We start from the raw sequence: 55,545 nt of genomic DNA on the forward strand, positions 1-55,545 counted from the left end.
ATACGGGGGTGACCCACTCCGGGCTGAAGGTGCCGGGCTGTCGGCGAGGCCCGGTGCAAGTTTGGGCGGGCGGGTGGGAGAGAGCCCGTCCGGCGCTTGAGGACGAGCGCGCAGCGCGACCCGACGGCGCCCCGCTCCGGGCTGAGGGCGCCGGGCTGTTGCCCGGCCAGGTGCAAGCTCGGGCGGCCCGGAATTCGCCCGCCGCACAGAGCGGCGAACGCGGCGGGACCCGGCTGGGGGAACGGGACGCCGCCGCGCTCAGCGCACGAGAGCCGCCGCATCACCTCGGATGCGGCGGCTCCCCGAACAGCTCAACGGCCCCTCTGACGCCCGCGAGCGCACCGGTCAGCGCACTGACCGAGCCGATCGAACTCGCGACAAGCAGCAGCGAACGCCGCAGCCTGCGGGCCTCGGGCGCGCCCGTCGCGGCCATGGCGGCGAGGGCCGCTAACTCGTCCTCCGCTATCGCCCGGTCCGGGAACTCGCCCGGGTACGCGGCCAGTTCGCGGCGCAGCCGGGACACGGCCGCCCGCAGTTCCGTCACCCGCGGATCCTCGAAGTTTCCCCTCACGGCTCTCTGCCCCACGCTCCGCAACACAGCTCTCCCCCTCGCACGTCGTTGTGCGCCTGTACGCGCGCGGACCCGGGCGGACCCGCCGCGGCGGCCGGACACCGAAGGGGCGCGGGCGCGGGCCGATGAGGCCACAGCGCGACGCAGGCGTCACTTTCGGCCACGCCCCCGGCCGGAACAGGGTCCCCAGAACCCATGCGGTAAGCAAGAGTCATGACCGAATCACTGTCACCTTCCGCCCCCACCGCCCCCGTCGAGGTCGTCGGCCTGCTGTTGGCCGCGGGCGGCGGCCGGCGCCTCGGCGGGTGCCCGAAGGCCCTGCTGGAGCATCGCGGCGAGCTGTTCGTGGAGCGGGCGGTGCGGGCGCTGCGGGACGGCGGCTGCACCCGCGTGCACGTGGTGCTCGGCGCCACCGCCGATGTCGTACGGGAGCGGGCGGACCTGCCCGGGTGCGTCCTGGTGGACAACCCGGACTGGCGCGAGGGCATGGGGTCCTCGCTGCGGGCGGGGCTCGCCTCGCTGCGGGAGAGCGGGGCGGGGGCGGCCCTTGTGTGCCTGGTGGACCAGCCGGGCATCGGCGCGGCGGCGGTGGCCCGGGTGCGGGCCGCGTACCGCTCGCCGGGGACGCTCGCGGCGGCGACGTACGCGGGCGAGCGCGGCCACCCCGTGCTGTTCGGCGCGGACCACTGGGACGGCATCGCGGCGAGCGCGACGGGCGACCGGGGCGCGCGGGCCTACCTGAAGGAGCACGCCGGGGCCGTCGTGGCCGTCGAGTGCGGGGACGTGGCCGAGCCGTCCGACATCGACACGTTCTCCGACTTGGAGCGGCTGGAGTGAGCTGGTCAACTTGGAGTGACGGGCATGGCACTCAGCGCCATGTTCTGTCGACGGAGAGAATCTCGACGTCAACAAACCATTGAACTTCCACTATGAGGAAACTAGTATCCACTGCTCAGAAGCGCCCGACCCGGTGGACGGCGCCCGCAGCCGTATCTCGGCCCCGCGGCACGGAGTGCCGCGACGACCGGCCCGGCGGCTGTCGGGGCAGCGCACCGCCCGTGAAGCAAGCTCGCTGAAGGAAGTGACAGCTCATGTCCGCACCAGCGCCGTCCCCGCTGGCCATCGTCGACGCCGAGCCCCTGCCCCGGCAGGAAGAGGTCCTCACCCCCGCGGCCCTCGCCTTCGTGGCCGAGCTGCACCGGAGGTTCACGCCCCGGCGTGACGAGCTCCTCGCCCGCCGCGCGGAGCGTCGCGCCGAGATCGCCCGCACCTCGACCCTGGACTTCCTCCCGGAGACCGCCGCGATCCGCGCGGACGACTCCTGGAAGGTGGCCCCCGCCCCGGCCGCCCTGAACGACCGCCGGGTGGAGATCACCGGCCCCACCGACCGCAAGATGACCATCAACGCGCTCAACTCCGGCGCGAAGGTCTGGCTCGCCGACTTCGAGGACGCCTCGGCTCCCACCTGGGAGAACGTGATCCTCGGCCAGCTGAACATGACCGACGCCTACGAGCGCCGCATCGACTTCACGGACGAGCGCACCGGCAAGTCGTACGCCCTGAAGGACGCGGGCGAACTCGCCACCGTCGTGATGCGCCCGCGCGGCTGGCACCTGAACGAGCGGCACCTCACCGACGCGGACGGCGCACCGGTCCCGGGCGCCCTCGTCGACTTCGGCCTGTACTTCTTCCACAACGCCCAGCGCCTGATCGACCTCGGCAAGGGCCCGTACTTCTACCTCCCGAAGACGGAGTCGCACCTGGAGGCCCGCCTCTGGAACGAGATCTTCGTCTTCGCGCAGGACTACGTCGGCGTCCCGCAGGGCACCGTCCGCGCCACCGTCCTCATCGAGACCATCACGGCCGCGTACGAGATGGAGGAGATCCTCTACGAACTGCGCGACCACGCCTCCGGTCTGAACGCCGGACGCTGGGACTACCTCTTCTCCATCGTCAAGAACTTCCGTGACGGCGGCCAGAAGTTCGTCCTGCCGGACCGCAACCTGGTCACGATGACGGCCCCGTTCATGCGCGCCTACACCGAACTCCTCGTCCGCACCTGCCACAAGCGCGGCGCGCACGCCATCGGCGGCATGGCGGCCTTCATCCCGTCCCGCAAGGACGCCGAGGTCAACAAGGTCGCCTTCGAGAAGGTCCGCGCCGACAAGGACCGCGAGGCGGGCGACGGCTTCGACGGCTCCTGGGTCGCCCACCCCGACCTGGTCCCGATCGCCCTGGAGTCCTTCGACAAGGTCCTCGGCGACAGGCCGAACCAGAAGGACCGGCTGCGCGAGGACGTCTCCGTGGCCGCCGGCGACCTGATCGCCATCGACTCCCTCGACGCCAAGCCCACCTACGACGGCCTGGTCAACGCCGTCCAGGTCGGCATCCGCTACATCGAGGCGTGGCTGCGCGGCCTCGGCGCCGTCGCCATCTTCAACCTCATGGAGGACGCGGCCACCGCCGAGATCTCCCGCTCCCAGATCTGGCAGTGGATCAACGCGGGCGTGGTCTTCGCGGACGGCACGCCCGCGACGGCCGAACTGGCCCGTGAGGTCGCCGCCGCCGAACTGGCCGCGATCCGCGCCGAGATCGGCGAGGAGGCCTTCGCGGCCGGAAAGTGGCAGCAGGCCCACGACCTGCTGCTCCAGGTCTCCCTGGACGCCGACTACGCGGACTTCCTCACGCTGCCCGCGTACGAGCAGCTCCGCTGACCCCACGCGCGCACCGCCGCCCCCGGCACTGAGAAGTGCCGGGGGCGGCGGGCCCTAGCGCTCCGAGTGCCCGAGGCTCCGCCCCGGCGCCACGATGTCGCGGACCAGGCGCTTCACGGCGGTCGGCTCGGGGAAGCCCTGTTCGCGGCGGTCCCAGACCACCGTGCCGTCGACGCGTACGACGAACACGCCGCCCGTTCCCGGCTTCAGGGCCAGCTCGGTCAGTTCGGCCTCGAAGGTGGTGAGGAGTTCCTGGGCGAGCCAGGACGCGCGGGGCAGCCAGCGGCACTGGGTGCAGTACTCGATCTGCACGCGGTGGGGCCCGGGCGGGGGCGTCTCGGCGGGGCGGTCGCTCATGGGTACCTCTTCGCGGGGCGCGGGTCGGGCTTGCCGTGCAGGTTCGGGACGCGCTTGAGCCAGGTCGGGCGGGACGCCTCGGTGGCCTGCGCCCGGCGGACGTCCTCGGCGGCGAGTTCGGCGCGGGAGGGGAAGTCGGTGGGGAGCCAGGTCGCGGAGGCGCGGGCGCGGGCGGCGAGGTAGGTGACGTACGCCTCCCGCAGGGCGTCGGTCGTGGCGAAGCCCGGCTCGTCGGCGAGCCAGGCGTCCGGGACCTCGGCCACGATGTCGCGGAGGAGTTCCTCGGTGACGCGTGGGGCCAGCTCCGCGTCGGCGGCCGCGGTGTCCGGGCCGTAGCGGCCGAGCGCGTGCTGGCGGAAGTCGTAGGGCTTCTCGGCGGTGGCGAGGACGGTGGCCGCGTCCCAGCGGTGGTGGAAGACGAGGGCCGCGCCGTGGTCGATGAGCCACAGGCGCGGCTCGCGGGTGCCGAAGGTCGGCCAGACCATCAGGTTCGAGCTGTGCACGGTGCGGTCGACGTTCGCGGTGAGGGCGTCGAGCCACACGACCTTGCCCGCCTCCAGTGGGTCGACGTCCAGGTCGGTGTCGGGGGTCAGGTCGCGGGCTCCCGGCAGGTAGTCCATGCCGAGGTTCAGGCCCGCGCTGGCGCGCAGCAGGTCCCGCACCTCCTGGTGCGGTTCGTGCGCGCCGACGGCCGGGTCGAAGTGGGCGAGGACAAGCTCGGGCACGCGCAGGCCGAGGCGGCGCGCCAGCTCGCCGACGACGATCTCGGCGACCAGCGCCTTGCGGCCCTGCGCGGAGCCGGTGAACTTCAGAACGTAGGTCCCGAGGTCGTCGGCCTCGACGATCCCGGGCACGGAGCCGCCGGCCCGCAGGGGTTCCAGATACCGGACAGCCGTCACTTCTCGCAGCACACCAGCCACCCTAACCGGCGCCCGCAAGCCATTTTTGGAGCGGGCGGTCCTTGATCCATAAGATCCTCCGATGATCACTGGAAAGCGGTTCGCGGCGGGCTTCTGTGCCCTGTTCGCGGCCCTGAGCATGGGGCTCTCGCCCACGTCCGCGGTCGCGGACGACGAACCGGACGACGGCGGGTCGGGGCCCGCCCCGAAGGTCGAGTTGCTGCTCGACGCGAGCGGGTCGATGCGGGCCCGCGACATCGACGGCAAGAGCCGCATGGCCGCGGCGAAGCAGGCCTTCAACGAGGTCCTCGACGCCACCCCCGAGAGCGTCGATCTCGGCATCCGCACCCTCGGCGCCAACTACCGCGGCGACGACCGCAAGACGGGCTGCAAGGACACCGAGCAGCTCTACCCGGTGGGCCCGCTGGACCGCGCGGACGCCAAGGCGGCGGTCGCCACGCTCGCGCCCACCGGCTGGACCCCGATCGGCCCGGCCCTCCTGAAGGCCGCCGACGACCTGAAGGGCGGCGAGGGCTCGCGCCGCATCGTCCTCATCAGCGACGGCGAGGACACCTGCCAGCCCCTGGACCCGTGCGAGGTGGCGCGGGAGATCTCCGCCAAGGGCATCGACCTCACGATCGACACGCTCGGCCTGGTGCCGAACACCAAGATGCGCGCGCAGCTGAGCTGCATCGCGGAGGCCACCGGCGGGACGTACACCTCCATCCGGCACACCGACGAACTCACCGACCGCGTCGGCCAGTTGGTGGATCGGGCGGCCGACCCCGTCGTCAGGCCCGTGGCGGTCGAGGGCGCCGCGAGCTGCGCCGCCGCGCCGGAGCTCAAGCCCGGCGTCTACACCGACCGCACCGGGTTCGGCGAGCACCGCTGGTACCGCGTGGACGTCGAGCCGGGGCAGGAGCTGCGCGCCTCGGTGAGCGTGGCGGCCGACCGGGCCGTGACCAACGACTACGGCGTGCTGATGCGGGCCGTCACCAAGCACGGCCGTGAGATCGTACGCGGCTCGGAGGCGGGCGACGGACGCACGGACGCGATCTCGACGGGCCTGCGCTACCCGAAGCCGGAGCAGGATGACGACGAGGCCGAGACGGAACCGGTCTGCCTCCAGGTGTCCCACTCCTACGCGCCCGCGTCCGGCGATGCGGCGGCCACGAAGGGCAAGCCGGGTCTGCCCGTCGAGTTGGCCGTGGACATCGTGGACGCCCCGGACGACGCCTCCGACGTGGCGGCGTTCGGCCTCGGCCGTGGCTGGTGGCTGCTGGGCGCGCTGGTGCTGACCGGCTTCGTCGGCGGCTTGGTGTGGGGCTGGGTGGCGCGGTGGCGCGTCGCTGTCTGGAGGACGAGCTGATGCGTACGACACGTCTGTTGGCGGCGGCGGGCCTCGCGGCCCTCACCGCACTCCTGGCGTCGGGCGCGGCACTCGCGGCCCCCACCGACAAGGACGACACGTCACGCTCCGACGCGGGCACGTCCTTCCGCACGGCCACGGAGATCGAGCAGGGCCACCGGGCCACGGCGAGCGCGTCGACCGGCGACTACCTGTACTGGTCGTTCCCCGCGGACGCCGGTCAGCGCCCCACGGTCAAGGCCACGGTCAAGCTCCCCGAGTCGGCGGCAGGCCGCCCCGACACCCGGTGGCGCGTCGACGTCTACGACGGCCTGAGGCGCCGCCAGCCCTGCATGTACGGCATGCAGTCGCGGCCCGCCGACGCGGCGAAGGTCGACCTCACCTGCGTCCTGCGCCCGGTCCGCGCCTGGTCGGACCCCTGGTCCAACGACCCGCTCCCGGGCACGTACTACATCCGCCTGACGGCGACGGGCCTGAAGACGGCCGACCTGGGCTCCCCCGTCACCGCCGAGGTCGAGGCGACGTCGAAGGACATCGGCGGCTCGGCAGCGGTCGACGGCACCCTGGCGAAGCCGCTCGTACCGGGCGCCTCGGTGGACACCGACGACACTGCCGACTCCGGCTCCCGGGCGGCCCTGTCGACAGCGGAGCCGGAGGACGGCTGGGCGTCGGGCTGGTGGACGGACCGCTGGCTCTGGACGGGAGCGGGCGGAGTACTCGCGGCGCTGGCGGGGATCGGCGGCTACGCGCTGACGCGCGGCAACGGAAGGCCCCCGTCGGGCGCCTGAAGGACGGGGGCAGATTTCAGCCCGTCCGGCGTTTGAGGACGAGGCCGAAGGCCGATCGGCGGCGGACTGTCCCACCCGAAGGGACCGTCCGCCCCGGGGTCCAGGGGCGAAGCCCATGGTTTCGGGAAGGGGTGGGACTGGGGCGCCCCCCGCGAGAGCCCCACCTCACCCCTCCCGCAACACCTTCGCCAACACCCCTTCCCCCTCCACCACCACACCCCCACTCCGCACAGCGTCCCCCCACCCCAACTCGCCCCGGGCAAGGGCAACACACACCTCCGCCGACAGCACGACCCGCGCGTCAGCGCAGACCTCGGCCTCCCCGCCCCCGTCGGCGTACACGGCCCGCCCCGCGCCCGCGTCCCCGAGCCACAGCAGGAACTCCCCCTCGTCGAGCCGGACATGCACGACCCCGTGCCCGCCGAGCGCCTCCAAGCGCCCCCGCAACGGCAGCGCGAACCAGTGCGCCCGCACGGCGTCGGTGGCGGCACGCTCACCGAGGTCGGCGGCCCCCCACTCCCCGAGCGCCTCAAGAACGGGCAGCAACGCCCGCCCGCGCGGGGTGAGTTCGTAGACGTACGCGGAAACAGGCGCGGCCATCCGACGCCGGGAGGCGATCCCGCCCTGCTCCATGTCCTTGAGCCGCGAGGCGAGCACGTCGGTGCTGACGCCGGGCAGATCGGCGTGCAGATCGGTGTACCGCCGGGGCCCGGCGAGCAGCTCGCGGACGATGAGGAGGGTCCAGCGGTCACCGACGGCGTCGAGAGCGCGGGCGGCGGCGCAGTACTGGTCGTAGCTTCGGCGCGGTCGGGTCGACGATCGAGGTGGCATGCGTCGCAGTCTAGACAAGGTGTTGGACTTTCCAAGCGGCAGCTTGGTAAAACCAAGTAACGCACGCCACGGGAGGCACAGCACATGGAGTTCCGGCAGTCGAGCAAGCTCAGCGAGGTCTGTTACGAGATCCGGGGCCCGGTCATCGAGCACGCCAACACCCTGGAGGAGGCGGGCCACAGCGTCCTGCGCCTCAACACCGGCAACCCCGCGCTCTTCGGCTTCGAGGCACCCGAGGAGATCGTCCAGGACATGATCCGGATGCTGCCGGGCGCGCACGGCTACACGGACTCGCGCGGCGTCCTGTCCGCGCGCCGCGCCGTGGTCCAGCGCTACCAGGCGCTCGGCCTGGACGACATCGACGTGGACGACGTCTTCCTCGGCAACGGCGTGTCCGAGCTGGTGACGATGGCCGTGCAGGCGCTCCTTGAGGACGGCGACGAAGTCCTCATCCCGGCCCCGGACTTCCCGCTGTGGACGGCCGTGACGACCCTGTCCGGCGGCAAGGCCGTGCACTACCTGTGCGACGAGCAGGCCGACTGGTACCCGGACCTCGACGACCTGGCGTCGAAGATCACCGACCGCACCAAGGCCCTGGTGATCATCAACCCGAACAACCCGACGGGCGCGGTCTACCCCCGCGAGGTCCTGGAGGGCATGCTCGACCTGGCCCGCCGCCACGGCCTGATGGTCTTCGCCGACGAGATCTACGACCAGATCCTGTACGACGACGCGGTGCACCACAGCGTCGCGTCCCTTGCCCCGGACCTGGTGGTCCTGACCTTCTGCGGCCTCTCCAAGACGTACCGGGTCGCGGGCTTCCGCTCCGGCTGGCTGGTGGTGACGGGCCCCAAGCAGCACGCGCGGAACTACCTGGAGGGCCTGACGATGCTGGCCTCCATGCGCCTGTGCCCCAACGCCCCCGCCCAGTACGCGATCCAGGCGGCCCTGGGCGGCCGCCAGTCCATCCACGACCTGACCGCGCCGGGCGGCAGGCTGTACGAACAGCGCGACCGGGCCTGGCAGAAGCTGAACGAGATCCCGGGCGTCTCCTGTGTGAAGCCGCGCGGCGCGCTGTACGCCTTCGCGCGCCTCGACCCGAAGGTGCACGCGATCCACGACGACGAGAAGTTCGTCCTCGACCTGCTGCTCCAGGAGAAGATCCAGGTGGTCCAGGGCACCGGCTTCAACTGGCCGCGCCCCGACCACTTCCGCATCCTCACCCTCCCGTACGCTGACGATCTGGACGCGGCGATCAGCCGCATCGGCCGCTTCCTGAGCGGCTATCGCCAGTAGCGAGCAGCCTTCGACAGGAGCGTGCGGTGGCCCTCTGCACCACTTGCCAGACGCCGTCCCTCACGCAGTTCGCCTCGCCGGACCTGGTCGCGAAGATCGTGTACGAGGGTCATGACGCCACGGACGACCCGGCCTGGCGGACGTCGGGCGCCGCCACCCTCGCGGACTACGGACGCTGGTGCAAGCACCTGTGCGGCATCACCTGCCTGCGGATGGCGCTCGGCCCGGACGCGCCGTCGCTGTTCGAGCTGCGCGACGGCGCGCTGAAGTACGGCGCGTACACGCAGGACGCCGAGGGCACGATCCGGGGCCTGGTCTACGCGCCGTTCGCCGAGTACGTACGCGAGGTGCACGGCATGGACGCGACCGTGCACCGCCACCTCGCGCTCGACGAGATCCCCGCCCTCCTGGACGCGGGGCGCACGGTGATCGTGTCCGCGCACTTCGAGATCCGGCGCCCGGAGCGGCCCGCGCCGGGCCGGGGCGGGCACCTGGTCCTCATCACGGGGCGCACGGCGGACGGCGCACTGCACTTCCACAACCCCTCGGGCATCGACGCGCGCACCCGCACGGCCGAACTGCCCCCGTCCCAATTCGAGCCCTTCTTCGCAGGCCGGGGCGTATCGCTCGGCCCGCGTGTGGACGCGTCGACCACGCGCTGACAGGCACTCATGACAGAACGTCACCTGCCCTGCCAGGATGGCGCGATGATGCATTCAGGCAGGGTCGCCGTCGTCGGCGGCAGCGTCGCGGGCTGTGCCATGGCGCTTGCGGCGCACCGTGGCGGAGCGGACGAGATCACGGTGTACGAGCGGGCGGGCGGCCGCCTCGCGGAGCGGGGCGTGGGCCTCGCCGTGCACAACTCCCGGTACGCGGAGCTGGAGTCGGCCGGGTACATGGACGCCGACATGCCGTGGGTGCAGCTGGTCAGACGCCGCTGGTACGTACGGGACGAGCGGGCGTCGGGCCCGCTCGGGCACCCGATCGGCACGATGCCCTTCCCCTTCCGCACCTACAACTGGGGCCCTCTGTGGGGCGAGTTGCGGCGCCGGGTGCCCGAGTCGGTGGAGTTCCGCACCGCCACGTCGGTGGAGGCCGTGCGCACGGGGGCGGTCGGCGCCGAGGTGGACACGGCCGAGGGCACCGAGCGGTTCGACGTCGTGGTGGGCGCGGACGGCTACCGCTCCGTGGTGCGCGCCGCCGCCCACCCGGGCCTGCGCGCCGATTACGCGGGCTATCTGGCCTGGCGCGGCGCCTATCCCGCCGGCCGTCTCGTCGACGCGCACCTGTGGGACGAGGAGGACTGCGTGTACGCGGTCTTCGACGGCGGGCACGTGATCATCTACCGGATCCCGGACGGCGTCGGCGGCCACCGCGTCAACTGGGTCCTGTACACCGCGCCGCCCCCGGACCTGGACGCCGACCTCGGCTTCACCAGCCCCACCAGCCTGCCGCCCGGCGGCCTCACCGACGCGCTCGGCGCCCACCTCGCGCACGTGGCCGACGCGCTCCTGCCGCCGTACTGGGGCGCCGTGGTCCGCGCGACCCGCCCCGAGGAGCTGTTCCTCCAGCCCATGTACGACTTCACGGCCCCCCGCTACGCCCTGGACCGGGTCCTCCTCGCGGGCGACGCGGCGACGGTCGCGCGGCCGCACACCGGCGCGGGCGCGGTGAAGGCGCTGCAGGACGCCACGGTCCTGGAGTCCGCCATCGCCACGGCGACGACCTGGCCGGAGGCCCTGGAGTCCTACGACACCGACCGCACGGTGGCGGGCCGCACAATGGTCGACCTGGGGCGGCGGCTCGGCCGGGCGCTGGTCGAGCGGACCCCGCGCTGGCGGGACCTGGACCAGGCGGGCCTGGAGTCGTGGTGGAAGCAGGCGGACGGCACGGGGGCGTTCGGGGGGCGCGAACTGCGGCCCCGGTGAGGGCGGGCGGGCCGGAGCACCGAGGCCCGTCGGCGCTGCTCCGCTGCTCCGGCCCTGCCCCGCCCCTGTCACCGGGTGCTACGGGCGCCGGGAACTAGCCGCCGTTCCGGTAGTGCAGGATGCCCCAGGTGATGTGCCCGTCGCGGCCGGCCGCGACCCAGCGGGCGAGACCGATCTTCATCTGCGTGAGGTAGTCGTGGCTGACCTGGGCGGCCAGCCCTTCCGCCTCCTGGCGCTCGGTCTCTTCGAGCACCCGCGCGTAGTGCGTGATCAGTTGCTCGCGGTGCTCCTCGAACCCGCCCGGCGAGGCGACGAACCCGAGCCGGGCGAGTTCGCGCGCGTAGAAGCCGGGTGAGCCCATGTCGTCGAGGTGGATGCGGTCGAGGATCGGCTGCAGCACACCGGGGGGACAGTCGTCGACGGCCATCGGGTCGGTGAAGATGAGCTGTCCGCCGGGTTTGAGGACCCGGGCGACCTCCTCCAGGACCCGGACGCGGTTGCCGCTGTGCAGGAAGGCGTCCTGCGACCACACCATGTCGACCTGGTCGTCCGGGTAGGGGATGTCCTCGAAGGACCCGTCGACGACCTCGATCAGGCCGGACAGCGAGCGGGCCGCGTTGAGCTCCTTGTGGCGCTGGTTCTCCACCTCGCTGAGGTTGAGGGCGAGCACGCGGCAGCCGTACGTCGACGCCAGGTACCGCGCGGAGCCGCCGTAGCCGGAGCCCAGGTCGAGGACCACGGAGTCCTCGGTGAGGCCGAGTCTGCCCGCCATCCGTTCGACGGTGCGGCGGCTGGCGTCGGCGATGGGCTCGCCGGAGTGGTCGTACAGACCGATGTGGATGTCCTCGCCGCCCCACACGCGGGCGTAGAAGTTGTCCGCGTCGGTGGAGTTGTAGTAGCTGCGGGCGACGCCGACCGCACCGGTGTACCGCTCGTCCTGCTCGTCGTCCGCGCGGTACTCCTTCTCCGCGACGTGCACGAAGAAGTCGGGCTGCTCGCCGCGGTAGGTGTGCTGGAAGTCGCCGTACGTCTCGATCTTCTGGAAGCCCACCTCCGACATCAGTCTGCGGGTGTAGTCCTTGCGCAGCGGAAACATGTTGAGGTGGTAGACGGAGTCGTCCGGGAAGCTGTACCGCATCCGCACGAGGCCCTCGTCGACGTACTCGGGCTCCACGGAGACGTCTTCGCCGCAGTAGTAGTACGTGTGCTTGCTGGTGTAGCCGTCGTCGAGGATCGCGTCGTAGTTGCGCTGGTCGAGGACGAGGATCCCGTCGTGCTTGAGCATCGCGTAGAACTCGGCGAGCGCCTTGCGGCGGTCGCGCTCCGAGAACAGGTGGGTGAAGGAGTTGCCGAGGCACACGATGGCGTCGTACGCCCCGTGCACGTCGCGGTTGAGCCAGCGCCAGTCCGCCTGGACGACCCGCATCACATGGCCGTGGTCCATGCCGTTGGCGAATGCCGCCGAGAGCATCTCCGCGCTGCCGTCCGCGCTGACCGTCTCGAACCCTGCGGCCAGCAGCCGCACGGAGTGGAAGCCGGTGCCGGTCGCGACGTCGAGGACGTCCTTCACGCCGCGTTTGCGCAGCAGGTCGATGAAGAAGTCCCCTTCGCTCTGTGCCCTCCTCTCCCAATCTATGAGCGAGTCCCATTTCTCCACGAAGCTGGGTACGTACTCCTCGGTGTAGTGGCCGGTTTCCCGTACTTCGACGGGGTTGTCGCCGAACTTCTGAGCCGGATGCACGATGAACACCCTTCGACTTCAATGGGGGATGGCCTGGGCACATCGCTATCCCAAGGCGGGTACCCCCATGCGTCCGCGCTTCGTATACATACGCTGGGCTGACGATTCGCCGACCGGAACAGGACCGCAAAAGCCATGGGTGATCTTCTCCTCGTACGTCACGGCGAGACCGATTGGTCCCTGTCGGGGCAGCACACCAGCTGGTCGGAGATCCCTCTCACGCAAAACGGACGCGCCCAGGCGCGGTCCGTCGCACCCCTCCTCGGCAAGTACCGCGTCGACGCGGCCTTCACGAGCCCGCGCGTGCGCGCGCGTGAGACCGCCGAGCTGGCGGGCTTCGGCGGTGCCCGTGTGGACCCCGACCTCGCCGAGTGGGACTACGGGGCGTACGAGGGCGTCACCACCGTCGAGATCCACCGCACCCGGCCCGACTGGTTCCTCTTCACGGACGGGGTCGCACCCGGCCCCGCCGAGCATCCCGGCGAAACCCCCGAACAGGTCGGGGAGCGCGCCGACCGCATGCTCGCGAAGGTCGACGCCGCCCTCGCCAACACCGAGGGCAGCGTCGTCCTCTTCGCCCACGGCCACTTCCTCCGCGTCCTCACCGCCCGCCGCCTCGGCTTCCCTCCGTCGGCGGGCGCCCACTTCCAGCTGGCCACCGGCACCGTGAGTCGCCTCAGCTACGAACACGGCCGCCCGGTGCTCGCCACGTGGAACGTGCGGCCGTGAGAGGGCTGGCCGGGGGCTCCCCAGTCCCGCCCCTTCCCGAAACCGGGGGCGCTGCCCCCGGGCCCCCGGGGGTGGGTGTCCCGTGCGGGTGGGACTGCCTCCGCCGAATCGCCGCTCCGCGGCTCGTCCTCAATCGCCGGACGGGCTGAGACGTTGCCGGGGCGGGCTGGGAATGTGCCGGTGAGTATCAGCCCGTCCGGCGTTTGAGGACGAGGCGCGGAGCGCCGATAGCGGGGGTCCGGGGGCGCAGCCCCCGGGTTCGGGAAGGGGCGGGGTTGGGGAAGGCCCCGCAGGGCCGATGTCAGTGCCACCGGGCACCATCGGAGGCATGGCCAAGCCCACGACACCCGCACAGCGCCGCGTCATCGCGGGGGCGGACCCGGTCACGGGCCGCCTCAGCGGCACAGAGGCCCAGCTGACCGCCCTCGTACGGCTGCGCCTCGCCTTCCGCCACCCCCGCCCCCCACACGCGTACTTCCTGACCCCGGCGGGCCACCGCGTCCGGGAGGAGCCGGAGTGGGCGGTCCCGGAGACGGCCCCGGTGGAGCCGGTCCCGGGCGTCTTCGCGGCCCGCACGGGCACGGAGGCCGGGAGCACCGCGGCGGAAGGCCCCGCGCGGCGGCGCGAGGTGCGGGACGCCTGGCTCGGCCTCGTCGAGATGCGCCGGATGACGAACGCGGACGCCGACCGGGAGAGACCGTGCGCGTGGGAGCGCGCGCACCTGGTGCAGGCGGCCGCGATAGCCCTGGAGGCGGCGGGCCGCACCCCGGCGGGACCGGGCCGCGAGGGCTATCGCGTGACGGCGACACCGCAGCCGGACGCGGTGGCGGTGCGGGAGCCGACCCCGGGGGGAGTCAGGGCCTGCGCCGAGGCCCTGGAGCGGGCGGGGTGGCAGGTGAGCGAGCACAGCGAGCGGACGGCGCCGGGCACGGCCGGGACGGCGGGAGCGGCGGGCGGGCCGGGGCGGTATGTCCTGGTGTCGCCCCGGAGGGGATGAGATTCGGCGGTGGCCGGAATGCCGCGCGTCGAAAGGCTGTTGGTGTTCAACCTGATGACATCCGTTGCAGTTGAAGGGAAAGCCGTGTCGCAGCACACTCCGCAGACTCCACACTCTCCGTCCGAGCCGTTCTCCGTAGGCATCAGCGTCCGCGGGTACGAAACCGACACGCAGGGACACCTCAACCAGTCCGTGTACTTGCAGTACGCGGAGCACGCGCGCTGGTCGGCGCTGCGGGCGGCCGGCATCGAGCAGCGGGACCTCATAGGGAAGGGCGTCGGCCCGGTCGCCCTGGAGAACACGGTGCGGTATCGGAGCGAGCTGCGGGCGGGGGACGAGGTGGAGGTGACCTGCCGGTTCGTGTGGGGTGAGCGGAAGACGTTCCGGATCGAGCAGACCGTCGTGCGGGCGGACGGCAAGGTGGCCGCGACGGTCTCCGGGCTCGGCGGCCTGCTGGACCTGAAGGAGCGGAAGATGGTGGCGGACCCGAGGGAGTACTTCAGGCTGCTGGCGTCGGACCCGCGCGTGCTCGGCCTCTGACTCAGCCGGTCGGCGGCTGGTCGGCGGTCAGCTCCGCGAGGTCGGCCGCGTCCAGGCGCAGCCCGGCCGCGGCGACGTTCTCCTCCAGGTGGGCGAGGGACGACGTCCCGGGGATGGCGAGCATCGCCGGGGAGACGGAGAGCGACCAGGCGAGGGTGACCTGCGCGGCCGTGGCGCCGTGCCGGTCGGCGACGGCCGCCAGGCCCGCGATGTGCGGGGCGCCCGCGCCGCCGAGAGGGAAGAACGGCACGTAGGCGATGCCCTGCCGGGCGCACAGGGCGATCATCGCGCGTGCGTCGGCGTCGCGGTGGCCGGGGCTGAATCTGTTCTGGACGGTGACGACCGGCGCGACGGCCTGGGCCTCCGCGAGCTGCGCGGGCGTGGCGTTGCTGACGCCGAGGTGGCGGATGAGGCCCTGTTCGCGGAGTTCGGCGAGGGCTTCGAAGCGGCCGTCGCCGGGACCGTCCGCGCCGAGGAACCGCAGGTGGACGAGGTCGAGGTGGTCGCGGCCGAGTTCGCGCAGGTTCCGGTGGACGTCAGCCTTGAGCTTCGCGGGGCCCGCGGCGCCGAGCCAGTTGTGGTCCGGGTCGCGGTCGGGGCCGACCTTGGTGGCGATGACCAGGTCGTCGGGGTAGGGGTGGAGGGCTTCGCGGATGAAGGTGTTGGCGGAGAGGTCCTTGTAGAAGTAGAAGGCGGCCGTGTCGATGTGATTGACGCCGAGTTCGACGGCGCGGCGCAGTACGGCGCGGGCGGCGCGGGGGTCGCCCGCCGGGCCTTCCCAGGTGCGGCCGGGCAGCCGCATCGCGCCGAAGCCCATGCGGTGTACGGGGAGGTCGCCGCCGAGGAGCCAGGTTCCGGCGGCGGAGGCGGGTACGGCGGCGGGCAGGTCGTTCGTGTTCGGCATGGCCACATCCTGGGGGCGCCGGGGCCGGTGAGGGCGCGAGTGGCACGTTGTTGCCAGTTCGGGGAGGCTGTCCCGGTCGGGGCACGGGGAGGGGAACGGGGACATGGGGCACGGGGAAGCGGCTGGCTTCGTCACCTTGCGGGGCGAGGAGGAACTGGTGCGGCGCGCCGGTGACCTCTTCGCTTCGGCCCGCGAGGAGTTCCTGTGCGGGGCCGCCGACCTCGTCACCTGGTCGGGCGGCGTGAACGCCGCCTTCGCCGACGGGAAGCGGCCGCCGCTGCGGCCGGAGCGCGAGGGTGGGCTCGCGATGCGCAAGGTGTACACGCGGCGGGCCCTCGGCGACCCGCACTCGGAGCGGCGGCTCGCGGCCATCGCCGCGTCCGGCGCGCAGGTGCGGATCTCGGCCGCGCCGCTCGCCCGGGAGGCGATCGTCGTCGACCGGCGGGTGGCGATCCTCGCGGGGTCCGAGGCGCGGGGTCCCCGTACGTACACGGTGGTGCGGGCGGCCGATGTCGTCGAGGGCATCCACTCGCTGCTGTACGCGACGTGGGAGGCCGCCGAGGACGTCGCCGACTGTCTGGGGGCGGCCGCGCTGCCCGAGTTGGACGAGGAGGCCCGGTCGGTGCTGGGGGCGCTGTCCGCCGGGCTCACCGACGAGGCCGCCGCTCGGCGGCTCGGGATGTCCTTGCGGACGTATCGGCGGCGGGTGGCCGGGTTGATGGCCGCCGTGGGGGCCACCTCCCGGTTTCAGGCGGGGGTGCGGGTGCGGGGGCGTTAGCCTTCGCGGGGCGCCCCAGTCCCGCCCCTTCTCCGAAACCGGGGCTCCGCCCCTGGACCCCAGGGTGGGTGTCCCCTTCGGGTGGGACGGTCCTCCCCCGAATCGGCGCTCCGCGCCTCGTCCTCAAACGCCGGACGGGCTGAGATGCCGCAGTCGCGCCCACACCGTCTTCCCCGGCGCCCGCTCCGCCACCCCCCACTCCGCCGCCAGCGCCGCCACCAGGACCAGGCCCCGCCCCGACTCGGCCTCCGCACCGGGCAGTTCCGGGTGCTCCGGCACGCGGCGCTCCGTGCACGTGTCCGTGACCTCGACGCGTACGCCGTCCGGTACGAGCAGCAGGCGCAGCTCGAAGTCCCTGCCCGCCACGCGGCCGTGCGTCGCCGCTTTCGCCGCCAGCTCCGCCGCCACCTGCGCCACCGCGTCCGACATTTCACTGTCGTACGGGATGCCCCAGCCGTCGAGGTGGTACCGGGCGAGCCTGCGGGCCAGGCGGGCCCCTCGCGGGGTGGCGCTGATGCGCTGCGTGAACGTATGTACTGGTGTGGGGGTTTGCACCTGGAGTGGCATGGCACCCACCGTGACCTGCACTGTCGTCCAACGGCAGCTCCAGAACTCGTACGCTGCGTAAGTGTACGGGTGCGAAGTGTGGACAGTACGGGTAACTGTCCGTGAGCATGGGCGCGTTGGCGGGGAACGGTACGCAAGCGTCTGGGGAGACCCGTGATGTCGTCAAGCACGCCTGGAACGAACGAGCCCGAGCCGACCGACGGGCTCAAGGCCTTCGGCGCGGCACTGAAGAGCTTTCGCAAGCGGGCCGGGTACACGCAGGAGGCTCTGGCTCCGGAGATCGGTTACTCGACGCATTTCGTGGCGTCGATCGAGCAGGGGCGGAGGTTTCCGCCGCCGCGGTTCGTCGACCAGGTGGAGGTCACGCTGGACGCCTTCGGGACGTTGCGGCTGGTGGCCAACCAGCTGTCGCGTCAGCGGGGGTTGGCGTCCTGGTTCCGCCAGTGGGCCCAGTTGGAGCAGGAGGCGATCACCCTCTACACGTACGAATGCCGGGTGATTCCTGGGCTGTTGCAGACGCCCGCGTACGCGGAGGCCGTGTTCGCCAACCGGTTGCCGTCGCTCGGCGACGAGCAGATCCAGGCCCAACTGGCGGCGCGCATCGAACGCCAGAAGCTCCTCACGGAGCGGCCGAACACGGCCTACGGCTTCATCCTGGAAGAGCATGTGTTCCTGCGGAACGTGGGCGGGCCCGAGGTCACCCGGGAACTCATCGACCACATCGTCGGCCTGGCGGCCCGGCGCAACATCGAGATCCAGATCATGCCTGTGGTCCGCGAGAGTCACGCCGGGCTGGACGGACCCGTCCAGCTTCTTGAGAGCGCGGACAATCGCTGGTTCGCATACTGCGAGGGGCAGCGCGGCGGACAGCTCATCTCCGACCCGAAAGAGATCAGCGTGCTCCAGAAGCGGTATGCCAGGATGCGTTCACAGGCCCTCTCGTTCGAGCACTCGGTGGGCCTGTTGGAGCGGATGCGAGGAGCATGATGGGCACCTCCGAACTGGCATGGTTCAAGAGCAGCTACAGCGGCGGAGACGGCGACGACTGCGTCGAAGTAGCCCTGTCCTGGTGGAAGTCCAGCTACAGCAGCGGCACCGACGGCGACTGCGTCGAAGTAGCCACCTGCCCCGCCGCCGTCCACGTACGCGACTCCAAGAACCGCCAAGGCCCCCAACTCGCCCTGGAACCGAGCGCCTGGGCCGACTTCCTCACGTACGCGCGTACCCGACCCGGAGGCCGTGTGCGTTGAGGATCGGCGGCAGCGGCTGGAAGAACGTCGTGCCGCCGGACGAGCAGTTGCCGCTGCCGCCCACGACGATGCCGAGCGCCGCGTCCCCGGCGAATCCGGGGCCACCCGCGTCGCCGGGCTCGGCGCAGACGTTCGTGCGGATCAGGCCGTACACGGTGCCCTGCGGGAAGGTCACCGTGGCGTTCAGGGACTGGATGGTCCCGCAGTGCATGCCGGTCGTCGGGCCCGTACGGCAGATCTGCTGGCCGACGACGGGCTGCGGCGCGCGGTTGATGCGGATGATCTGGCTTCCGGCCCTGATCTCGCTGGGGTAGGTCAGGTTCGTGTTCGTGTAGCGCACGAGGGCGTAGCTGCTGCGGGGGAAGACGACGGTCTCGGTCACGCCGACCGGGACGGTGAGGCGGGGGTCGGCGAACCACTGGGTGCCGACCGTGCCGCAGTGGCCTCCCATGATTCCGTAGAAGCGCGTGCCGTTGCTGACGTTGAAGGCGACCGTGCAGCGGCCGCTCGCGGAGTAGAGGACGTCGCCGCCGCGGATCGCCGTCTGGGCGGAGGCGGGGGCGGGGGCGGCGGTTGCCGTGGGGGCGGCGAGCAGGCCGAGGGCCGCCAGGGCGGCGCACAGTAACTGGGCGATGATCAGCCGGAGTCTCATGGGGCCTCCTGTGGGGGTGGGGATGCGCGCATGGGCGGGCGTGGGCATTGTTGCGAAGTCCGGCAGGCCCGTCACGGGTCTCGGCGCACCCCTTTCCGCCGGATTCCGGAGGCGGGGATCCGGAAGCGCGCACTCGGGGCCGGGCATACTGACAGCATGGGCACCGACCCGCCGGAAGAACCGTCCCGGACGAGCGACCGCGCACAACCCGAAGAGGCGCACGGGCAAGCCGCCGATGGACGACAACAGGTGCCCGACGAGCGCGAAGCCGCCGCCGACAGCCGTGAGGCCGCCGCGGACAAGCGGGAAGCCGCTGCGGACAAGCGCGAGGCCGCCGCAGACCAGCGCGAAGCCGCCGCAGACCAGCGCGAAGCCGCCGCAGACCAGCGCGAAGCCGCCGCAGACCAGCGCGAAGCCGCCGCAGACGCATGGCAGGACAGGCTCGCCGCTCAAGAGCAGCACCTGGACGCACGGCGTCGCGCGGCGGGTGAGACGACTCCCAGCATCCGGCAGCGCTCGTACGAGCACATCGGGCGCTCCCGAAAACTGCTGACGGCCAGCCAGGAACGCCTGGACCGCAGCGAGGCGGCACTGCGCCGCTCGGACGCGGCGGACCAGCGCGAACAGGACGCCGTCGACCGGGAGACGGACGCCACCACCAAGGAGATGGCGGCGCGCGGCCCGGAGCTGCTCAAGGCCTTGCAGGCCCGGGCCGGCCTGCTTCGGGAACGGGCCGTGGCGGCGACCGAGGCACTGGCCAGAGCCGAGGACGCCCTCGCCCAGAACCACGGAGAACGCCACCGGGCCCGGGAAGCGGCCGCACACCGCCACCGCGCCGCCCGGGCCCGCGCCGCGGCCAAAGCCCTGCGCGCCACCGGCGAACCGCCCAAGGACGCGCGCTAGCAGAGCAAGCACCCCTCCCCGCACGTTCTGAAGCACTCGCTTCAGAACGTGCTAAGGTCCGTCCGGGTTTTGAAGCGACTGATTCAAAACGAGTCGCGCCCCCGTCACGACCACCAGACACCACCAGGGAGGGACCTCCATGCCGCTCGCGGTCTACGTGTTGGCGCTCGGCATCTTCACCCAGGGAACATCGGAGTTCATGCTGTCGGGACTGCTCCCCGGCATGGCCGACGACCTGGGTGTCTCCATACCGGACGCCGGCCTGCTCATCTCGGCGTTCGCGATCGGCATGGTCGTCGGCGCGCCGCTGCTCGCGGTGGCGACGCTGCGCTGGCCGCGCCGCACGGCGCTCGTCCTGCTCCAGGCCGTGTTCATCGCGGGACACGTCGTGGGCGCCCTCGCGCCGGGGTACGGCGTCCTGTTCGCGACCCGGATCGTCAGCGCGCTCGCGTACGCCGGGTTCTGGGGCGTCGCCGTCGCCACCGCCGTGGCACTGGTGCCAAGTGAGGCCAAGAGCAAGGCCGTCGGGCTCGTCGCGGGCGGCCTGACGCTCGCGACCATCGTCGGCGTCCCCGCAGGTACCGTCCTCAGCCAGTCCGCGAGCTGGCGCGCCGCCTTCTGGGCCGTGGCCGCCGCGACCGCCGTCAGCCTCGCCGCGACCGTGCTCGCCGTGCCGGGCGGCCGGGGCGCGCGCGAGGCACCGTCCGTGCGGGCTGAACTGCGCGGCATGAAGCGGCCGCAGCTGTGGCTTTCGTACGCCATCACCGGCTTCGCCTTCGGCGCGGTCATCGTCACCTTCTCCTACCTCGCCTCCCTCCTCACCGACGAGAGCGGCCTCGGCGAGGGCTGGGTGCCCGCCGTGCTCGCGCTGTTCGGGGCGGGCGGCATGCTCGGCCTGCTCATCGGCAGCCGCACCGCGCAGGCGCACGCCGTCGGCACGCTCGGGTGGGGACTCGGCGGGCTCGCCGTGATCTCGGCGGCCCTCGCGCTCACGGCGGACACCGCCATCGCCGTCGTCCTCGTGCTCATCTTCCTGCTCGGCATGGCGGGGTACGTCACCAACCCGCCCCTCCAGTCACGGGTGTTCACCCTCGCCCCCGACGCGCCCACCCTCGTCGGCGCGACCAACACGGCCGCGTTCAACGTCGGCAACACCCTCGCCCCGATGCTCGGCGGGCTCACCATCGACGCCGGGTACGGGTACACGTCGGTGGCCTGGGTGGGGGCGGGGCTCGCGGTGCTCGGGTGCGCGGGGGCGCTGTGGGCGGGACGCCTCGAGCGGGCTACGGCGGCGCGGGGCGGGCAGGGCCGGACGCCTTCGGCTGCCACCACCCCCGCCGCCGACCCCGCCAGTTTTGAAAAGGTATTCCAAAACCGGTAGGCTCCGGCCCATGGCCAGGCCACGACAGTTCGACGAGGACCGCGTCATCACCGCCGCCATGGAGACCTTCTGGCGCCACGGGTACGAGGGCACGTCCACGCGCGACCTGTGCGACAGCACGGGCCTCGGCCCGTCCAGCCTCTACAACACCTTCGGCGGCAAGCGCGAGCTGTATCTGCGCGCCCTCGACCGCTACTACGAGACGGTCACCGGCGCGCAGATCGAGCGGCTCCAGGGTCCCGGCACCGCCAAGGACCGGCTGCGCGCGATGATGCTGACTTCCGTCGACAGCGACCTCGACGCCGACGACGGGCGCGGCTGCTTCGCCATCAACGCGGCCATCGAGCTTGCGGGGCTCGACGCGGACGTCAAGCGGGTCGTGCGGCGCAACTTCACCCGGGTCGAGGACGAGGTGCGCGCGGTCGTCCAGGAGGGCCAGGACGCGGGCGAGATCCCGGCGGACCGGGACGCCCGCGCCGTGGCCCGGCTCGTCCAGAGCACGTACTACGGCCTGCGTGTCCTCGGCCGCGTACAGGACGACCGCGATGTCCTCGTCGCCACCGTCGACGACACCCTGGAGCGGCTGTGACCGACCTGCTCGCCGCCATGGAGGCGAACCTCGCCGCGCACGCCGGCCATCTGCACCGGCACCTGCCCGGCGCCACCGTCACCGAGACCGACGACCTGTTCGTCGCGGACAGCGGCATCGACGACGACACCTTCAACATCGTCGCCGCCGCGCGGTTCACCCCGGAGACGGCGGACGCCCGCATCGCCGCGACGGTCGGGCGTCTCGCCGCCACCGGGCGCACCTTCTCCTGGTGGGTCGGCCCGGCGTCCACGCCCGGCGACCTCGGCGACCGGCTCGCGGCGGCCGGGCTCGACGCGGCCGGGACCGAGACCGGCATGTGGCTCGACCTCGACGCCGCCCCCGCGCCCGCGCGATCCGTCGGCCTGGAGATCCGGCCCGTGACGACGGCCGAAGAACTCGCCGCGTACGCCGCGATCCTCGCCGCGAACTGGGATCCGCCCGCCGCCACGGTCCGCGCGTTCTACGCCGCCGTCGCCGACGCCGCCCTCGCCGCCGACTGCCCGGCCTGCTACCTCGTCGGGTACGCGGACGGGCGGCCCGTGTGCACGGCCGAGGCGTTCCTGCACGCGGGCGTCGCCGGGATCTACAACATCTCGACGCTCGCCGCCGACCGCCGCCGCGGCCACGGCGGCGCGATCACGCTGGCCGCGCTGCACGCGGCCCGCGACGCCGGTGCCACCACGGCGGTCCTCCAGGCCTCGCCCGAGGGCGAGCCGGTCTACCGGAGGCTCGGCTTCGCCGCCCTCGGCAGCTTCACCGAGTACGCAGTTGCGTCGACGGCACGATCTGCTGCGGCTGGTTAGGGCTCGACCACAGCAGCTTCATGTGCGCCTCACCGGTGTTCTCCGCGTAGTCGACGCGGATGCTGTGGCGCTTGCCCGCCGTCAGCGGCACCTGCGCCTTGTCGACCTTCGGCTCGTGCGGGTTCCAGGAGTCGATGACGAGCCTGCCGTCGATCCAGACCCGCACCACGTCGTCGGAGACCGTCGTCAGCGTGTACGTCTCCGTGCGGCGCGGCTCGATCGAACCCGTCCAGCGGATGCCGAAGCGGTCCGAGGAGATCGACGCGTCCGGTGAACCCCCGAACTTCCAGGCGTGGTTGACCGTGGGGTCGGTGCGGGTCACCTTCGGGGCGCCGGAAAGATCCGCGTTGTCGAAGATCTCCTGCTTGAGGCCCGTGCCCTTGCCGGGGCGGGCCGCACGGCCGGGATCCACGGTCAGCTCGATGACGGTGGCCGTCGGGTTCGTGGCGTCGCCGGAGGGCGTCAGGTCGTAGCCGTCGCCCGCCTTGGTGACGGTGACTCGCTGCGAACTGCCTAGCACCCGGGCCGACTTGACGCGGAAGTCGGCGCGCGCGGTGAGGTGCAGGGGCTTGCCCGCCCCGGGCCAGCGCGTGACGGCCGCGTACAGCTTGTTGCCCTTGCGGCTCACCGCGCCCCACTGCGGCTCCTCGACCAGGCCGCCGTAACGCGCCCCGTAGACCGCCTCGCCCTGGCCCGCCGTGCGCAGCCAGGTGCCCATCTCCTTGAGGCGGTCGACGGAGGGCCCCGGGATGCGGCCGCGTGCGTCGGGGCCGACGTTCAGGAGGTAGTTGCCGCTGCGGGACGTGGTGGCGAGCAGGTTGTGGACGAGGGTCGTGCCCGACTTCCAGTTCTGGTCGTAGCGGGCGAAGCCCCAGTTGTCGTTGAGCGTCATGCAGGACTCCCACAGCTGGCCGTCCACCGGGGCGTCGGGGATCTCCTGCTCGGGGGTGCCGTAGTCGCCGTCCGTGACGCGGCGCTTGCCGACCCGGTTGTTGATGACGAGGTCGGGGTTCAGGCCCCGCAGGTAGGACTCCAGGCGCTCGCCGTCCCTCGCGGTCCACGGGTTGTGCGGGTCCTCGGTGTCCCACTCGCCGTCGAACCACAGCAGCGCCGGGTCATAGGTGTCGACCAGCTCCTTGAGCTGGGCGTACATGCGCTTCTCGTACTTCGGGAAGGCCGCCGGGTCGGGGAAGTCCGGGTCGTGCCAGTCCCAGATCGAGTAGTAGAAGCCGAGCTTGATGCCCGCCTCGTCGGATGCCTTCTTCAGCTCCGCGAGGATGTCGCGCCTCTTGTCGAACGACGAATGGTCGCGCAGGTTCCAGGAGTTGACCTTCGTCGGCCACATCGCGTAGCCCTCGTGGTGCTTGGACGTGATGACGATGTACTTCATCCCCGTGTCCTTGGCCGCCTTCACCACCGCCTTCGCGTCGAATTCCGCGGGGTCGAAGGCCTTGGCCTGCTTCTCGTAGGCGTCCTTGGGGATCTTGCACTGGCGCTGGATCCACTCGGCGTTGCGGCAGACCGTGCCGTCGGGTCGCTGGTACTCGCCCTCCAGGTTCGAGTACGCGCCGAAGTGGATGAACATGCCGAAGCGGTCCTGGCGGAACCAGTTGGTGCGGTCGGCGGTGAAGGGGTCGTCCGTGGCGTGGTCGGTTCCGGGGCCCTCGGCGGGACCGGCTGGACCCGGCGGGGCGGGTGCGGGGCGCGCGGGTGCGGCGGCGGCCGTCGGGAGGGCCGTGGCGGCGAGGGTCGCGGTGAGGAGCAGGGCGAGCGTGGGGACTCTTCGACGCATGTGCGGGCTCCTGTTCGTTGTCGGAACGCTGCGGAACGTAGGAGCAGATACATCCGATGTCAATGGGAGGAACGAGACCTTCCTGGGGGCCAGTTTGGGACGTACGGTGCCTGCTGATCCGATGAATCGAGGTGGTCCGGGGTGCAGCCGAACTAATCCCGGGAACATGTTTCGCGGCCCTGGATCTGGCGATCAGGCGTGTGGCAGGCTCCTCCGAGTCCCCCCACCAGAACCGGAATTCAGGACTTCTCCGTGCGCCGAATACCTGCCGTTGCCACCTGCGTCGCCGCCGCGCTCTCCCTCGCGCTGACCGGATGCGGGGGTGACGGCAAGAAGAGGGACAAGGGCTCGTCGGGTTCGACGGCGTCCGTGGAACCGGCGGAGAAGACCCCCGGCAGGGGCGGCGCGAAGGACGGCGCCGAGCAGACCGCGTCGCCCACCCCGGCCCGTACGAAGAAGGCGACCCCCACGCCGACGCGCCCCGCCACCCCCACCGCCGCGGCCACCCCCACCCGGCCCCGCGCGAGCGCCCCCGCCGTCCCCCCGAAGAAGACCGCGCGCCCCGACGCCGCCGGGCCGCAGTCCGTGCAGGGCACCTGGTACCACGTGCGGCGCGGCACCGGCGGGCGGCTGATCGTCCTCACCGTCAACGGCACCTCGATGAGCATGACGTCCGGCGGCAAGTCCTGCCCCGGCACCATCACATCGGCGATGGTGATCCGGGCGACCTGCATGGGCGAGTCGGCGGCGGGAACGGCCCGGCTCAGCGGCGGGCAGCTGACCTTCGCCTGGCCGGACGGCAGCGGCAACGACTACTTCCGGCGAACGCAGCCCGCAGCCTGAGCGAAAGCTACGGCCCGAGGGTTACGCAAGGGTGCGGGGCCGGGCAAGAGTCACCTCGGTACTCGCCGCCCGCCCCGACCCACGGAGCCCCGCATGCCGCATCCGCCCCGCCGCCGTACCGTCCTGACCGCGTTCGCCGGCACGGCCGGTGCGGCCGTGGCCTGTTCGCCCGACTCGTCCCGGGGCGGAGCGGGCGGCCCGGCGCCCGGCACGTCGGTCCGTACGCGCACCGGGACCGGACCCGCCGCGGCGGCCACCGCGGCCGCGCGGCGGCTGCTGCCCGACCACTGGGAGCAGATCGCGTTCAAGACGGTGCCGAGCGACGACGATGTCTTCCGGGTGTCCGGAAAGCGCGGTCACATCGTCGTGTCGGGACCCACTGCGGGCGTCCAACTCACCGGCCTGCGCCACTACTTGCAGCACACCGCGCACGCCTCGATCACCTGGGCGGGCGGCCAGCTCGACCTGCCCGCGACGCTCCCCGCCCCTGCCGCCCCCGTCACCCGGCGCGCCGACGTCCCGCACCGCTTCGTGCTCAACGACACCAACGACGGCTATGTGAACGCCTACGCCGACTGGACCTACTGGGAGCACGAACTCGACGTACTCGCCCTGCACGGCTACAACGAAGTCCTGGTGTACGCCGGGGCGGACGCGGTCTATCACCGGACGTTTCAGGAGTTCGGGTACGACGACGAGGAGCTGCGGGCCTGGATACCGGGCCCCGCGCACCAGCCGTGGTGGCTGCTGCAGAACATGTCGTCCTTCCCGCACCCCGTGTCCGGGCAGTTGCTCACCAAGCGCGCCCGCCTCGGCCGCCGCATCGCCGACCGGGCCCGTGAGCTTGGCATGACGCCCGTGCTCCCCGGCTACTTCGGCACCGTCCCGCCCGGGTTCGCCGACCGCAACCCGGGGGCGCGGACGGTGCCGCAGGGCGACTGGGTGGGGTTCGCGCGGCCGGACTGGCTGGACCCGCGCACCGACGCGTTCGCGCGCGTGGCCGCCGCGTTCTACCGGGTGCAGGACGATCTTTTCGGCCCGTCGACGATGTACAAGATGGATCTGCTGCACGAGGGCGGCAAGCCCGGTGACGTGCCGGTCGGCGAGGCCGCCAAGAGCGTCGAGAAGGCGCTGCGGAAAGCCCACCCGGACGCCCTCTGGGTGATCCTGGGCTGGCAGCACAACCCGTCGAAGGAGATCACGGACGCCGTCGACAAGTCCCGCATGCTCGTCGTCGACGGGCTCAGCGACCGATTCCCGACCGTCACCGACCGCGAGTCCGACTGGGGCTCCACCCCGTACACCTTCGGCTCGATCTGGAACTTCGGCGGGCACACGGTCCTCGGCGCGAACACGCCGGACTGGGCGGAGCTCTACGAGAAGTGGCGCACCAAGGACGGCAGCACCCTGCGCGGCATCGCGCTGATGCCGGAGGCGGCCGACAACAACCCGGCGGCGTTCGCCCTGTTCTCCGAACTGCCTTGGCTGGATGGCGACTTGGACCTCAAGGCGTGGTTCGACACCTGGTCGGTGGCCCGCTACGGAGCGGCCGATCCGCACGCGCGGGCCGCCTGGGACGTGCTGCGCCGCACCGCCTACGGCACCACGCGCGCCGACACGTGGGCCGAGGGCGCCGACGGCCTGTTCGGCGCGCGCCCCGGTCTCACGGTGACGTCGGCGGCCTCCTGGTCGCCCAAGGCGCTGCGGTACGAGGCGGCCGAGTTCGAGCCCGCGCTCGATGAACTGCTCGCCGTGCGACGGGAGTTGCGTGGGTCGTCCGCGTACCGCCGGGATCTGCTCGACGTGGCCCGGCAGGCCCTGTCCAACCGCAGCCGGGTGCTGCTCCCGCGCGTCAAGGACGCGTACGACCGGCGGGACACGGCCCGCTTCGAGAAGCTGACCCGCACCTGGCTCGGCCTGATCGACCTCCTCGACCGCCTGGTCGCCACCGACGCCCGGCACCTGCTCGGCCGTGCGCTCGCCGACGCCCGGGCTTGGGGCGCCGACGCCCGCGAGCGGGACCGGCTCGCCTACGACCAGCTGTCGCTGCTCACCGTGTGGGGAACCCGCGCCGGGGCCGACGCGGGCCTGAAGGACTACGCCAACCGGGAGTGGGCGGGCCTGGTCGGCGGGTTGTACCGGCTGCGCTGGAAGACGTACTTCGGCGAGCTGCGCGCCGCACTCGACGAGGGCCGCACGCCCCAGGACATCGACTGGTTCGACCTGGAGGACCGCTGGACCCGGCAGCCGGGCCGGCTCGCGGTCCGCCCCACCGGGGACACGTACGCGATCGCGAAGCAGGTGCGCGCCGCGCTCGACAGGGCCGACTGACGCGGCCCCGCGGCTCACGACGGCGGGGAGTCGCCGCGCCCACGACGGACGGAAGCAGGATTCCGCCGCGGGCGCGGCACCCTCACCAGGAACTGGTCAGTGCCTCACCCGGGCACGATCAGGGGCACTCCTTCCACTTCACGCGGTAGATGGTGCTGATGTCCCCGTCGGTGGAGTCCATCGTCATGAAGCTGGTCTTGGTGCGGTCCGAGGTGCCGAGGTCGACGCGCAGCTCGGTGTTGATGTTGAAGTTGCGCTGTTTGCCGCAGGGCGCCCAGACCAGCTGGGTGACCTCGGTCTCGTCGGTGGCCTGCCAGTTGTCGGCGACCGGGCCGTTGAAGGAGTGCGACTTGGTTCCCGTGTCCGGGGAGCCCTGGAAGTAGTACGACGCCTTCTCGGTGCCCTTGGCACCCCTCTCCAGTGACGCGAAGCCGCGGTAGTCGGCGCTCGCGATCGCGTAGGTGAAGCCGTGGGGGACGTGAACGACCAGGCTGAGCTGGCAGTTCTTGCGGAACGCCGTGGGGGCGGAGTTGCCGCCCGCTTGGGCGAGGTAGTCGCTGTAGGTGACGGTGAAGGCGGTGTTGTCCTCGGAGACGGCGACGGCGGCCGTCCCTCTCGGGCAACCCGAACCATTCACGGTCGCGACGTCGATCACGATCTTGTCCGGCGGCGGGTCGGTGATACCCGTCGGATCCTGCGCGGGCAGACCCGCGCCGATCAGGGCGGCCAAGGCGCCCCCGGCGAGCAGTGCAACGGACATGGTTCTCCCAATTCTTGCTTCGGCCCACGGCGCGACGCGCGCAGGGCGCGGTTCACCGTGAGGTGGGGGATGTAGCGGTGCTGGGAGGAACTGACTCAGCCCTCGCACGGGGGCCACGAGCGGCCCGCGGGCGATGAGCGGAGGCTGAGGGTGATGGGATAGTACGGACCAGCGTGAGCAGCGACTAGGTCGATGTCCGGCCATGTCTGGGCGATGTCGCGCGGCCCGTGAGGTAGTTGAGCGGTACACATCCGACGACTCTCGTTTGACGGGTATACGTCACCCTCAAACTCTGGTAGGAAACCTTCCTAACAGAACAGCGGAACGCTGAACTCCCCCACCTGGAGGACCCGTTGCACGCTCACCGCTCCCCCCACGGGCGCACCACGCGACGTGCCGTGATCGGCCTGGTCGGCGCCACCCTGGTCGCCGGTTCCCTGGCCCTGACACAGACCGCGGGCGCCGCGCAGGACCCGGCACCCGCGAGCGCCGCCCCCTCGGTCTCCGCCGCCGGGCTCGACGACCCGGCGAAGAAGGAGATCGCGATGAAGCTGGTCTCCAGCGCGGAGAACTCCTCGCTCGACTGGAAGGCGCAGTACGGCTACATCGAGGACATCGACGACGGCCGCGGCTACACGGCGGGCATCATCGGCTTCTGTTCCGGCACCGGCGACATGCTCGACCTCGTCGAGCTGTACACCCAGCGCAAGCCCGGCAACGTCCTGGCGAAGTACCTGCCCGCGCTGCGCGAGGTCGACGGCAGCGACTCGCACGAGGGCCTGGACCCGAACTTCACCAAGGACTGGAAGAAGGCCGCGCGGGACTCGGCGTTCCAGAAGGCCCAGAACGACGAGCGCGACCGCGTGTACTTCAACCCCGCGGTCAAGCGGGGCAAGGCCGACGGCATCGGCACGCTCGGGCAGTTCGCCTACTACGACGCGATCGTCATGCACGGCGACGGCGGCGACAACACCAGCTTCAGCAACATACGCAAGCGCGCCCTCACCAAGGCCAAGCCCCCGGCGCAGGGCGGCGACGAGGTCACGTACCTGCACGCCTTCCTCGACGCCCGCGTCTGGGCGATGAAGCAGGAGGCGGCCCACGAGGACACCAGCCGCGTGGACACCGCGCAGCGCGTGTTCCTCAACAAGAAGAACCTCAACCTGGACCCGCCGCTGGACTGGAAGGTCTACGGGGACTCCTTCCACATCGGCGGTTAGCCGGCACCCGGCGCGGGCGGGGCATCGGGGGGTGCCCCGCCCGCCCCGCCCGGCGCCGCGGCTCGCGTCAGTGCGCCCCGGCGGCGGAAGACCCCGCGGGTGCGGAAGAGGTGCGCTGTTCGGCGATCTCCCCGCCGGGCTCCATCGGCGCCGTGACCTCGTCGTCGTCGCCGCCCCTGCCGGTGTGGTTGAACAGCAGGTTCAGGACGACCGCGGCGACGCAGCCGGTGGAGATGCCGGAGTCCAGGATGATCTTCGCGGTCTCCGGGAACGCGTGGTAGAACTCCGGCGCGGAGATGGGGATCAGGCCCACCGCGAGGGAGACGGCGACGATCAGGACGTTGTTGTCCTTGTCCAGGCCCGCCTTGACGAGGGTCTGGATGCCGCTCGCGGCCACCGAGCCGAACAGGACGACGCCCGCGCCGCCGAGCACCGGGCGCGGCACGACCGCGATGAGCGAGGCGGCCATCGGGCACAGGCCCATCAGGACCAGGAAGCCGCCGCCGGTCGCGACGACGTACCGGCTGCGGATCTTCGTCATCGCGACGAGGCCGATGTTCTGCGCGAAGGCGCTGCACATGAAGCCGTTGAAGAGCGGGCTCACGGCGGAGCCGAGGGTGTCGGCGCGCAGGCCCGCGGCGATCGTCTTCTCGTCGGCGGGGCGGTCCACGATCTCACCGAGGGCGAGCATGTCGGCCGTCGACTCGGTCATGGAGACGACCATGACGACACAGAGCGAGACGATCGCGGCGGCGGCGAACTGCGGGGCGCCGAAGTGGAACGGCGTCGGGAAGCCGACCACGTCCGCGTCGGCGACGGGGCCGAAGTCCGTGACGTCGAAGGGGATCGCGACGAGCGTGCCGATCACGAGGCCGAGCAGCACCGCGATCTGCTTCACGAAGCCGCGCGTGAAGCGGCGCAGGAGCAGCACGATCACGAGCGTGATGCCCGCGAGCGAGAGGTACTTGGTCGAGCCGTAGTCGTCGGCCGCCGGGTTCGGGCCCTGCATCCAGCCGAAGGCCACCGGCATCAGCGAGATGCCGATGAGGGTGATGACCGTGCCGGTCACCACGGGCGGGAAGAAGCGGACCATCTTGGAGAAGAACGGCGCCGCGACGAAGCCCAGCAGGCCCGCCACGATCACCGCGCCGAAGATGATCGGCAGCGCGTCGTCCTTGTCCTTGGTGGAGTCGACGACGGCGAGCATGGGCGCGACACCGGCGAAGGTGACGCCGTTGACGAAGGGCAGCCGGGCGCCGATGTTCCAGATGCCGAGCGTCTGCAGGAAGGTCGCGAGACCGGCGGTGAACAGACAGGCGCCGGTGAGGAAGGTGAGTTCCTTCGCCGACAGGCCGACGGCTGCGCCCACGATGAGGGGCGGCGCGACGACGCCCGCGTACATGGCGGCGACGTGCTGGAGGCCGGTGGTGGCCATCTTCAGGGCGGGGAGCTTCTCGTCGACGGGGTGCGGTCGCCCCTCCGTCTGTGGTGTGCCCTCGGGATGTGGGGTCCCTTCGGGCTGTGGGGTGGTGCCTTGCTTGGTGAACCTGGGCTTGGACGCCACTGCGGCTCCTCCGGTTGTTTTCCTGTGCCGGCTGCGGACCGGCACGCGCTTCTGGGAGGTGGTGCGTGATGCAAGGACTTGCTCGATATGTGGTTGTTGAAGCGCCCAGGTAGTGCTGACCGCCCCGGCGACGTGAAGCTTTGGGCCACGTTCCGGGGCGGCACTCGAGCAGCCCGCTCGGCTGCTCGAGTCCGGTCGGGGGCCGTCCCCCCCGACCGGAGATCCAGGGGTCAGCTCCCCGCGGCGATGCGCGCGAGTCGCTGCGCCTCGTCCCGCGCGGTGCGGGCGATGGCGTCCTCGTCGACGTGCAGCAGGCGGCCGTCCTCGACGACCGGCTCGCCATTGACCAGGGAAAGGGTCACCGGCGCGGCCGCGCCGAAGACGATGGCGGTGACCGGGTCGGCGATCGAGGAGTGCCCGATGCCGTCGATCTTCCAGAGGACCAGGTCGGCGAGCTTGCCCGCCTCCAGGGAGCCGATCTGGCTCGCCCGGCCGAGGACCTGGGCACCGCCGTACGTCCCGAGGCGCAGGGCCTGACGGGCATTCAGGGCGGCTTCCTTGTGGGCGCCCAGGCGGTTGATGAGGAGCGCGTTGCGCAGCTCGGTGTGCAGCTCGCCGGACTCGTTGGACGCGGTGCCGTCCACGCCGAGGCCGACGGGGACGCCCGCGGCGAGCATGTCGGGGACGCGGGCGATGCCGGCAGCGAGCCGGGCGTTGGAGGACGGGCAGTGGGCGACGCCGGTGCCGGTGCGCGCGAACGCCTCGATGTCGGAGTCGTTCATGTGGACGCAGTGCGCCATCCACACGTCCTCACCGAGCCAGCCGGTGGACGCGAAGTAGTCGGTCGGGCCGAGGCCGAACAGCTCGTGGCAGAACTTCTCCTCCTCGACCGTCTCGCTGCCGTGGGTGTGCAGCCGTACGCCGAGGCGGCGCGCCAACTCGGCGCCCTGCTTCATGAGTTCGGTGGAGACGGAGAAGGGCGAGCAGGGGGCGACGGCCACCTGCGTCATGGCGCCGAAGGAGGCGTCGTGGTGCTTGTGCACGGTCTCCTCAGTGGCGGCGAGCGCGCCTTCGAGGGTCTCGACGGCGAAGTCCGGCGGCAGGCCGCCGTCCTTCTCGCTGCGGTCCATGGAGCCGCGCGCCAGGGTGAAGCGCACGCCCATCTCGCGGGCCGCCCCGATGATGGCGCCGGACAGGTCGCCGGAGCCCTTGGGGTAGACGTAGTGGTGGTCCATGGCGGTGGTGACGCCGCCGCGGGCCATCATGCCGAGGGAGCCCTGCGCGGCGGCGCGCACCATGTCCTCGTCGATGCGCGCCCACGTCGGGTACAGCGCCACCAGCCAGTTGAACAGGTTGTGGTCGGTGGCGAGGCCCCGGGTGATCCACTGGTAGAAGTGGTGGTGCGTGTTGACCAGGCCGGGCGTGGCCAGGTGGCCGGTGCCGTCGACGCGGCGTACGACGTTCTCCAGGCCCTCGGGGGCCTTCCCGGCGCCGATCGACTCGATCGTGTTGCCCGCGACGACCACGTACCCCGAGGCGTACTCGGTGTCGTCGGCGTCGACGGTGGCGATGGCGCAGTTCTCGATGACGATGCGCGCGGTGGCGCCGCCGGGGTTTGCCGATGCTGCCATGGTGCTTCCTTCAGGGGTGAGTGGCGAGATGCTGGGCACGGCATGACCCTAGGAAGATTTGAGTGCCGGGGCCGCGTTCTGCGCGCTGCCACGGGTGCCGAGGTGGTGGAAGAACAGGTTGAGCGAGACCGCGGTGAGCGCGCCCGCGCTGATGCCGGAGCCGAGCACGGTCTGGGCCCACGCGGGGAAGTCCGCGTAGAAGGCGGGCGCGGCGAGCGGGATGATGCCCGCCCCGAGCGACACGGCCACCAGGATGATGTTGGAGCTGTCGTCGAGGCCCGCCTCGGAGAGCGTACGGATGCCGCTGACCGCGATGGAGCCGAAGAGGACGATGCCCGCGCCGCCGAGCACCGGCATCGGTACGAGGCTGACGACCGCGCCGAGCGCGGGGAAGGCGCCGAGCACGATGAGCGCCCCGCCCGCGACGGCGACGACGTAGCGGCTGCGGACCCGGGTCAGGGAGACGACGCCGACGTTCTGCGCGAAGGCGGAGGTCGGGAAGCCGCCGAAGACCGGTCCCATGAGGGTGGCGATGCCGTCGGTGCGCAGGCCGCGCGTGATGGTCCTGCCGTCCGTCCTGCGCTCGCAGATCTCGCCGAGGGCGAGCATGCCCGCGCTGGACTCGGTCATCAGGACGAGCATCACGATGCACAGGGACAGGATCGCGGCGGGCTGGAACTCGGGGGCGCCGAACGCGAACGGCTCGGGCACGGCGGCGACGGGCGCGGACCTCAGGGCGGCGAAGTCGGCCATCCCGAACGGGATCGCGGCGAGCGTGCCGATGAACAGGCCCATGAGCAGGGCGACTTGCTTGAGGAAGCCGCGGGCGAAGCGCTGGAAGAGCAGGATCACCACGAGCGTGAAGGCGGCGAGCGCGAGGAAGCGCATGTCGCCGAAGTCGGCGGCTTCCTTGTCGCCACCCTGCGCCCAGGTGACGGGCACGGGCATCAGCGTCACGCCGATGAGCGTGATGACGACACCGGTGACGAGTGGCGGGAAGAAGCGCAGGAGCCGGCCGAAGAAGGGTCCGACGGCCAGGCAGAAGACGCCCGCGACCATCACCGCGCCGTAGATCGCGGGGAGTTGGTGTCCCGTCGCGCTGTTCTCGGCGATGGCGAGGATCGGTGCGATGCCCGCCGATGACGCGGCGTTCACGAACGGCAGGCGGTTGCCCACGACCCCTTTGACGCCGAGGGTCTGGAGCAGGGTGGCGAGCCCGGCGATGAGCAGGCTCGCCGCGATGAGCCGGGTCTGGGCCGCGGTGTCGAGGCCCACGGCCTGGCCGATGATGAGCGGAGGGGTGACGACGCCCGCGTACATGGCGGCGATGTGCTGGAGCGCGGCGGGGACGAGCCGCGAGGGCGTGAGCTTCTCGTCCACGGGGTGACACGCGTCCCCCTGGGGGCTCTCGTCCCCCGGACGACAGACGGGAGTTGACTCACCGTCCGGTATTGCGGGCTGTGCCATGCCTTTCGTTCCCTCCGGTGTGGCGCGCCCCGGCGTCAGGTGCCGGGGCGCGCGTCCCGCGTCAGAGGTTGGTCATGTCGACCGGGATCCTCGCCTCGGTGCCTTCGCGCAGGATGGTGGCCTCGATGAGGCCGTAGGGGCGGTCGGCGGCGTAGTAGACCGCGCCGTCCTTGGCCTCGTTCTCCAGGCCGCAGAAGGACAGGTCCTGGCGGAAGTGGTGCTTGTTGGGCGCGGAGAAGCGGATCTCGTCGATCTCGCCGCGGTTGTTCAGGACCCGCGTGCCCATTTGGTACAGCGTCTGCTGGAGCGAGAGGGAGTAGGTCTCCACGAAGGCCTGCAGGATGTGCTTCTTGGCCTGCTCGTAGGACTTCTCCCAGTTCGGCATGCGCTGCTCGTCACTGGTCCAGTTGTGCCGCCACCACGTCGAGAGGGACGTCGCCAGGATGCGGTCGTAGTCCTCCTTGAGCGTCGTGTACTTGTCCTTGATGTAGCCCCAGAACTCGGAGTTCGTGGAGTTCATCACGGTCAGGTCCTTCAGACCGCTCAGGACCTCGAAGTTCTGGCCGTCGTAGGTGATCTGGGCGACCCGCGTCTCCTGGCCCTTGCGCACGAAGGAGTGCTTGACCTCGTCGGCGCCGATGAACTGCGAGTTGCCGTCGGAGGCGGTGATGCGCTCCCAGGCGTACTCCTCGATGCGGATGCGCGCTCGGTGGATGGAGGGCTGGCTGTCCACGAAGTGCCGTGCGAGGTGGATGCCGTACTGCTCGGCGGACTCGATGCCGTGTTCCTTGGCGAACGCGAAGCAGGTGTTCTTCGTGGTGTCCGTCGGCAGGCAGTTGGCGTTCGAGCCGCTGTAGTGCACGTCGTCCAGGTCGCCGGAGAGGGCGACGGAGACGTTGAGGTCCTTGATGTGGTGCGTGTCGCCGTCGCGCGTGATCTTGACGACGCGGTTCTCGGCCTTGCCGTACTGGTTCTGCCCCAGGACCACCGGACGTGCCCGGCGGGAATCGTTGTTCATGTCTGCTAGCTCCCTCGGTAAACGGAGTAGCCGAACGGGTTGAGCAGCAGCGGTACGTGGTAGTGCTCGCCCGGCACGACGGCGAACGTGATCGCCACCTCGGGGAAGAACACACCGCTCGCACCGCTGTCCCGATTCGCGGGGGCGTCCTGCTGCGCCTCGGCCTTCTTGTCCTGCAGCTTCAGGAAGTACGCCTCGACCGCGAAGTCGAGACGTACATGGGTGGTGCCCTCCGGCAGCGCCGGAAGGTCCTTGCAGCGCCCGTCCGCGTCGGTGGCCGAGCCGCCGAGCGGGGTGAAGTCCGCGCCGTCGCCGCTGCGGGCGGCGAGCGTGACGGCGACGCCCTCGGCGGGGCGGCCGACGCTGGTGTCCAGGATGTGCGTGGACACGGATGCGGTGGTGTCGGTGCTCATGCGCTCTCTTCTTCCAGGATGCGGGCCAGGCGGATGCGGTTGATCTTGCCGAGTTCGGTGCGGACGATCTCCCGCTCCTGCTCGGGCGAGTTGCCGATCCGGTCCCTGACCGCGTCCCGCATCTGCTCGCCGGTCCTGCCGGTGGCGCAGATGAGGAAGACGTGGCCGAACTTGTCCTGGTAGGCCAGGTTGAGTTCGAGCATCTCGGCCTTGAGCTCCGCGGACGCCCCGGCCATGCCCGCCTGCTCGCGGGACGAGGTCGGGTCTCCCGGCTTGGGGCGCCCGATGGGCGGGTGCCCCGCCATCGCCTCGGCCAGGTCGTCGGCGGTCAGCTCGGCCATGACGGCGTCGCTGGCCGCGTAGAGGGCGTCGGCGGTGGTGAAGGGGCGCTGGGCGAGCAACTCGCTCCCCCAGGCCGAGGAGGCGCAGGCCTCGTGGAGCTCGGCGGTGGCCGCCGGCTCCGGCAGGGCGTTGAACCGGGCCAGGCCCGGTGTCGTACGGGAAGTCACGGGGTGCCTCCGTGGCCATGTGCTGGACGGGCTGCGGAACAGCTAAGACCTTCAACAACATCCCGTCAACAGTTTGTTGAAATCATTTGAACAAAGAAGCCGTCACCCCGCGATCCGGGTGACGGCTTGGCCGCGCAGCGTGACGACTGGGTCGCCCCGCGACGGGTGACTACTTGTCCTTCGCGGCGTTTTCCCTGTTCAGGTAGTTGTAGACGGTGAAGCGGCTGACCCCGAGGGCGCCCGCCACGGTCTCCACGCCATGGCGCACGGAGAACGCGCCACGGGCCTCGAGTATCCGTACGACCTCCTGCTTGGCCTTGCGGTCGAGCTCCGCGAGGGGCTTGCCGCGCTTGCGCTCCAGGGCGAGCAGGATGTGGTCGAGGGAGTCGGCGAGCTGCGGCAGACGCACCGCGACCACGTCCTCTCCCTCCCAGGCGAGCACCACGTCGTCGGGGCCCGCCTCACCGGGCGGCAGCATCTCCCCGCCCATGGCGTCCACCAGCGGCTTGACGGCGGTCGCGAAGGGGTCGTCCCCGAAGGCGGTCACCGCGCGACCTCCCCGGGCGCGGTCCGCTCGCCCGGCTCCGCGATCACATTGACCTGGAGCGAGACGCGGGTGGCGCCGGCGCCAAGGGACCGGCGCAGCATCGCGTCGACGGCCGTCAGGACCGCGTCGACGTCGCCCTCGGCGGTGTTGCCGAAGGGGCCGACGTCCACGGCGTCGAGGTCGGCGCCCTGGATGACGTCGCGGGCGGCCAGGGCGTGGGGCGGCGCCTCGTCGAGGTCGAAGGGCTCGGTCGTGAACTCCACTCTCAATCGCACGGCGCCAACCTAACGCGGCCTCTCGTTTTTCCGGCAGCCCCTCTTGACAGCTTCCGCGGATCGGATGCAGTCTTCCATCAAGCAGAAATGAACTTCCGCAATACGGAAGGAGCGCGGAAGCCCCATGGGATACTCCGACCAGCGCTTCAATGTGAACCTGTCGATCCTCTTCACCGAGCTCCCGCTCCTGGAGCGGCCCGCGGCGGCCGCGAAGGCCGGTTTCGGCGCGGTCGAGCTGTGGTGGCCCTGGGTCGACGCCCCCACCCCCGAGCAGTCCGAGCTCGACGCCCTGAAGAAGGCGATCGAGGACGCGGGCGTGCAGCTGGTGGGCCTGAACTTCTACGCCGGACAGCTGCCGGGCCCCGACCGCGGCGCCCTGTCGATCCCGGGCGAGGAGAGCGAGAAGTTCCGCGCGAACCTCGCGGTGGCGGCCGACTTCGCCAAGGCGCTCGGCTGCACGGCGCTGAACGCCCTGTACGGCAACCGCGTCGACGGGGTAGACCCGGCCGTCCAGGACGAACTCGCCCTGGAGAACCTGGTGTTGGCGGCCCGTGAGGCCGACCGCGTGGGCGCGATCCTGCTGATCGAGGCGCTCAACGCCCCCGAGTCGCCCAAGTGCCCCATCGTGAGCGCGCCCAAGGCGATCGAGATCGTCGACAAGGTGAACGCCGCGACGGGACTCGGCAACGCCAAGTTCCTCATGGACCTGTACCACCTCTCCATGAATGGCGAGGACCTGCCGTCGGTGATCGAGCAGTACGCGGCCAAGACCGGCCACGTGCAGATCGCCGACAACCCCGGCCGGGGTGCGCCCGGCACCGGCTCGCTCCCCCTCGAAGGCCTCCTCGACCAGCTCAGGAAGGCCGGTTACGAGGGGTGGGTCGGCCTGGAGTACAAGGCGGGCGACCGCCCCAGCGCCGAGTCGTTCGGCTGGCTGTCCTGACCGCTGACACAGAAACACCGAGCAAGAGAGGTTCCCTCATGAGCACGCTTCCCAAGGTCGCCTGGATCGGACTCGGCATCATGGGATCGCCCATGTCCGAGAACCTGATCAAGGCGGGTTACTCCGTCACCGGCTTCACCCTGGAGCAGGACAAGCTGGACCGCCTCACCGCCGCGGGCGGCACCGCCGCCAAGTCGATCGCCGAGGCCGTCAGGGACGCCGACGTCATCGTGACGATGGTGCCCGCGTCGCCGCAGGTCGAGGCCATCGCGTACGGCCCGGACGGCATCCTGGAGAACGCGCGGTCCGGCGCGCTGCTCGTCGACATGTCGTCGATCACGCCGCAGACCTCCGTCGACCTGGCCAAGGCCGCCAAGGACAAGGGGATCCGCGTCCTGGACGCCCCGGTGTCCGGTGGCGAGGCCGGTGCCATCGAGGCCGTGCTCTCCATCATGGTCGGCGGCGAGCAGGACGACTTCGACGCGGCCAAGCCGCTGCTCGAAGCGCTCGGCAAGACCATCGTGCTGTGCGGCCCGCACGGCTCGGGCCAGACGGTGAAGGCCGCGAACCAGCTGATCGTCGCCGTCAACATCCAGGCGTGCGCCGAGGCCGTGGTCTTCCTGGAGAAGTCGGGCGTGGACCTGACGGCGGCCCTGGACGTCCTGAACGGCGGCCTCGCCGGTTCGACCGTCCTGACCCGCAAGAAGGACAACTTCCTGAACCGCGACTTCAAGCCGGGCTTCCGCATCGACCTGCACCACAAGGACATGGGCATCGTCACGGACGCCGCCCGCAACGTCGGCGCAGCCCTGCCCGTCGGCGCCGTGGTCGCCCAGCTCGTCGCCTCCCTGCGCGCGCAGGGCGACGGCGGCCTCGACCACTCCGCGCTGCTCCGCTCCGTCGAGCGCCTCTCCGGCGCCCAGCTCTGAGCACGGCCCCAGTGCCTCTCCGGCGCCCAGCTCTGAGCACCGGCACAAGGCCGTAGAGCACCCCAGACTTCCGGGCCGCGGTGGCGTTGACACCTGTCCTGTCGCGCCCAGACGCCGCCGCGGCCCGGAACCCTCCCCCTTCTCATCAACTTCAACAAACTGTTGACGTAGCAGCTCAGGGGTCCTTACGCTCCCCATCACGTCAGCAGCCACAGCACGGAAGGCCGACCCACCACCATGTCGCAGCGTGTGCTCACGACCGAGTCCGGCGCTCCTGTCGCCGACAACCAGAACTCCGCCTCCGCCGGTGTCGGCGGCCCGCTGCTCCTCCAGGACCAGCACCTGTTGGAGAAGCTCGCCCGCTTCAACCGCGAGCGGATCCCGGAGCGCGTCGTGCACGCCCGCGGCTCGGGCGCCTACGGCTACTTCGAGGTGACCGACGACGTCACCGCGTACACCTGCGCCGACTTCCTCGGCGCGGTGGGCAAGCGCACGGAGACCTTCCTGCGGTTCTCCACCGTGGCCGACAGCCTCGGCGGCGCGGACGCGGTCCGCGACCCGCGCGGCTTCGCGGTGAAGTTCTACACCGAGGAGGGCAACTACGACCTCGTCGGCAACAACACCCCGGTGTTCTTCATCAAGGACCCGCTGAAGTTCCCCGACTTCATCCACTCGCAGAAGCGCGACCCGTTCACGGGCAAGCAGGAGCCGGACAACGTCTGGGACTTCTGGGCGCACGCCCCCGAGGCCACGCACCAGGTCACCTGGCTGATGGGCGACCGCGGCATCCCGGCGTCGTACCGCCACATGAACGGCTACGGCTCGCACACCTACCAGTGGACGAACGCCCAGGGCGAGGCCTTCTTCGTCAAGTACCACTTCAAGACGAACCAGGGCATCCGCTGCCTCTCCGCCGAGCAGGGCGCCGAGCTCGCGGGCAAGGACGCCAACTCCCACCAGACGGACCTGCTCCAGGCCATCGAGCGGGGCGTGAACCCGTCCTGGACCCTGCACGTGCAGATCATGCCGGCGGCGGACGCGGCGAACTACCGCTTCAACCCCTTCGACCTCACCAAGGTGTGGCCGCACAGCGACTACCCGCTGCAGCGCGTGGGCCGCCTGGTCCTCGACCGCAACCCCGACAACGTCTTCGCCGAGGTCGAGCAGTCCGCGTTCTCGCCGAACAACTTCGTGCCCGGCATCGGCCCTTCGCCCGACAAGATGCTCCAGGGCCGCCTGTTCGCCTACGCCGACGCGCACCGCTACCGCCTGGGCGTCAACCACACGCAGCTCGCGGTGAACGCCCCCAAGGCCGTACCCGGTGGCACCGCGGACAACTACGGCCGCGACGGCCTGATGGCCACCAACGCCTACGGCCGCGACCGCAGGAACTACGAGCCGAACTCCTACGACGGCCCCACCGAGACCGGCAAGCCCCTGTCGGCCCCGCTGGCGATCAACGGCCACACCGGCACGCACGAGGCCCCGGCCCACACCAAGGACGACGACTTCTTCCAGGCGGGCGAGCTGTACCGGCTGATGTCGGCCGACGAGAAGTCCCGGCTCGTGGCGAACATCGCGGGCGGACTCTCGCAGGTCTCCCGCGACGACGTCGTCGAGAAGAACCTCGCCCACTTCCACGCCGCCGACGCCGACTACGGCAAGCGCGTCGAGGAGGCGGTCCGCGCCCTGCGCGACAGCTGAGGTTCGCGAACCCCAAGGCTGCGCAGGGGACTTGACGGGAGGTCGGTCCCCTCGCGCGCAGGCCCGCACCGCCGTGGACCCGGATGAGGGGTGGTCCCACGGCGGGCGGGACGACGAGGACCGTGGCGGCTCGGTGCGAGCCAGTGCGGTGGTGAAGGTCTTCCGGCACGTCTTCGACCTGAGAAGGCGCCGCCCGGAGGCTGTCGCCCGCGCCGCCGCGGTCCCGGCACCTCGCCTGCTGCCTTGGCTTCCCCCTGATTCCGCCCGGCGGCGCGTATGCATGTTCCGCCAGTCGCACGCCGTCGGGCGGCAGCAACTCCCGGTCCCCGGAGCGCACACGTGCTCCGGGGACCTCGGCGTTCCCGGGGGGAGCGGTCAGAGGGGGGCGCTCAGCGCACCTTCTCCCCCGCCGCCAGCTTCGCGACCATCCGTTCCAGGCGCGCGGCCCGGGTGCGCTCCGTCCGCGCTGTCTGCAGCCGCAGGATCACCAGGAACCGGTCCGTCTTGCCGAGCCCTTCGTACGTCCGGGCGGCCCGGGGCTCAGCGGCCAGCGCGGCCGCGAGGTCGTCGGGCACGCTCGCCTCCGCCTGCGGGTCGTACGCGGCGTCCCAGCGGCCGTCCGCCTTCGCCGCCGCGATCTCGGCGAGGCCGCGCTCGCGCACCCGGCCCGCGGCGAGCAGCGCCTCCACGCGGTCGATGTTCCGCTTCGACCAGGTGCCGCGCGGGCGGCGCGGGGTGATCTTCTGCAGGAAGTACGTGTCGTCGTGGCGGCGCCGCTGGCCGTCGATCCACCCGAAGCACAGCTCCAGGTCGATCACCTCGTCGGTCGTCACGGAGGGCACGCCCGACGCCTTCTTGGCCAGCTTCAGCCAGATGCCGGGGCTGTCCTCGTGATGCGCGTCCAGCCACTCCTCCAGCGCGCCCCGGTCGGCGAACGTGCGCACCGGGAGCCCGTCGAGCGTCTCCAACGTCTCCATGCCAGGACTCCTTCGATCCGTACGTACGTGCCTCCCGCCACGGTATACGGCCCCCTCCCCCGCACGGCGGAGACGGTCCGGCGTCCGGGCTGACGAACTCCGCCGACGCGGGCGGAAGAGTAACTGTCATGACGACGACAGCAGTTCACGAGGCCGACATCCGCACTGGTGCGGGCAGCGACACGGGATGGGGCCTCGCCTCGGACACGGGTACGGACACGGGGACTGGGACACGCGCGGCTACGCCTACCGGCACCGAGCGTCCCGTCCCCCGCTGGGCCGAGCGCGTCGCCCACGCCATCCCGCTCGTGCTGCTCGCCCAGTGCGTGTGGCGGCTCCCCTTCGCCTTCGGGTTCGACATGGGCACCGGCACGGGGTCCATCGGCAGCCTGTGGATCTCGGTGCCGTACATCTTCACCCTGAGTCTGCTCACGGAGGCCCTCGCGCTGCTGAGCTTCGGGCTCGTGCGGGGCTGGGGCGAGGTCGTGCCCGCCTGGGTCCCGCGGCTCGGCGGGCGGCGGCTCAACCGCTGGGCCGCGGTGGTGCCCGCGACGCTCGGCGGCCTCGGCGCGACGGCCCTGTTCGGGCCCTTCACGCTGGGCGCCCTCGGCCTCGGTGTCTCCTTCGAGGAGTTCGACAGCGGCTTCTGGGAGTTCCTGTTCCGGGCCTGCGTCCTGCCGGTCGGCCTGTGGGGCCCGCTGGTCCTCGCCCTGACCGTCCACTACTTCGTACGACGCGGCCCGTCCGCCGCGCGGGCCGCGATCCCCGCCGTGAACACGTCCACGGAGAACCCGAACCGCGTGTCGGCGTCGTCCTGAGCCAGCTCCGCGAGCCGCGCGAGGTGCGGCAGCCCGTCGGCGTCGGCCGTACGCAGCCACGGCGGCGGGTGGGCCTGGAGGTCGGCCGGGTCGAGAGCGGCGGGCGGGCGGTCCCGGGGCCCGTCGTCGAACTCCACGAAGCCCACGACCAGGCGGATCGTCTCCATGCAGGCGCGGTAGGCGTCCGCCAGGGTGAGGCCGACCGCCTCGAAGAAGCCGATCAGGGCATCCACGTTGCGGAGCATCACCGGGTGGGTCGCCAGGGTGATGTTCTCGCTCAGGGCCAGGGTGGCCATGCCGGGGTGGCGGCGGTAGTGGGCGCGCAGGTCGGCGCAGAAGGCCCGCAGGTCGGCCCGCCAGGCCTCCGGGGCCGGGTCCAGGGCCGGTGGCCGCCAGGCCGCCTGGAACACCTCGGCGGCGACCGTGATCAGGTCGCGGCGGTCGTCGACGTAGTTGTACAAGGCGCGCGGGGAGACGCCCAGTTCGGCGGCGAGCGACCGCATCGTGAGGGCGGCGGAGCCGTGCCGCCCCAGGAACGCGAGAGCCGCCTCGCCGACGCCCTGCCGGGTCAGGGTCGCCCGGCCCTTGCGATGGGTGGGCCGCTGCCGTGTGGTGCCGCTCATGCCCCGAGGCTAACCGCCCGCCCCCTCCCCCCTTGAACTTCACACACGTTGACTTTAAGGATCGGGCAGGCCAAGGTGGCCCGGGTAAGGCTTGCCTCACTCGACTTGGAGCCGTCGATGCCCCGTCTCTCCGGGCTCGCCATGGACCTCGGCCCGCTGCGCGAAAGCCGCGACTTCCGGCTGCTGTACGCGGGCTTCCTCGGCGCCCTGATCGGCACCCTGATGACCGGGGTCGCGGTGGCGGTGCAGGTGTACGACCTCACCGGCTCGTCCCTGCACATCGGGCTCGTCAGCCTCGCCCGCGCGCTGTCCATGGTCGTGGGCGTCCTCGTCGGCGGCGTCCTCGCCGACCGGATGGACCGCCGCGCCCTGATGATCGTCACACGCCTTCCGCTGACCCTCGTCGCGGGCGCGCTCGCCGCCAACGCCCTCGCCCCGGAGCCCCAGTTGTGGCTGATCTACACGGCCACCGCCACGACGGGCCTGCTGGCGGGCCTCGGTGGGCCCGCCATGCTGGCCGCGATCCCGGCCCTCGCGGGCACAGGACGCCTCGCCGCCGCGGGCGCGCTGCTCTCCGGCTCCACCCAACTCGCCGCCCTCATCGGCCCCGCGGTGGGCGGCGCCCTGATCGCGGGCCCCGGACTCGCCGCGTGCTACGCCGTCGACGCGGCGGGCTTCCTGGTGTTCACGGCGGCGCTGTTCTTCGTCCGGCCGCTGCCGGTGCCCGCGGGCGGCGGCGCGTCCGGCAAGGGGGTGCGGCAGGCGTTCGGCTCGCTCGCGGACGGGTTCCGCTTCGTCCGGCGGCACCGGCTCGTCCTCGGGCTGCTCCTGATCGACGCGGCGGCGATGGTCTTCACGATGCCGCAGGCGCTCTACCCGGCCCTGGCCGACGAGCGGTTCGGGGGCGGCGCGGCCGTCGTCGGCCTGCTCTACGCGGCGCCCGCGTGCGGGGCCCTGGTGGGCGCGGCGACCAGCGGCTGGACGGCCCGCGCGGGCGGGCACGCGCTGATCGGCGCGGTCCTGCTGTGGGGCGCCGCCCTCACCGGCTTCGGCGCCAGTTCCTGGCTGCCGCTGGCCCTGGTGCTCCTCGCCCTCGCGGGCTTCGGCGACCTGATCTCCGAGACGCTGCGCTCGGCGCTGCTCCAGCACGGCACGCCGGACGAACTGCGGGGCCGTGTCAGCGGGTTGTGGATGGCCCAGGCGACGGTGTCGCCCGCGCTCGGCAACGCGGCGGTCGGCTTCCTGGCCGAACTGACCAGCGCGGGCACGGCGGTGACGATCGGCGGCCTCGTCTGTGTCGGGGCCACGGTGACGGTGGCGGTGGCGTTCCCGTCGCTGCGGCGGGCGCGGCTCGGCTCCGACCCGGCCCTGACAGACGGCGGCGTAAGCGAGAAGGCCCCCGCCCCAGAGCCGAACTCCGGTGCAGGGACCTCCTCTTGAGCCGTCCGAAAGTTACGCCTTGAGCGTCTTGATCGAGCTCGGCGCGTGCCACGGCTCCGTGGCGATCTCCTCGAACTCGGTGACATCGCTGATGTCCGCCGTGCGGCTCATGGAGATGTTGGTGATCCGCTCCAGGATCGCCTCGACGACGACCGGCACCCGGTACTCCTGCGCCAGCTTCTTGGCCTCCTCGAAGGCGGCGCCGAGGTCGGCCGGGTCGGTGACGCGGATGGCCTTGCAGCCAAGCCCCTCGGCGACCTTGACGTGGTCGACGCCGTAGACGCCGAGCTCCGGGGCGTTGATGTTCTCGAACTCCAGGTTGACCTGGAAGTTGATGTCCAGACCGAGCTGGGCCTGGCGGATCAGGCCGAGGTAGGAGTTGTTCACCAGGACGTGGACGTAGGGGATGCGGTGCTGGGCGCCCACGGCCAGTTCCTCGATCATGAACTGGAAGTCGTAGTCGCCGGAGAGGGCGACGACCTGGGCGTCCGGGTCGGCCGTGGCGACACCGAGCGCGGCCGGGATGGTCCACCCGAGCGGCCCCGCCTGCCCGCAGTTGATCCAGTGCCGCGGCTTGTAGACGTGCAGCATCTGGGCGCCGGCGATCTGGGAGAGCCCGATCGTGGAGACGTACCGCGTCTCGGGGCCGAAGGCCTTGTTCATCTCCTCGTACACGCGCTGCGGCTTGATCGGGATGTCGTCGAAGTGCGTGCGGCGCAGGAGCGTGGACTTGTGCTCCTGGCCCCGGGCGATCCAGGCGCCCCGGTCGGGCAGCTCACCCGCGGCCTTCAGCTCCTTGGCGACCTCGACGAAGAGTTCGAGGGCGGCCTTGGCGTCGGACGCGATGCCGTAGTCGGGCGCGAAGATCTTGCCGATCTGGGTCGGCTCGACGTCGACGTGCACGAACTTCCGGCCCTCGCGGTACACGTCCAGCTTGTAGCCGGTGTGGCGGTTGGCCCAGCGGTTGCCGATGCCGAGGACGAAGTCGGACTCCAGGAAGGTCGCGTTGCCGTAGCGGTGCGAGGTCTGCAGGCCGACCATGCCGGCGTTCAGCTCGTGGTCGTCGGGGATGATGCCCCAGCCCATCAGGGTGGGGATGACCGGAGTGCCCGTCAGTTCGGCGAACTCCACGAGGAGTTCGCTGGCGTCGGCGTTGATGATGCCGCCGCCAGCGACGATCAGCGGCCGCTCGGAGTTCACGAGCATGCCGATGGCCTTCTCGATCTGGGCGCGGCTCGCGGCGGGCTTGTAGACCGGCAGCGGCTGGTACGTCTCCGGGTCGAACTCGATCTCGGTGAGCTGGACGTCGATGGGCAGGTCGATGAGGACCGGGCCCGGACGGCCGGAGCGCATCAGGTGGAAGGCCTGCTGGAAGACGCCGGGGACCTGCGCGGCCTCCAGGACCGTGACGGCCATCTTGGTGACCGGCTTGGCGATGGAGGCGATGTCGACGGCCTGGAAGTCCTCTTTGTGGATCACGCTCGTGGGCGCCTGGCCCGTGATGCACAGGATCGGGATCGAGTCACCGATCGCGGAGTAGAGGCCGGTGATCATGTCGGTGCCCGCGGGACCCGACGTACCGATGCAGACACCGATGTTGCCCGGGTGGGTGCGGGTGTACCCCTCGGCCATGTGCGAGGCGCCCTCGACGTGGCGGGCGAGCGTGTGATCGACGCCGCCGCCTTCCTTGAGCGCCTTGTAGAAGGGGTTGATCGCGGCCCCCGGCACACCGAACGCGTGGGTGACGCCCTCGCGCTTGAGGATCTCGACTGCCGCGCGGGCAGCGGTCATACGAGCCATTGAGTTCTCCTGCTTCGGCTGACGAAGCCACGGTCACCGTCGCGCCCCGCGATGAGCCGTGCCTTCCGGTGCTGCTTCCGCGCCGTGGCCCGCCTCGCGACGTTTTCCACATTGCGGAAATTATGTTCTGCTATATGGAAGCAATGTAAGGGGGTGCGCCAGGGCCGTCAAGGGATTCCGGGACAAGCGGGGCCCGCGAGGGCGCGCCTGGAGCTCAAAATGGCGTATCGGCGCGGTCACCTTCCGTACGACGATGAGCTCCGTACCATGGGGAGCTTCGTACGGTGGGCGGCTCCGGCGATGGGCAGCTTCGGCGGCCGACGGGCGGCGGAGCGGACGGGCAGCGGTGAGGGTCATGGCGAAGGACGGCGTTCTGGTGCGGTGCCCGGTGTGCCGCCACGAACAGGCCTACGCTCCTCCGGCGTTCCCCTGCGTCTGCGGCAAACCCGTCGTACCCCCCGTCCGGCACGGCGCCGCCGTCCCGCTCACGCACCGGACCGGCGCGGACGCCTGGGTGACGGTGCGGTGTACGGCCTGCGGGCGCTCGGCGGACTGGCCGCGGCCGGAGCTGGGGTGCGCGTGCGGGACGGTGCTGCGGATAGTGGTGGCGTCGGACGAGGCGGGCGAACCTCCGGCGCGCGGCGACAGCGGACCTGCCGGGACCGACACCGAAGCCCCGGCGCACGACGACAGCGACCCCGCCGGGACCGGGGCGGACGGCCACCCCTCCCTCACCCCGTCCCACATCCCGCTGCCACGGACCGCGCCCACGCCCCGGCCCGCCTTCCGCCCCCTGCCCGTCCGCAGCGCCGGGGACGCGGTGGCCACGGCGGCCCTCTATCTGCGCTGGCTCGGCTACGAGGACGTGCGCGAGGCGGGCCCCGACGAGGAGCGCCCGCCGTCCGGCACGCGGCTCGCGGCGCTCGGTGTGCTCGCCCAGGTCGAGCCCGCCGTGCGGGAGACGTCGCTGCGGGACGTCGAGTGCGCGTGGCTGACCGCCATGGCGCTCTCGGTGACCTGCGTGTGCTTCGCGCTGTGCGACTTCACGCCCGCGGCCCGCGACCGCGCGGACGAGCTGGACGTGGCCCTGTTCCGCATCGACCTGTCGGGCACCCCGGAGCCCCTGAACGGCGCGGCGGACGAACTGGCGGCGACGGGCGCCTGACCCGGTGTGCCGGACTCAGCCGAACCGCTCCCGCAGCTCCACCTTCCGCACCTTCCCCGACACCGTCATCGGGAAGCTGTCCAGGAGCCGCAGCCCCGCCGGGACCTTGTAGTGGGCGAGCCTGCCCGCGCAGAAGCCCTGCAGCTCCTCCAGCGTCAGCGTCTCCTCGGGGTCGCGCAGGATGACGCAGGCCAGCGGCACCTCTCCGTACCGCTCGTCCGGCACCCCGACCACCTGTACGTCGGCGATCTTCGGGTGGGCGTACAGGAACTCCTCGATCTCGCGCGGGTAGATGTTCTCGCCGCCACGGATGATCATGTCCTTGATGCGGCCGACGATCTGGACGTACCCGTCCTCGCGCATCACCGCGAGGTCGCCCGTGTGCATCCAGCGCCCGGAGTCGATGACCTCGGCGGTGCGCTCCGGCTCCTGCCAGTAGCCGAGCATGACGCTGTACCCGCGCGTGCACAGCTCGCCGGACTGCCCGCGCGGCAGCGTCACCCCGCTCACCGGGTCGACGACCTTCACCTCGATGTGCGGCAGGACGCGGCCCACCGTGCCGGTGCGGCGCTCCAGGTCGTCGTCCATGCGGGTCTGGAGGGAGACGGGCGAGGTCTCGGTCATGCCGTAACAAATGGACACCTCCGCCATGTGCATCTCGGCGACGACCCGCTTCATGACCTCGACGGGGCACGGCGACCCGGCCATGATGCCGGTGCGCAGCGACGACAGGTCGTACGTGGCGAAGTCGGCGAGGTTCAGCTCGGCGATGAACATCGTCGGCACGCCGTACAGGGAGGTGCAGCGCTCGCGCTCGACGGCGTGCAGGGTCGCCACGGGGTCGAACGACGGCGCCGGGATCACGACGCAGGCGCCATGCGAGGTGGCGCCGAGGTTGCCCATGACCATGCCGAAGCAGTGGTAGAAGGGCACGGGCAGGCACACCCGGTCCTGCTCGCCGTAGCCGATGGTGCGCCCCACCCAGTATCCGTTGTTGAGGATGTTGTGGTGGGAGAGCGTGGCCCCCTTCGGGAAGCCCGTGGTGCCCGAGGTGTACTGGATGTTGACCGGGTCGTCGCAGCTCAACTCCGCCTCGCGGGCGGTGAGTTCGGCCACATCGACAGACCGGCCCGCGGCCAGGAGCGCGTCCCACGACGGGTCGGCGATGTAGTGCGCGGCCCGCAGGTCCGGACACTCGCCCCGGACCTCCTCGACCATCGCCCGGTAGTCGCTGGCCTTGTGCTCCTTGCTGGCGACGAGCAGCGAGACGCCCGACTGCTTGAGCACGTAGGCGAGTTCGTGCGCGCGGTACGCCGGGTTGATGGTCACCATGATGGCGCCGACGCGCGCGGTGGCGTACTGCACGAGCACCCACTCGGCGCAGCTGACCGCCCAGATGCCGACCCGGTCGCCCTTGCCGACCCCGGAGCCGATCAGGCCGAGCGCCAACTCCTCGACAGCAGCGCTGAATTCGGCGTACGTCCAGCGGGCACCTGCCGCGACGTCGACGAGCGCGTCCCGGTCCGGCCAGGCGGCGACGGCGCGGGCGAGGTTCTGCCCGATGGTGTCGCCGAGGAGGGGGGTCTTGCTGGTGCCGTGCGCGTACGAAAGCGGCGTGCCCGAAAGCGGCGTGCTCACCGGAAGTCCTCCTCGCGGTACTCGGCGCCGGACCCCTTGGCCGTCGCCTCGCGCAGCTCGATGCGGCGGATCTTGCCCGACACGGTCTTGGGCAGCGCGCCGAACTCCAGGCGGCGCACCCGCTTGTACGGGGCGAGCACCGACCGGGAGTGCTCGAACAGCAACTTCGCCGTGTCCGGCCCCGGTTGATAGCCCTCGGCGAGCACCACGTACGCCTTCGGCACGGCCAGGCGCACCGGGTCCGGTGCGGGCACGACCGCCGCCTCGGCCACCGCTTCGTGCTCCAGGAGCGCGCTCTCCAGCTCGAACGGCGAGATCTTGTAGTCGGACGCCTTGAAGACGTCGTCGGACCTGCCGACGTAGGTCAGATAGCCGTCGGCGCCGCGCGCGCCGATGTCGCCGGTGCGGTAGTAGCCGTCCGCCATGGCCTCCGCGGTGCGCTCCGGGTCGCCGTGGTAGCCCGTCATCAGGCCGACCGGGCGCGCCGACAGGTCGAGCGCGATCTCGCCCTCGTCGGCGCCCGGCGCCCCGGTGACCGGGTCGAGCAGTTCGACGGCGAAGCCGGGCGTGGGGCGCCCCATGGAGCCGGGGCGCAGTTCCTGGCCGGGGGTGTTGGCGACCTGCACGGCGGTCTCGGTCTGCCCGAAGCCGTCCCGGATGGTCACCCCCCAGTCGCGCCGCACCTGCTCGATGACCTCGGGGTTCAGCGGCTCCCCCGCCGCGACGACCTCACGCGGCGGCGTCCGCAGCTGGGTGAGGTCGGCCTGGATGAGCATCCGCCACACGGTGGGCGGCGCGCAGAAGCTGGTGACGCCCGCCCGGTCCATCTCCCGCATGAGGCGGCCCGCGTCGAAGCGCGTGTAGTTGTGGATGAAGACGGTCGCCTCCGCGTTCCACGGCGCGAACAGGTTCGACCAGGCGTGCTTGGCCCAGCCGGGCGAGGAGATGTTCAGATGCACGTCGCCCGGCTTGAGGCCGATCCAGTACATCGTCGCCAAGTGGCCCACGGGGTACGACACATGGGTGTGCTCGACGAGCTTGGGCCGGGCGGTGGTGCCGGAGGTGAAGTACAGCATCAGGGGGTCGTCGGCGCGGGTGACGCCGTCGGGGGTGAAGTCGGCGGGGGCGGTGTCGACGCCGTCGTAAGGGATCCAGCCCTCGGCGGCCTTGGCTCCCTCCCCTTCCCGGTCCCCGACCACGATCCGGGTGTACTCCCCCGGCACGTCCGTGAACTTCGCGACGTCCTCGGCCCGCACCACCACGTGCCGGGCCCGGCCGCGCTCGATGCGGTCGCTGAGGTCGGCGGCGCCGAGCAGCGGCGTCGCCGGGATCACCACGGCCCGCAGCTTCATCGCGGCGAGCGCGACCTCCCACAGCTCGGCCTGGTTGCCCAGCATCACGACGATGCGGTCCCCGGCGCGGACGCCGAGCCCGCGCAGCCAGTTGGCGGCCCGCGCGGAGCGCCGCGCGAGCTCCGCGAACGAAAGGCGCGTCTCGTCGCCGTCCTCCTCGACGATGTGCAGCGCCGTGCGGTCGTTGCCGTCCGCGATGACGTCGAACCAGTCGATCGCCCAGTTGAAGTGCGCGGGCCGGGGCCAGGCGAAGCCCTCGTACGCGGCCCGGTAGTCCTCCCGGTGACGCAGCAGGAAGTCCCGCGCCGCACGGAACTCCTCCGTGCCGCCACCCGCTCCGGTCGCCGTCATCCGCACCCCTCGCATTCCGCTCGCATTCCGCTGACCGCCGCTCGTCCGTACCATCGTGTAATTCGTGATGCAGGTCTCACTACCCCCGAACGGGGGTGGTGTCCCGCGAGGGCGGCGGACATCACGGCGGACATCAGGTGCACGGGGCCGGAAGCTGAGGGAGCGGGCGCGTGGGTGCTGCGGACGGCGGCGAGGCGGCGGACGTACGGGCCGCGCTCCTTCGGCTGCGTCGCGGGACGGGCCTTCCTGTGGCCTTCGGCGGCCTCGTGACCGGCGCGGACGGCACCGCGCGGGTACGGATCGCCGAACTCAGCGGCACCGCCACGCACTCCCTGAACGGCCTCGCGATCCATGTGGGCACCGGCCTCGGCGGCAAGGCGGTCGCCCTGGCCCGCCCCTGCGCCGTCGCGGACTACGGCGCGTCCCGGCAGATCAGCCACGAGTACGACACCGCCGTCGCCCTGGAGGGCCTGCGGGCGGTGCTCGCCGTGCCGCTGGTGGTACGCCGCCGGGTCCGCGGCCTGCTGTACGGCGCCCTGCGCACCGCGCAGCCCCTCGGCGACCGGGCGCTCGCGGCAGCCGTGGCGGCGGCCCGGGACCTCGAACAGGCCCTCGTCGTACGGGACGAGGCGGCCGCGATGCTGGCGGCGGCCCGGGAGGCGGCCGCCGAGATGCCCGCGCGGGGGTACGGCGCCGGGGACGCGGCGTGGGAGCGGGTGCGGGAGGCGCACGGGGCGCTGCGCGCGCTGGCCGCGCGCATCGGCGATCCCGCGCTGCGGGCGGAACTGCTCGCGGTGTGCGGGACGCTGACGGACGCGGCCGCCGACTCCCCCGGCCCTGACCCCGGCCCCGGCGTGCGGCTCGCCCCGCGCGAGGTGGACGTGCTTGCCTGCGTGGCCGGAGGCGTCACCAACGCGGCGGCCGCCGAACGCCTGGGCCTGCGCCCGGAGACGGTGAAGGGCTATCTGCGGTCGGCGATGCGGAAACTCGGCGCGCACACGCGGTGGGAGGCGGTGGTGGCGGCGCGGCGGGCGGGGGTGCTGCCGTAGCCCCGGGGCGGGGCGGCCGAGGGGGACCGAGTGGGCCGGGGCCGGTCGGTGCACCGTGGCCGGTCGGTGCACCGTGGCCGGTCGGCGCACCGTGGCCGGTCGGCGCCTTCTGTGCTGATTCCGCTGCCGGATCCCGGCACAGCGGGGTTCAATGACGCGTACACGACCCTGTGGGGTCTGACGGCGTCGGCGGCGCGCACCTGGTTCGCCCGGTCGGACCGCAGGCTGGCGATGATCGGCGGGGCGGGCGGCTGCACGATGATCGGCCTCGGGGTGACGGCGGCGCTGACGGGCCGCGCGGACTGAGGCGGCCCCCAGCGGGACCACGGGCTTACTTCGGGGCGACGATCCCGAACCCGATGTCGTACGAAGGCGCCTCTGCCGCGAGGATCCGCGCCGTCGACTCCGCCTCGGCGGCGACCTCCCCGCGCTGCGCCTCGGTGAGCTTCCCGAACGGCTCGACGGTGACCGTCACGGCACCGTCCTTGGCCTCCTCCAGACGCCACAGCCCGGCGAGGTATCCGTCCACCAGGAAGGTGCAGTGGGCCTGGTTGCCCGTCCAGGTGCGGTCCTTGTGCGCGAGCGCCACGACGCGGGTGCGGTCGGCGTGGGACAGCAGGAGGTTGTCGAACTCGGGCAGGAAACGGGGCGGGGCCGGGGTCTCGGGGTCGGGCCGTGGCGCGTCGGGCAGGTCGAACAGCTCGACTCCGTGCTCGTCGCGGAACGTGCGCAGCCCGGGGCGCAGCCGCTCGAAGGCGGCGCGGAGCCGGGTCAGACCGGCCCAGGTCTGCATGTCCTTGACGGAGGCGGGCCCGAAGGCGGCGAGGTAGCGCAGGACGGTGTCGTCGGGCGCGGGCGCTTCGGCGAGGGGGCGGCCGAGCCAGTGCTCGGCGGTGGTGAGGGCGACCTGCCCGCTGCGGCGCCACAGGCCGCGCGGGGTGACCTGGACGAGGGGAAGCCGGGCGCGGGCGGCGATGCCGAGGGACTGCGGGTCGGCGTCCGGCCAGTGGCGCAGCAGTTCGGCGCGGATCTGGGCGAGGGTGCGGGGCTCCTCCTCGACGTACGCGCGGGCGAGCGCGGCGAGCCGGTCCAGGTCCACGCCGGTCAGACCGCCCCGGAACATCCGCAGCTCGCGGTCGATGGCGGCCTGGGTGAGGGGCCGCAGGGTGAGGAGGTCGGCGGCGGTGAGGGTGTGCACGGTGGACCGCATGGTGACGGCGCGGACCGCGGCGCGCTCCGCCATCAGCCCGGAGAGCTCCATCGGGTCGAACTCCGCGAGGCGCGCGGCGAGCGCGAAGTACGGCGGCTTCACGTTCTGCGCCTGCAGCCCGACGAGATGGGCCACGGCCGCGCCGGCGCCCATCGGGGCCCGCTCCAGGAGGAGCTGCCGGGCGAGGGTGGCGCGGTTGAGGGCCTGGCGGGTGAGGACGGGGGCGGCGGCCGGGGTCTTCGTCATGGTCCGCACGCTAGCGGGGGTTGCGGACAGATACGGCCCGCAAGGGGTGGCCCGCCGTTCCCGCCGACATCCGTCGCACCGGCGCCATCTGCCGCATATATCCTGCTCCGGGCATGTCCGGAGCAGATTCCACGCGTGCCGGGCCGACGTCGGACGACCATGGGAAAGGCTGCCGGTGACTCCGGAGCGACGACCACACCGCCCGCAGCAGCCGCGCAAGCACGCGTGGCGGCGGGCGTCCTCCCAGTCCGCGCAGGGCACGCCGCCGCCCGCCGACACCCCGAACCACCACCCGGAACGGGACCCCGCGCCGACGGCACCGGCCGACCCGAGCGTGGTGGAAGCGGCGCTGTACCGCGACGGCGTCCGCGTCTCCTCCCCCGGCTCCCTGGCCGACACCTTCCGCGAGCTGCGCGCGCAGCCCGACGGCATGGCGTGGATCGGCCTGGCCCGCCCGACCGAGCAGGAACTCCTCTCCCTTGCGGCCGAGTTCGACCTGCACGAGCTGGCCGTCGAGGACGCGATGGAGGCCCACCAGCGCCCCAAGCTGGAGCGGTACGGCGAGACGCTGTTCGTGGTCCTGCGGGCGGCCCGCTACCTGGACGCCCCCGAGGAGGTCGACTTCGGCGAGCTGCACGTGTTCGTCGGCGCGGACTTCGTCATCACGGTCCGGCACGGCGCGGCCCCCGACCTGTCGGCCGTACGCCGCCGCATGGAGAAGACCCCGGAGCTGCTGCGCCTCGGCCCGGAGGCGGTCCTCTACGCCATCCTGGACGCGGTCGTCGACGGCTACGCCCCCGTCGTGTCCGGCGTCCAGAACGACATCGACGAGATCGAGACGGAGGTCTTCGGCGGCGACCCGACGGTCTCCCGCCGCATCTACGAACTCTCCCGCGAGGTCGTCGAGTTCCAGCGCGCGACCCGCCCCCTGGTGAGCATGCTGCACGCCCTCATGGCGGGATTCGCGAAGTACGGCACGGACGAGGAACTCCAGCGCTACCTCCGCGACGTAGCCGACCACGTCACCCACACCAGCGAACGCGTCGACGGCTTCCGCCAGGCCCTCACCGACATCCTCACCGTCAACGCCACGCTGGTCACACAGCAACAGAACGCGGAGATGCGGGCGCTGGCGGAGGCGGGCTTCGAGCAGAACGAGGAGATCAAGAAGATCTCCGCCTGGGCCGCCATCCTCTTTGCACCCACACTCGTTGGAACTGTCTACGGCATGAACTTCGAGGCCATGCCTGAGCTGGCTTGGAGCCTCGGATACCCGTTCGCAGTCGGCTTGATGGCGGTGGTTTGCGTAAGTTTGTACGCCGCCTTCAAGCGCCGGGACTGGCTATAGGAGGCGGCTGGCCCCTCATGCGCAGCACACTCGGTTTGCTCCTGCACCTCCCGCGTGAAACGGCCATATGGGGCACTGGGGGGTCCCTGGGGAGAAGTGATGCGAGTGATCTCGTCTACTTACCTCCAGCAAGCCTCTGAGCAGGACTTTTACCCTCCTGCAGCCGCTGGGGAGAATCCGGGGAGAATGGGCTGACGATCAAGGTCCTGCGTCTGCGGCTTCGGGTCTGTCGCGCTTCCCGCTCAGCATCTCGCCGGTCGCCCGAGTCAGACGGACTCGCGTCGCCGGGCCGCTCGCCACGCCGAGGGGCTGGTGCCGAACTCCTCGCGGAACCATCGGGAGAAGACGCTCGGAGCGGTGAAGCCGAGCAGTTCCGCGACCTGGGTGAGCGGGCGGCTCTGGTTGCCGACGTACTGCTGGGCGAGCTGGACGCGCACGGCATTGAGCACGGACGAGAACGTCGCCCCCGACCGGGCCAGTTGCCGGTGCACGGTCTTGCGATCGACTCCGAGGCTGCGAGCGACTCGGTGAAGTGAGCAGCGTCCGGTGGGAAGGAGCGCCTCGATGAGTTCCCGGATGCGGTCGACGTCTGCTTCGGGGCGAGGGGCGGCGATCGCTTCGAGGTACTGCCGCGCGTACGGCCTCAACAGGGGGTCGGACAGTTTGTTGGGGGCATCGAGGTCGGCGGCGTAGAAGACGATTCCGTTGAACTCCTGCCCGAAGCGGATCGCGGGCCCAAGGATGCGGTGGTGGGTGGTCGTGTCGGCGGGTGCGTCGCGGGAGAGCAGGGCCGTGACCGGTTTCCAACCGCTGCCGACGAGGCTCTGGAGGTAGCGGTGGACGGCGCCGACGAGCAGCTCGGTGGTCTGGCGGCCGTGGCCCGCATCGAGGGCGAGGTGGATGGTGGCGAGACCGTTGGCTTCGGTGAGCCTGCTACGGAGCGCCTCGTTGTGCAGGTGCTGGTAGCGCATGATCACTTCCAGCGCGCTGCG

General features: G+C 71.7%; 53 protein-coding genes and 1 pseudogene (1 of these 54 only partly in view). 29 read left to right on the forward strand and 25 right to left on the reverse strand.

What is annotated here, in order from left to right:
* Window positions 1–280: 280 nt before the first annotated feature.
* Entirely contained in the window at window positions 281–598 is a 318-nt protein-coding gene (locus OO63_RS15460; RefSeq protein WP_030360172.1) for a DUF5955 family protein, read from the reverse strand.
* A 186-nt stretch (window positions 599–784) separates the two neighbouring features.
* Between OO63_RS15460 and OO63_RS15465 the strand changes: the two genes are divergently transcribed.
* The gene (locus OO63_RS15465; RefSeq protein WP_030360171.1) at window positions 785–1,408 is read left to right on the forward strand and encodes a nucleotidyltransferase family protein; all 624 of its coding nucleotides are present in this window, start codon (window positions 785–787) and stop codon (window positions 1,406–1,408) included.
* Between the two features lie 254 nt (window positions 1,409–1,662).
* Window positions 1,663–3,285: a malate synthase A gene (gene aceB, locus OO63_RS15470; protein ID WP_030360170.1), complete on the forward strand. Its 1,623-nt coding sequence runs from the start codon at window positions 1,663–1,665 to the stop codon at window positions 3,283–3,285.
* Between the two features lie 54 nt (window positions 3,286–3,339).
* Here aceB and OO63_RS15475 read toward each other — a convergent pair whose 3' ends face one another.
* Window positions 3,340–3,642 carry an Rdx family protein gene (locus OO63_RS15475; RefSeq protein ID WP_051810910.1) on the reverse strand — a complete coding sequence of 101 codons (303 nt, stop codon included), beginning with the start codon at window positions 3,640–3,642 and terminating at the stop codon, window positions 3,340–3,342.
* Complete coding sequence (locus OO63_RS15480) at window positions 3,639–4,553, reverse strand: HipA family kinase (protein WP_030360168.1); 915 nt, start codon at window positions 4,551–4,553, stop codon at window positions 3,639–3,641. The genes OO63_RS15475 and OO63_RS15480 overlap by 4 nt, the downstream gene beginning before the upstream one ends.
* Before the next feature lie 70 nt (window positions 4,554–4,623).
* On the opposite strand from OO63_RS15480, the gene OO63_RS15485 reads away from it, so the two are divergent.
* Window positions 4,624–5,910 (forward strand): VWA domain-containing protein, encoded by a 1,287-nt coding sequence (locus OO63_RS15485; RefSeq protein ID WP_030360167.1) that lies wholly within the window; start codon window positions 4,624–4,626, stop codon window positions 5,908–5,910.
* A complete protein-coding gene (locus tag OO63_RS15490) occupies window positions 5,910–6,698 on the forward strand; it encodes a hypothetical protein (RefSeq protein WP_030360166.1) in 789 nt (262 codons plus the stop codon). The genes OO63_RS15485 and OO63_RS15490 overlap by 1 nt, the downstream gene beginning before the upstream one ends.
* Before the next feature lie 165 nt (window positions 6,699–6,863).
* Here the strand turns inward: OO63_RS15490 and OO63_RS15495 are convergent, their stop codons facing one another.
* On the reverse strand, window positions 6,864–7,529 hold the full coding sequence (locus tag OO63_RS15495) for a winged helix-turn-helix transcriptional regulator (protein WP_030360165.1): 666 nt from the start codon (window positions 7,527–7,529) through the stop codon (window positions 6,864–6,866).
* An 84-nt stretch (window positions 7,530–7,613) separates the two neighbouring features.
* Here OO63_RS15495 and OO63_RS15500 point away from each other — a divergent pair, with 84 nt between their 5' ends.
* The 3 genes from OO63_RS15500 to OO63_RS15510 are packed head-to-tail and all read left to right on the forward strand — an operon-like array spanning window position 7,614 to window position 10,753.
* Complete coding sequence (locus OO63_RS15500; protein ID WP_030360164.1) at window positions 7,614–8,825, forward strand: pyridoxal phosphate-dependent aminotransferase; 1,212 nt, start codon at window positions 7,614–7,616, stop codon at window positions 8,823–8,825.
* A 26-nt stretch (window positions 8,826–8,851) separates the two neighbouring features.
* The gene (locus OO63_RS15505; protein WP_030360163.1) at window positions 8,852–9,487 is read left to right on the forward strand and encodes a cysteine peptidase family C39 domain-containing protein; all 636 of its coding nucleotides are present in this window, start codon (window positions 8,852–8,854) and stop codon (window positions 9,485–9,487) included.
* A gap of 48 nt (window positions 9,488–9,535) precedes the next feature.
* Window positions 9,536–10,753, forward strand: a complete 1,218-nt coding sequence (locus OO63_RS15510; RefSeq protein WP_030360162.1) for an FAD-dependent monooxygenase — start codon at window positions 9,536–9,538, stop codon at window positions 10,751–10,753.
* A 94-nt stretch (window positions 10,754–10,847) separates the two neighbouring features.
* Here the strand turns inward: OO63_RS15510 and OO63_RS15515 are convergent, their stop codons facing one another.
* Window positions 10,848–12,494 carry a glycine/sarcosine N-methyltransferase gene (locus OO63_RS15515; protein WP_031192603.1) on the reverse strand — a complete coding sequence of 549 codons (1,647 nt, stop codon included), beginning with the start codon at window positions 12,492–12,494 and terminating at the stop codon, window positions 10,848–10,850.
* 135 nt (window positions 12,495–12,629) lie between these two features.
* On the opposite strand from OO63_RS15515, the gene OO63_RS15520 reads away from it, so the two are divergent.
* From OO63_RS15520 to OO63_RS15530, 3 genes are all read left to right on the forward strand, one after another.
* Complete coding sequence (locus OO63_RS15520; protein ID WP_030360160.1) at window positions 12,630–13,223, forward strand: histidine phosphatase family protein; 594 nt, start codon at window positions 12,630–12,632, stop codon at window positions 13,221–13,223.
* Between the two features lie 328 nt (window positions 13,224–13,551).
* A complete protein-coding gene (locus OO63_RS15525) occupies window positions 13,552–14,220 on the forward strand; it encodes a hypothetical protein (RefSeq protein WP_030360159.1) in 669 nt (222 codons plus the stop codon).
* Window positions 14,221–14,304: 84 nt separating this feature from the next.
* Window positions 14,305–14,760 carry an acyl-CoA thioesterase gene (locus OO63_RS15530; RefSeq protein ID WP_051810911.1) on the forward strand — a complete coding sequence of 152 codons (456 nt, stop codon included), beginning with the start codon at window positions 14,305–14,307 and terminating at the stop codon, window positions 14,758–14,760.
* Between the two features lies 1 nt (window position 14,761).
* On the opposite strand, the gene OO63_RS15535 is transcribed toward OO63_RS15530, so the two are convergent.
* Complete coding sequence (locus OO63_RS15535; protein WP_030360157.1) at window positions 14,762–15,664, reverse strand: oxidoreductase; 903 nt, start codon at window positions 15,662–15,664, stop codon at window positions 14,762–14,764.
* 103 nt (window positions 15,665–15,767) lie between these two features.
* Here OO63_RS15535 and OO63_RS15540 point away from each other — a divergent pair, with 103 nt between their 5' ends.
* Window positions 15,768–16,442 carry a helix-turn-helix domain-containing protein gene (locus OO63_RS15540; protein ID WP_030360156.1) on the forward strand — a complete coding sequence of 225 codons (675 nt, stop codon included), beginning with the start codon at window positions 15,768–15,770 and terminating at the stop codon, window positions 16,440–16,442.
* Between the two features lie 123 nt (window positions 16,443–16,565).
* On the opposite strand, the gene OO63_RS15545 is transcribed toward OO63_RS15540, so the two are convergent.
* Window positions 16,566–17,009 (reverse strand): ATP-binding protein, encoded by a 444-nt coding sequence (locus OO63_RS15545; protein ID WP_030360155.1) that lies wholly within the window; start codon window positions 17,007–17,009, stop codon window positions 16,566–16,568.
* 156 nt (window positions 17,010–17,165) lie between these two features.
* On the opposite strand from OO63_RS15545, the gene OO63_RS15550 reads away from it, so the two are divergent.
* A complete protein-coding gene (locus tag OO63_RS15550) occupies window positions 17,166–17,996 on the forward strand; it encodes a helix-turn-helix domain-containing protein (protein WP_030360154.1) in 831 nt (276 codons plus the stop codon).
* On the forward strand, window positions 17,996–18,259 hold the full coding sequence (locus OO63_RS15555; RefSeq protein WP_030360153.1) for a DUF397 domain-containing protein: 264 nt from the start codon (window positions 17,996–17,998) through the stop codon (window positions 18,257–18,259). The genes OO63_RS15550 and OO63_RS15555 overlap by 1 nt, the downstream gene beginning before the upstream one ends.
* Here OO63_RS15555 and OO63_RS15560 read toward each other — a convergent pair.
* Window positions 18,219–18,911, reverse strand: a complete 693-nt coding sequence (locus OO63_RS15560) for a S1 family peptidase (RefSeq protein WP_030360152.1) — start codon at window positions 18,909–18,911, stop codon at window positions 18,219–18,221. The two genes, OO63_RS15555 and OO63_RS15560, sit on opposite strands and share 41 nt — an antisense overlap.
* 156 nt (window positions 18,912–19,067) lie before the next feature.
* On the opposite strand from OO63_RS15560, the gene OO63_RS15565 reads away from it, so the two are divergent.
* From OO63_RS15565 to OO63_RS15580, 4 genes are all read left to right on the forward strand, one after another.
* Window positions 19,068–19,814, forward strand: a complete 747-nt coding sequence (locus OO63_RS15565; RefSeq protein ID WP_157854008.1) for a hypothetical protein — start codon at window positions 19,068–19,070, stop codon at window positions 19,812–19,814.
* 139 nt (window positions 19,815–19,953) lie between these two features.
* Window positions 19,954–21,195 carry a Cmx/CmrA family chloramphenicol efflux MFS transporter gene (locus OO63_RS15570; protein WP_030360150.1) on the forward strand — a complete coding sequence of 414 codons (1,242 nt, stop codon included), beginning with the start codon at window positions 19,954–19,956 and terminating at the stop codon, window positions 21,193–21,195.
* A 10-nt stretch (window positions 21,196–21,205) separates the two neighbouring features.
* Entirely contained in the window at window positions 21,206–21,784 is a 579-nt protein-coding gene (locus OO63_RS15575; protein ID WP_030360149.1) for a TetR/AcrR family transcriptional regulator, read from the forward strand.
* Window positions 21,785–21,801: 17 nt separating this feature from the next.
* Window positions 21,802–22,590 carry a GNAT family N-acetyltransferase gene (locus tag OO63_RS15580; protein WP_030360148.1) on the forward strand — a complete coding sequence of 263 codons (789 nt, stop codon included), beginning with the start codon at window positions 21,802–21,804 and terminating at the stop codon, window positions 22,588–22,590.
* On the opposite strand, the gene OO63_RS15585 is transcribed toward OO63_RS15580, so the two are convergent.
* Window positions 22,541–24,382, reverse strand: coding sequence for an alpha-L-fucosidase (locus OO63_RS15585; protein WP_030360147.1), 1,842 nt, complete (start codon window positions 24,380–24,382; stop codon window positions 22,541–22,543). The genes OO63_RS15580 and OO63_RS15585 overlap by 50 nt on opposite strands.
* A 252-nt stretch (window positions 24,383–24,634) precedes the next feature.
* On the opposite strand from OO63_RS15585, the gene OO63_RS45415 reads away from it, so the two are divergent.
* Together OO63_RS45415 and OO63_RS15595 are read left to right on the forward strand one after the other, a co-directional pair.
* The gene (locus OO63_RS45415; RefSeq protein ID WP_030360146.1) at window positions 24,635–25,225 is read left to right on the forward strand and encodes a hypothetical protein; all 591 of its coding nucleotides are present in this window, start codon (window positions 24,635–24,637) and stop codon (window positions 25,223–25,225) included.
* Window positions 25,226–25,318: 93 nt separating this feature from the next.
* On the forward strand, window positions 25,319–27,556 hold the full coding sequence (locus tag OO63_RS15595) for an alpha-N-acetylglucosaminidase (RefSeq protein WP_030360145.1): 2,238 nt from the start codon (window positions 25,319–25,321) through the stop codon (window positions 27,554–27,556).
* Between the two features lie 118 nt (window positions 27,557–27,674).
* On the opposite strand, the gene OO63_RS15600 is transcribed toward OO63_RS15595, so the two are convergent.
* Complete coding sequence (locus OO63_RS15600; protein ID WP_030360144.1) at window positions 27,675–28,316, reverse strand: DUF4360 domain-containing protein; 642 nt, start codon at window positions 28,314–28,316, stop codon at window positions 27,675–27,677.
* A 353-nt stretch (window positions 28,317–28,669) separates the two neighbouring features.
* On the opposite strand from OO63_RS15600, the gene OO63_RS15605 reads away from it, so the two are divergent.
* Window positions 28,670–29,536, forward strand: coding sequence for a chitosanase (locus OO63_RS15605; RefSeq protein ID WP_030360143.1), 867 nt, complete (start codon window positions 28,670–28,672; stop codon window positions 29,534–29,536).
* Between the two features lie 67 nt (window positions 29,537–29,603).
* Here the strand turns inward: OO63_RS15605 and OO63_RS15610 are convergent, their stop codons facing one another.
* The 8 genes from OO63_RS15610 to OO63_RS15645 all read right to left on the reverse strand — a co-directional run bounded on the left by OO63_RS15610 (window position 29,604) and on the right by OO63_RS15645 (window position 36,960).
* Complete coding sequence (locus OO63_RS15610) at window positions 29,604–30,971, reverse strand: nucleobase:cation symporter-2 family protein (protein ID WP_051810926.1); 1,368 nt, start codon at window positions 30,969–30,971, stop codon at window positions 29,604–29,606.
* A 359-nt stretch (window positions 30,972–31,330) separates the two neighbouring features.
* Entirely contained in the window at window positions 31,331–32,731 is a 1,401-nt protein-coding gene (locus OO63_RS15615) for an 8-oxoguanine deaminase (protein WP_030360141.1), read from the reverse strand.
* Between the two features lie 48 nt (window positions 32,732–32,779).
* Window positions 32,780–34,198, reverse strand: a complete 1,419-nt coding sequence (locus OO63_RS15620) for a nucleobase:cation symporter-2 family protein (protein WP_030360140.1) — start codon at window positions 34,196–34,198, stop codon at window positions 32,780–32,782.
* Between the two features lie 61 nt (window positions 34,199–34,259).
* Entirely contained in the window at window positions 34,260–35,216 is a 957-nt protein-coding gene (gene pucL / locus OO63_RS15625; protein ID WP_030360139.1) for a factor-independent urate hydroxylase, read from the reverse strand.
* 5 nt (window positions 35,217–35,221) lie between these two features.
* Window positions 35,222–35,629, reverse strand: coding sequence for a hydroxyisourate hydrolase (gene uraH / locus OO63_RS15630; protein ID WP_030360138.1), 408 nt, complete (start codon window positions 35,627–35,629; stop codon window positions 35,222–35,224).
* Window positions 35,626–36,138: a 2-oxo-4-hydroxy-4-carboxy-5-ureidoimidazoline decarboxylase gene (uraD, locus tag OO63_RS15635; protein ID WP_030360137.1), complete on the reverse strand. Its 513-nt coding sequence runs from the start codon at window positions 36,136–36,138 to the stop codon at window positions 35,626–35,628. Before uraD ends, uraH begins: the two co-directional genes overlap by 4 nt.
* Before the next feature lie 169 nt (window positions 36,139–36,307).
* On the reverse strand, window positions 36,308–36,685 hold the full coding sequence (locus tag OO63_RS15640; protein WP_030360136.1) for a helix-turn-helix domain-containing protein: 378 nt from the start codon (window positions 36,683–36,685) through the stop codon (window positions 36,308–36,310).
* Window positions 36,682–36,960 (reverse strand): YkoF family thiamine-binding protein, encoded by a 279-nt coding sequence (locus OO63_RS15645; protein ID WP_078619154.1) that lies wholly within the window; start codon window positions 36,958–36,960, stop codon window positions 36,682–36,684. Before OO63_RS15645 ends, OO63_RS15640 begins: the two co-directional genes overlap by 4 nt.
* A 124-nt stretch (window positions 36,961–37,084) precedes the next feature.
* Between OO63_RS15645 and OO63_RS15650 the strand changes: the two genes are divergently transcribed.
* From OO63_RS15650 to OO63_RS15660, 3 genes are all read left to right on the forward strand, one after another.
* Complete coding sequence (locus tag OO63_RS15650) at window positions 37,085–37,903, forward strand: TIM barrel protein (RefSeq protein ID WP_030360134.1); 819 nt, start codon at window positions 37,085–37,087, stop codon at window positions 37,901–37,903.
* A 38-nt stretch (window positions 37,904–37,941) separates the two neighbouring features.
* The gene (locus tag OO63_RS15655; RefSeq protein WP_030360133.1) at window positions 37,942–38,832 is read left to right on the forward strand and encodes a 2-hydroxy-3-oxopropionate reductase; all 891 of its coding nucleotides are present in this window, start codon (window positions 37,942–37,944) and stop codon (window positions 38,830–38,832) included.
* 237 nt (window positions 38,833–39,069) lie between these two features.
* Window positions 39,070–40,536, forward strand: a complete 1,467-nt coding sequence (locus tag OO63_RS15660; protein WP_030360132.1) for a catalase — start codon at window positions 39,070–39,072, stop codon at window positions 40,534–40,536.
* Between the two features lie 389 nt (window positions 40,537–40,925).
* Here the strand turns inward: OO63_RS15660 and OO63_RS15665 are convergent, their stop codons facing one another.
* On the reverse strand, window positions 40,926–41,513 hold the full coding sequence (locus tag OO63_RS15665) for a YdeI/OmpD-associated family protein (protein WP_030360131.1): 588 nt from the start codon (window positions 41,511–41,513) through the stop codon (window positions 40,926–40,928).
* A gap of 128 nt (window positions 41,514–41,641) precedes the next feature.
* Here OO63_RS15665 and OO63_RS15670 point away from each other — a divergent pair, with 128 nt between their 5' ends.
* A complete protein-coding gene (locus tag OO63_RS15670) occupies window positions 41,642–42,331 on the forward strand; it encodes a hypothetical protein (protein WP_234311275.1) in 690 nt (229 codons plus the stop codon).
* Here the strand turns inward: OO63_RS15670 and OO63_RS15675 are convergent.
* Entirely contained in the window at window positions 42,235–42,954 is a 720-nt protein-coding gene (locus OO63_RS15675) for a TetR/AcrR family transcriptional regulator (protein ID WP_051810912.1), read from the reverse strand. The two genes, OO63_RS15670 and OO63_RS15675, sit on opposite strands and share 97 nt — an antisense overlap.
* A 117-nt stretch (window positions 42,955–43,071) precedes the next feature.
* On the opposite strand from OO63_RS15675, the gene OO63_RS15680 reads away from it, so the two are divergent.
* The gene (locus OO63_RS15680; protein WP_234311274.1) at window positions 43,072–44,394 is read left to right on the forward strand and encodes an MFS transporter; all 1,323 of its coding nucleotides are present in this window, start codon (window positions 43,072–43,074) and stop codon (window positions 44,392–44,394) included.
* A gap of 12 nt (window positions 44,395–44,406) precedes the next feature.
* Here OO63_RS15680 and gcl read toward each other — a convergent pair whose 3' ends face one another.
* Entirely contained in the window at window positions 44,407–46,185 is a 1,779-nt protein-coding gene (gcl, locus tag OO63_RS15685; RefSeq protein ID WP_030360127.1) for a glyoxylate carboligase, read from the reverse strand.
* A gap of 364 nt (window positions 46,186–46,549) precedes the next feature.
* Between gcl and OO63_RS15690 the strand changes: the two genes are divergently transcribed.
* A complete protein-coding gene (locus tag OO63_RS15690) occupies window positions 46,550–47,359 on the forward strand; it encodes a hypothetical protein (protein WP_030360126.1) in 810 nt (269 codons plus the stop codon).
* 15 nt (window positions 47,360–47,374) lie between these two features.
* Here the strand turns inward: OO63_RS15690 and OO63_RS15695 are convergent, their stop codons facing one another.
* Window positions 47,375–48,997: an AMP-binding protein gene (locus tag OO63_RS15695; protein ID WP_030360125.1), complete on the reverse strand. Its 1,623-nt coding sequence runs from the start codon at window positions 48,995–48,997 to the stop codon at window positions 47,375–47,377.
* A complete protein-coding gene (locus OO63_RS15700; protein WP_030360124.1) occupies window positions 48,994–50,700 on the reverse strand; it encodes an AMP-binding protein in 1,707 nt (568 codons plus the stop codon). Before OO63_RS15700 ends, OO63_RS15695 begins: the two co-directional genes overlap by 4 nt.
* Before the next feature lie 170 nt (window positions 50,701–50,870).
* On the opposite strand from OO63_RS15700, the gene OO63_RS15705 reads away from it, so the two are divergent.
* Together OO63_RS15705 and OO63_RS15710 are read left to right on the forward strand one after the other, a co-directional pair.
* Window positions 50,871–51,749, forward strand: coding sequence for a helix-turn-helix transcriptional regulator (locus OO63_RS15705; protein ID WP_030360123.1), 879 nt, complete (start codon window positions 50,871–50,873; stop codon window positions 51,747–51,749).
* 165 nt (window positions 51,750–51,914) lie between these two features.
* Window positions 51,915–52,055, forward strand: a pseudogene (locus OO63_RS15710) (LysE family translocator); the annotation flags it as partial.
* 25 nt (window positions 52,056–52,080) lie between these two features.
* Here the strand turns inward: OO63_RS15710 and OO63_RS15715 are convergent.
* On the reverse strand, window positions 52,081–53,205 hold the full coding sequence (locus OO63_RS15715) for a winged helix DNA-binding domain-containing protein (protein ID WP_030360121.1): 1,125 nt from the start codon (window positions 53,203–53,205) through the stop codon (window positions 52,081–52,083).
* 169 nt (window positions 53,206–53,374) lie between these two features.
* Between OO63_RS15715 and OO63_RS15720 the strand changes: the two genes are divergently transcribed.
* Window positions 53,375–54,553 (forward strand): magnesium and cobalt transport protein CorA, encoded by a 1,179-nt coding sequence (locus OO63_RS15720; RefSeq protein WP_397622167.1) that lies wholly within the window; start codon window positions 53,375–53,377, stop codon window positions 54,551–54,553.
* 266 nt (window positions 54,554–54,819) lie between these two features.
* On the opposite strand, the gene OO63_RS15725 is transcribed toward OO63_RS15720, so the two are convergent.
* A protein-coding gene (locus OO63_RS15725) for an AraC family transcriptional regulator (protein ID WP_030360119.1) crosses the window boundary here: on the reverse strand, window positions 54,820–55,545 show its 3' portion. It continues 276 nt past the right edge of the window; only the last 726 of its 1,002 coding nucleotides appear in the window; its start codon lies beyond the right edge, outside the window; the stop codon is at window positions 54,820–54,822.

Source organism: Streptomyces alboflavus, from assembly GCF_000716675.1.
GTDB lineage: Bacteria > Actinomycetota > Actinomycetes > Streptomycetales > Streptomycetaceae > Streptomyces > Streptomyces alboflavus.

Bases quoted from the DNA above. Each gene is read 5' to 3' on its own strand.
- OO63_RS15595 (WP_030360145.1), top strand. From the start codon at position 25,319: ATGCCGCATCCGCCCCGCCGCCGTACCGTCCTGACCGCGTTCGCCGGC.
- OO63_RS15660 (WP_030360132.1), top strand. From the start codon at position 39,070: ATGTCGCAGCGTGTGCTCACGACCGAGTCCGGCGCTCCTGTCGCCGAC.
- OO63_RS15545 (WP_030360155.1), bottom strand. From the start codon at position 17,009: ATGCCACTCCAGGTGCAAACCCCCACACCAGTACATACGTTCACGCAG.
- OO63_RS15700 (WP_030360124.1), bottom strand. From the start codon at position 50,700: ATGACGGCGACCGGAGCGGGTGGCGGCACGGAGGAGTTCCGTGCGGCG.
- OO63_RS15715 (WP_030360121.1), bottom strand. From the start codon at position 53,205: ATGACGAAGACCCCGGCCGCCGCCCCCGTCCTCACCCGCCAGGCCCTC.
- OO63_RS15675 (WP_051810912.1), bottom strand. From the start codon at position 42,954: ATGAGCGGCACCACACGGCAGCGGCCCACCCATCGCAAGGGCCGGGCG.
- gcl (WP_030360127.1), bottom strand. From the start codon at position 46,185: ATGACCGCTGCCCGCGCGGCAGTCGAGATCCTCAAGCGCGAGGGCGTC.
- OO63_RS15520 (WP_030360160.1), top strand. From the start codon at position 12,630: ATGGGTGATCTTCTCCTCGTACGTCACGGCGAGACCGATTGGTCCCTG.
- OO63_RS15495 (WP_030360165.1), bottom strand. From the start codon at position 7,529: ATGCCACCTCGATCGTCGACCCGACCGCGCCGAAGCTACGACCAGTAC.
- OO63_RS15670 (WP_234311275.1), top strand. From the start codon at position 41,642: ATGACGACGACAGCAGTTCACGAGGCCGACATCCGCACTGGTGCGGGC.
- OO63_RS15620 (WP_030360140.1), bottom strand. From the start codon at position 34,198: ATGGCACAGCCCGCAATACCGGACGGTGAGTCAACTCCCGTCTGTCGT.
- pucL (WP_030360139.1), bottom strand. From the start codon at position 35,216: ATGAACAACGATTCCCGCCGGGCACGTCCGGTGGTCCTGGGGCAGAAC.
- OO63_RS15655 (WP_030360133.1), top strand. From the start codon at position 37,942: ATGAGCACGCTTCCCAAGGTCGCCTGGATCGGACTCGGCATCATGGGA.
- OO63_RS15540 (WP_030360156.1), top strand. From the start codon at position 15,768: ATGGGGCACGGGGAAGCGGCTGGCTTCGTCACCTTGCGGGGCGAGGAG.
- OO63_RS15610 (WP_051810926.1), bottom strand. From the start codon at position 30,971: ATGGCCACCACCGGCCTCCAGCACGTCGCCGCCATGTACGCGGGCGTC.
- OO63_RS15585 (WP_030360147.1), bottom strand. From the start codon at position 24,382: ATGCGTCGAAGAGTCCCCACGCTCGCCCTGCTCCTCACCGCGACCCTC.
- uraH (WP_030360138.1), bottom strand. From the start codon at position 35,629: ATGAGCACCGACACCACCGCATCCGTGTCCACGCACATCCTGGACACC.
- OO63_RS15650 (WP_030360134.1), top strand. From the start codon at position 37,085: ATGGGATACTCCGACCAGCGCTTCAATGTGAACCTGTCGATCCTCTTC.
- OO63_RS15570 (WP_030360150.1), top strand. From the start codon at position 19,954: ATGCCGCTCGCGGTCTACGTGTTGGCGCTCGGCATCTTCACCCAGGGA.
- aceB (WP_030360170.1), top strand. From the start codon at position 1,663: ATGTCCGCACCAGCGCCGTCCCCGCTGGCCATCGTCGACGCCGAGCCC.
- OO63_RS15680 (WP_234311274.1), top strand. From the start codon at position 43,072: ATGCCCCGTCTCTCCGGGCTCGCCATGGACCTCGGCCCGCTGCGCGAA.
- OO63_RS15600 (WP_030360144.1), bottom strand. From the start codon at position 28,316: ATGTCCGTTGCACTGCTCGCCGGGGGCGCCTTGGCCGCCCTGATCGGC.
- OO63_RS15565 (WP_157854008.1), top strand. From the start codon at position 19,068: ATGGGCACCGACCCGCCGGAAGAACCGTCCCGGACGAGCGACCGCGCA.
- OO63_RS15510 (WP_030360162.1), top strand. From the start codon at position 9,536: ATGCATTCAGGCAGGGTCGCCGTCGTCGGCGGCAGCGTCGCGGGCTGT.
- OO63_RS15615 (WP_030360141.1), bottom strand. From the start codon at position 32,731: ATGGCAGCATCGGCAAACCCCGGCGGCGCCACCGCGCGCATCGTCATC.
- OO63_RS15465 (WP_030360171.1), top strand. From the start codon at position 785: ATGACCGAATCACTGTCACCTTCCGCCCCCACCGCCCCCGTCGAGGTC.
- OO63_RS15525 (WP_030360159.1), top strand. From the start codon at position 13,552: ATGGCCAAGCCCACGACACCCGCACAGCGCCGCGTCATCGCGGGGGCG.
- OO63_RS15485 (WP_030360167.1), top strand. From the start codon at position 4,624: ATGATCACTGGAAAGCGGTTCGCGGCGGGCTTCTGTGCCCTGTTCGCG.
- OO63_RS15550 (WP_030360154.1), top strand. From the start codon at position 17,166: ATGTCGTCAAGCACGCCTGGAACGAACGAGCCCGAGCCGACCGACGGG.
- OO63_RS15575 (WP_030360149.1), top strand. From the start codon at position 21,206: ATGGCCAGGCCACGACAGTTCGACGAGGACCGCGTCATCACCGCCGCC.
- OO63_RS15560 (WP_030360152.1), bottom strand. From the start codon at position 18,911: ATGAGACTCCGGCTGATCATCGCCCAGTTACTGTGCGCCGCCCTGGCG.
- OO63_RS15500 (WP_030360164.1), top strand. From the start codon at position 7,614: ATGGAGTTCCGGCAGTCGAGCAAGCTCAGCGAGGTCTGTTACGAGATC.
- OO63_RS15475 (WP_051810910.1), bottom strand. From the start codon at position 3,642: ATGAGCGACCGCCCCGCCGAGACGCCCCCGCCCGGGCCCCACCGCGTG.
- OO63_RS15490 (WP_030360166.1), top strand. From the start codon at position 5,910: ATGCGTACGACACGTCTGTTGGCGGCGGCGGGCCTCGCGGCCCTCACC.
- OO63_RS15690 (WP_030360126.1), top strand. From the start codon at position 46,550: ATGGCGAAGGACGGCGTTCTGGTGCGGTGCCCGGTGTGCCGCCACGAA.
- OO63_RS15535 (WP_030360157.1), bottom strand. From the start codon at position 15,664: ATGCCGAACACGAACGACCTGCCCGCCGCCGTACCCGCCTCCGCCGCC.
- OO63_RS15580 (WP_030360148.1), top strand. From the start codon at position 21,802: ATGGAGGCGAACCTCGCCGCGCACGCCGGCCATCTGCACCGGCACCTG.
- OO63_RS15665 (WP_030360131.1), bottom strand. From the start codon at position 41,513: ATGGAGACGTTGGAGACGCTCGACGGGCTCCCGGTGCGCACGTTCGCC.
- OO63_RS15555 (WP_030360153.1), top strand. From the start codon at position 17,996: ATGGGCACCTCCGAACTGGCATGGTTCAAGAGCAGCTACAGCGGCGGA.